Origin of the sequence: Burkholderia sp. Bp9090 (genome assembly GCF_003857985.1) — a bacterium.
GTDB lineage: Bacteria > Pseudomonadota > Gammaproteobacteria > Burkholderiales > Burkholderiaceae > Burkholderia.
In genome coordinates this window covers 1-56,585 of sequence record NZ_QTPV01000035.1, presented here as the reverse complement: position 1 = coordinate 56,585, position 56,585 = coordinate 1, and the positions used below count along the sequence as shown (strand labels likewise).

Sequence of the window (56,585 nt, the reverse complement as noted above, 5' to 3'; positions counted from 1 at the left end):
CGAGCCGCCGCACGCGATCGGCGGTCGCGGGCGCCGACAGCCCGATCTGTCGCGCCAGCTCGCTGGTGGCGATGCGCGCATCCTCGGCGAGCGCCGCGAGGATCGCGCGGTCGGTCGCGTCCAGCGACGCGACGGCGGGCGGGGAAAGGCGTTTCGACATGATCGCTTTGCTTTCGAAGGTGAATCGGTCGTTTCGCTTCAGTTTAGCCGTGGATGCACGGAAAGCAAGTTTCTAGAATCGAAGTCATCTTCTCTCGCCAAACGGAGTCCATGATGGCCTCGAACGAAATCCGCCGCGGTGCCGCCGAGATGGTCGTCGCGATGCTGATGTCCGGCACGATCGGCTGGCTCGTGATGTCGTCGCAGCAACCGCTCACCAATGTCGTGTTCTTCCGCTGCCTGTTCGGCGCCGCGACGCTCGCGATCGTCTGCGCGGCGCTCGGCTTGCTGCGCCGCGCGCTGTTCTCGCCGCGCATGCTCGTGCTTGCGACGCTCGGCAGCGTCGCGATCGTCGCGAACTGGCTGCTGCTGTTCGCCGCGTATTCGCGTGCGTCGATCTCGATGGCGACCGCCGTCTACAACACGCAGCCGTTCATGCTCGTCGCACTCGGCGCGCTCGTGTTCCGCGAACGGATCAGCGCGTCGACGATCGCGTGGCTCGCGCTTGCCTTCATCGGGCTCGTCTGCGTGGTGCGGGTCGAGCCGGCCGTGCTCGCGGTGCCCGGCGAATATCTCGAAGGCGTCGCGCTGTCGCTCGGCGCGGCGTTCCTGTACGCGGTGTCGTCGATCGTCACGAAGCACCTGAAGGGCACGCCGCCGCACCTGCTGGCACTGTTGCAGGCCGGCCTCGGCATCGTGCTGCTCGCGCCGTTCGCGCACTTCGACACGCTGCCGGCGACGGCCGCGCAGTGGCTCGATCTCGTCGTGCTCGGCGTCGTCAACACCGGCCTGATGTACGTGCTGCTGTACGGCGCGATCCAGAAGCTGCCGGTCGCGATGACGGGCGCGCTGTCGTTCGTCTATCCGGTCGTCGCGATCATCGTCGATCGCGTCGCGTTCGGGCAGACGCTCGCGTGGACGCAGGTGCTCGGCGCGCTGCTGATCCTGCTCGCGGCGGCTGGCGTGAACCTCGGCTGGCGCATCGTGCCGGCGCGTCGCGCGGCGGTCGGCAACTGAAACGGTCGTGCGATTCGACTTGCCGCTACGGCTTGCCGCCAGGCCCGTCGGCGTCGCCTCCGGGCACGCGGATTGCGCGCCAGACAGGCCGTAAGGAGTTGTAGGGAAACACCCGATGCGACGCTGCAGCGTCGCTCGTATGATGCGGCTGTGACGTTGATCACGTTCACAGGATTCCGATCTCATGCCGTTCGCCAAGCAGGCCGAACGGCATTTTTTTATGCGCCGCTCCGCGCGAGCAGGCGCCGCCGCGCGTCGAGCCGCGCGAGCAACACGCGTCTCGCGTCGTCGTCCGACGCGCGCCATCCCTTGATCTCGTCACGCGTACGCAGGCAGCCCGCGCACCAGTCGGTGCGCGGATCAATCCTGCAGACGTCGGTGCACGGCGAGGCGACCGTGCCGACCGGTACCGGCGCGTCGCTCATGCGTCGTTACGCAATGCGACGTCGGCGACCGGCGCACCCGTCAGCGCGACGAGTTCCTGCGGCGACAGGTTGAACACCGCGTGCGGATGGCCGGCGGCGGCCCACAGGCTGTCGAGCTCGAGCAGGTCGGCGTCGATCAGCGTGACCGGTTCGACGAGATGGCCGATCGGGCACACGCCGCCGATCGCGTAGCCGGTATGGTCGCGCACGAACTTCGCATCGGCGCGGCCGACCGCGCCGACCTGGGCGGCGACCTTCTTCTCGTCGACGCGATTCACGCCGCTCGCGACGACGAGCACCGGCAGGCCGTCGGATTCGCGGCGAAACAGGATCGACTTCGCGATCTGCGCGACCGAGCAGCCGAGCCCGGCCGCGGCTTCGGCGGAGGTCTTGCCGGTTTCGGCGAGCATCACGATCCCTTTCGCATGCCCGCGTTCGCGCAGCAGCAGCGCGACGCGTCGCGCGGAATCGGGGAGAGAGTCGAATGAAGCGGGTGTCGTCATGGGGAGTCCGGTGAGTGTCGGGGTCACGCGCAGCTCGGCGCGTCGGCCGCGCTCTGCGCCTTGGCGAGCAGCGCGCGACCGGCGCGCGACACGTTCGCGCGGCCGATCGCGTTCGAGATGAAGTCGCCGGCGGCGACCACCTGCGCGAGATCGATGCCGGTGTCGATGCCGAGGCCCTGCATCAGGTACAGCACGTCCTCGGTCGCGACGTTGCCGGTCGCGCCCTTCGCGTACGGGCAGCCGCCGAGGCCGGCGACCGACGCGTGGAAGATCTCGATCCCTTCGAGCAGCGCCGCGTAGATGTTCGCGAGCGCCTGGCCGTAGGTGTCGTGGAAGTGGCCCGACAGCCGTTCGCGCGGGAACACGCGCGTGACGGCCGACAGCACTTCGCGCGTGCGCTTCGGCGTGCCGACGCCGATGGTGTCGGCGATGTCGATCTCGTCGCAGCCGAGCGCGGCGAAGCGTTCGACGACGTCGACGACCGACGCGACCGGCACCTCGCCCTGGTACGGGCAGCCGAGCGTGCACGACACGCTGCCGCGCAGCCGCAGGCCGGCATCCTTCGCGGCCTTCGCGACCGGCTCGAAGCGCGCGATGCTCTCCGCGATGCTGCAGTTGATGTTGCGCTGCGAGAATGCCTCGCTCGCCGCGCCGAAGATCACCACTTCGTCGGCGCGTGCGGCGAGCGCGTTCTCGAAGCCTTTCAGGTTCGGCGTGAGCACCGAATACACGGTGCCCGGGCGACGCTCGATGCCGGCCATCACGTCGGCGCCGTCGGCCATCTGCGGCACCCATTTCGGCGACACGAACGATGCGGCCTCGACATTGCGGAAGCCGGCGCGCGACAGCCGGTCGACGAGCGCGATCTTCACGTCGGTCGGTACGAAGGTCTTTTCGTTCTGCAGCCCGTCGCGCGGGCCGACTTCGACGATCTTGACGGCGGTGGGGAACGTCATGGTTGTCTCCGGTCTCGTATAGGTGGAATTCAGTAGCCGCGCGCGTAGTCGACGATGCCGCCGACGCGCTCGCCGCGCTCGAGCGCGCGGATCTTGCCGGCGATCTGCTCGACGGCTTCGTCGCGCAGCGTCTCGGCCGAGCTGTGCGGCGTGATCGTGATGCGCGGCGCGTGCCAGAACGGGTGGTCGACCGGCAGCGGCTCGTGCTGGAACACGTCGAGCGTCGCGGCGGCGACCTGGCCGCTCGCGAGCGCGTCGAGCAGGTCGGCTTCGACGAGATGCGCGCCGCGTGCGACGTTCACCAGGTATGCGCCCGGCGCCAGCTTCGCGAAGGTCCGCGCCGACAGGATCCCGTCGGTATCATGCGTGCTCGGCAGCAGGTTGACGAGCACCTTCGCGCCGTCGACGCACGCGTCGAACGCGTCGTCGCCCGCGAAGGTCGCGACGCCGTCGAGCCGTTTCGGGCTGCGGCTGTAGCCGCGCACCGGCAGGCCGAGCGCGGCGAGCGCCTGCGCGACCTGCGCGCCGAGCACGCCGAGGCCGAGCACCGCGACGGTGAAGCTCGCGCGCGGATGCGGCTCCAGCACCTGCCAGCGGCGCTCGCGCTGCAACGCGTCGTATTCGTCGAAGCGGCGCAGGTAGCGCAGCACCGCGTGCGTCACGTATTCGATCATCTGCCGCGCCATGCCCGAATCCTCGAGGCGCACCAGCGGCACGTCGCGCGGCAGCGTGCCGGGATGCGCGCGATCGAGCGCGAGCAGCGCATCGACGCCCGCGCCGAGGTTGAAGATCGCGCGCAGGCCGTCGCGCGGCGCGAACAGCTCGCGCGGCGCGCGCCACACGAGCGCGTAGTCGGCGGCGGCCGTGTCGCCCGGCTGCCACGCGCGCAGTTCGGCCTCGGGCAGCGCCTGCGCGATCGCGTCGCGCCAGGCGCCGGCTTCCTGGTGCGGCGAGTAGAACAGGATCTTCATGCGCTTACTTCGAGAACAGCTGGCCGATGTCGGCGAACGCCTTGAACTCGAGCGCGTTGCCGCACGGATCGAGGAAGAACATCGTCGCCTGCTCGCCGACCTCGCCCTTGAAGCGGATGTGCGGCTCGATCACGAAGCGCGTATGCGCGGCCTTCAGTTTGTCGGCGAGCGCATGCCATTCGTCCATCGACAGCACGACGCCGAAATGGCGCACGGGCACGTCGTCGCCGTCGACCGGGTTCACCGCGCTTTTGCCGGTTTCGTCCGGCGCGAGGTGCGCGACGAGCTGATGGCCGAAGAAGTCGAAGTCGACCCAGTGTTCCGAGCTGCGGCCCTCTGGGCAGCCGAGCAGGCCGCCGTAGAACGCGCGCGCGCCGGCGAGGCTCGACACGGGGAAGGCGAGATGGAACGGGCGCAGCGCGCCGGCGGGCGTAGCGGACATCGGGCGTCTCCTGTCGATCGGAACCGGCGCGGGGAGCCCGGTTCCGATCCGATGCAAGGCAAGCGGGAAGCCCACATTCTACGGTTTCGCGGCGCATTGCGCCGCCGCGAGGCCGCCGGCCCGCACCGCGAGGCCCGCGCCGGCGGTCGCCCGGCTACCGTCCCGCGCAAAAGCAAAGCACAAAATATTGGTTCGGCCGCCGCGCACGCCACGCCACAATCGAACCTCGTCTCCAAGCAAAGCAAGCGAGGGCAATCATGCGCGCATGCAGCAAATCGGCGTGGCCGCCGCGGCTCGTGACCGTTCCGGGCCTGCACGGCAGCGAAGGCGCCCACTGGCAGACCTGGCTGGAGCGGCAGTTCCCGCGTGCGCTGCGGGTCGAGCAGGCCGACTGGGACGCCCCCGATCTCGCGCGCTGGGCGCAGTCCGTGCGCGTGCTGCTCGAACGCGAGCGCGGCCCGTTCGTGCTGGCCGCGCACAGCTTCGGCTGCCTCGCGGCCGCGCATGCGCTCGCGCAATGGCCGCAGGAGGCCGACGTCGCGGGCGTGCTGCTCGTCGCGCCCGCCAGTCCGAAGAAATTCACGTTCGCGGGGCCGTTCGACGCGCGCCGGCTCGCGGTGCCGTCGATCGTGATCGGCAGCGAAACCGACCCGTGGATGCCGCTCGCCGATGCGCGTACGCTCGCGCAGCGGCTCGGCAGCGCATTCGTGAACCTCGGCGACGCGGGGCACATCAACACCGCGGCCGGCTTCGGGCCGTGGCCGCGCGCGAAGTACTTCATCGACACGCTGGTGCACTGCGCGGCGCCGCTGCGCTTTCGCGACGCGGACGACGGCTTCGACGTCGCGCCCGTCGAGCGCGCGCTCGCGCACGCGATCTGAGATTCGACGGCACGCGCCGCGCGGCCGACGCCGCGCGCCGTCGTGCCGCCGCGCTTACGGCGCGGAGACCGGGCGCACCGCGGCCGGATCCGAGTAGCTCGACCGGCCGTTCTCGACGTGGCCCGCGAAGCGGCGCGAGAACGTGCCGTTCACGCCGTCGCTCACCGTCACGTCATACCAGTGGTGGCTCGACGCGAGCGCCCATTGCTCGACGCGTTCGTCGCCGCCGTGCAGGGTCACCTGGCGCGCGGGCGTGCCGTACGCGTTGTCGGTCAGCGTCAGCGTCACGTGACCGCTGCCGTGGTTGCGCAGCTTCAGGTACAGGTTGCCGTTCGCGATGTCGTAGCCGGCTTTCACCTCCGGCTGCGCCTGGTTGCGCCGGCGCGCCGTCGCGGCCGACACGTTGCCCGCGAACATTCGCACGAAGCCGTTCGGCCCGTACACCGAGAACGCATACGCGCCGTTCGTCTCCGTCAGGTCGAAGTCCGCGTGCAGCACGCGGCGCGCGCCGACCGTGTAGCGCCACGGGCCGTCGGTGCGGTTGGTCGCGTACACCTGGAAGTGCGCGCCCTGGTTGCCGCGGTTCGCGAACTCGATGCGCAGCGTGTTGTCGCCGTAGAGGCTCGCGTTCACGTGCAGTTCGTACGGCAGCGCGCGCGCCGGGCGCACGCCGGGTTCCTGCGGGTCGATCGGCGACGGCGTCGCGGGCACGCTCGGCGCGGGTTGCGACGTGCATTGCTGGTCGGCGATCGAGCGGTACTGGCTCGTATCGGGCAGCGTCGGGAACGTCGCGTCGGACGAGCGGAAGTCGAACGCGGCGGTCAGATCGCCGCAGACGGTCCGGCGCCACGGCGTGATGTTCGGCTCGTCGACGCCGAAGCGCTCGCCGATGAAGCGGATCACCGACGTGTGGTCGAATACCTGTGAGCACACGAAGCCGCCCTTCGACCACGGCGACACGACCGTCATCGGCACGCGCGGCCCGAGGCCGTACGGCAGCCCGTCGGCCGTGTAGCTGCCGCCGCGGCCGGGATTCACGACCGTATGCAGCTCGCCGTCGGTGGTCACGGTCGATGCGCCCTGCGCGGCCGAGGTCGGCGGCTGCGGCGGCACGACGTGATCGAAGAAGCCGTCGTTTTCGTCGTACATGATGAACAGCACCGTCTTCGCCCACACGTCCGGGTTCGACGTCAGCGCGTCGAGGATCTGCGACGTGTAGTTCGCGCCGTACGCCGGCGTGTATTTCGGATGCTCGGAGAACACGGCGGGCGGCAGCAGCCACGACACCTGCGGCAGCCGGTCGTTGATCACGTCGTCCTTCAGGTTGTCGAGCGTGCGCACCGTCTGCGCGCGCTGGTACAGCGACGAGCCCGGCTTCGCGTTGATGAAGTTCGTGAAGTTCTGCAGGATGTTCGTGCCGTAGTTGCCGTTGTACGGATCGGCCCACGTGAGCCCCTGCTGGTAGATCTGCCACGACACGCCGCGCGCCTCGAGCCGTTCGGGGAAGGTCGTCCACGACAGCAGCTGGTACGCGGGCGGCAGGTCGCCGTCGACGTAGTCGGCGTTGTCGAGCAGCGGGCCGCCGAACTTGCCGGTCGGGTCGACCGTGCCCGTCATCAGGTACGAACGGTTCGGGTGCGTCGGCCCCGGCAGCGAGCAGAAGTAGTTGTCGCACACGGTGAACGCATCGGCGAGCGCGTAATGGAACGGGATGTCCTCGCGCACGTGATAGCCCATCGTCATGTCGGTCTTGTTCGCGGGCCACTGGTCGTAGCGGCCGCCGTCGATCGCCGCGTGGGTCTTCGCCCACGAGTGGTCGAGCGCGCCCAGGCACTGCGCGCTGGTCGTCTTCGTGTCGAGCCGGAACGGCAGCACGGGCTTCGCCGGGTCTTCCTTCGACGGCTGGTACCACACCGGCTTGCCGTTCGGCAGCGGAATCGGGAAGCGGTCGTTGTAGCCGCGCACGCCGCGCAGGTGTCCGAAGTAATGGTCGAACGAGCGGTTCTCCTGCATGAACACGACGATGTGCTGGACATCGCGGATCGTGCCGGTGCCGCGCGCGGCCGGAATCGCGAGCGCGCGGCGGATCGATTCGGGGAACGCGTTGAGCGCGACGGCCGCGCCCGCCGACTGTGCGACGGTATGCAGGAAACGGCGGCGGCTGGATGACGTCATGTTATTTCACCTCGGTTCTGCGATCGGGGACTGGGGACACCAACAGGAACGGCGGGATCAGTGCGGCGACGACGCGGCGATGGCGGACGCGCCCGCGTTCGTCGCGGGCTTCGCGTCGTCGTCATCGTCGGGCGGGTAGTGGACGACGGGCGGCGCGAGCGGCGCGGCATCGGACGCGGCGGCTTTCGCGCCCACGCCGCTGTTGAACGCGCTCGCGGCGCCGGACGATGCGCCGGCCTGTTGCGAGGCGTCGGTCGCGTGCGCGTCGTGCGGCGCGTCGTCGCTGCAGGCGGCGGCGAAGGCGGCGGCACATAGAACGACGACGAGGGCAACACGACGCATCACTTCTCTCCTGGCAGGCGGATCGGGAAACGTTTTCGAGTATGCCCGTGCGATGCGACGATTCGGTGAATCGTTTGCGACCGGCGCGTGATCGCGAACGGCTTTCGTGATGCTGACCATATGCTTTCAAGGCGGCGGAGCCGGGTCGATCCGCCGAATTTTCATGGCGGATGTAGTGGCCGCGCGCATTTACACGCGCGTGCAACGCGACGAACCATGCACGCGATGCGACGTGTCGTGCACGGCGTTGCGGACGCCTTTGGCCAGCGTCGGTCGATGTGTCGCCCGCGCCACTGCCGAATGCGTGTTTTTTACCGCATCGACAGCCGGCGGTCAGCCACGCGCCAGCGTAGCGGCACGCACGTGACAGGAGCGGTAACCGATACCTGCGTGCGGTCCGTTCGCAACGCATGAACGCAATCTGCCCGGCGCAGGCGAAGACCCGTGTCGGCTTGCGGCACCGGAATTGCTCGCAGCGCCGATGCACGCGCTGTCCCGCGCGGCCAACCGGGCACGGGCGGCGTATCCGCATCCATCAACCAGGGAGCGAGCAGAAGCCATGTCCAGCGATCGACCCATCCTCCCGTCCACCGGGCCCGCGAGCGATGCTGCCCCGTCGCCGCTCGCGGCCGGCCATGCGGCGTCGCCGCCGTTACCGCACGATACGCCCTCCAGCGCCGCACGGCGCCGCTTTCTGCAATCGGCGGCGGCGGCCGCGACCGTCGGCGCCGCATCGCACGTTCATCCGCAGCAGCCGCACACGACATTCACGCCTGCGGCGACACATCGCGATACGGTCCCGGCGCAGCCCGTGCGGCTCGACATCAACGGGCGCGAATACACGCTGCAGCTCGAACCGCGCGTCACGCTGCTCGACGCGCTGCGCGAATACGCGGGCCTCACCGGCACGAAGAAGGGCTGCGACCGCGGGCAATGCGGCGCGTGCACGGTGCTCGTCGACGGGCGGCGCATCAACGCGTGCCTGACGCTCGCGGTGATGCACGAAGGCGAGCGGATCACGACCGTCGAGGGGCTCGCGCGCGGCGGCGTGCTGAGCCCGATGCAGCGTGCGTTCGTCGATCACGATGCATTCCAGTGCGGCTACTGCACGCCCGGCCAGCTGTGTTCTGCGACCGCGCTGCTCGACGAGTTTTCGGCGGGCGCGGCGAGCGCCGTCACCGACGACGTGCGACGCCGGCCCGCACAACTGTCGGACGACGAGATCCGCGAGCGCATGAGCGGCAATCTGTGCCGCTGCGGTGCGTACCCGAACATCGTCGCCGCCGTGCGCGCCGCGCACGCGGCGAACGGCTAGCGCGGGAGGACCCGGCCATGGAAGCGATCTCCTACGAACGGGCAACCGACGTCGCGGGCGCCGTGCGGGCGGCGCAGCGGCCGGGCGCGGCCTTCATCGGCGGCGGCACGAACCTGCTGGACCTGATGAAGGGCGGCGTCGCGCGGCCCGTCACGCTCATCGACATCACGCGTATCGCGGGCCTCGATACGGTCGACGCGTTGCCGGATGGCGGACTGCGAATCGGTGCGCTCATGCGCAACAGCGATGCGGCCGCTCATCCGCGTATCCGCGCGGACTATCCGCTGCTGTCGCAGGCGCTGCTCGCCGGCGCGTCCGCGCAATTGCGCAACATGGCGACCGTCGGCGGCAACCTGATGCAGCGCACGCGCTGCCCGTATTTCTACGATCCCGCGTTCGCGCAATGCAACAAGCGCGAGCCGGGCAGCGGCTGCGCGGCGATCGGCGGGCACAACCGGATGCACGCGATTCTCGGCGCCAGCCAGCAGTGCGTCGCGGTGAACCCGTCGGACATGAGCGTCGCGCTCGCGGCGCTCGACGCGGTCGTACAGGTGAGCGGCCCACGCGGCGCGCGGCAGATTCCGTTCGCGTCGTTTCACCGGTTGCCCGGCGATCGGCCCGACCTCGACACGACGCTCGAACCGGGCGAACTGATTACGTCGGTGGATCTGCCGCCGCCGCGCTTTGCGGACCATGCGCACTACCTGAAGGTGCGCGACCGCGCGAGTTACGCGTTCGCGCTGGTCGCGGTGGCCGCCGCGTTGCGGCTGGACGGTGCGCAGGTGACGGAGGCGCGCATCGCGCTCGGCGGCGTGGCGCACAAGCCGCTGCGTGCGACGGCCGCGGAACGGCATCTCGTCGGCCGCGCGCCAACCGATGCGGCGCTGCGCGAGGCGGCTGCGCTCGCGTTGCGCGACGCGCGGCCGCTCGACGGCAATCGATTCAAGGTCGCGCTCGCGCAGCGCGCGATCGTCCGTGCGGTGCATGCGGCCGCTGGCACGACGGGAGATGCGGCATGAACACGGTGACCGGACAGCCGCTCGACCGTGTCGACGGCGTACTCAAAGTGACGGGCGGCGCGCGCTATGCGGCCGAATTCGCCGATACGCGCCTCGCGCACGCGGTGCTCGTGACGAGCACGATCGCATCGGGGCGCATCGAATCGATTGACGCGGCACGCGCACGCGCGATGCCCGGCGTGCTGTTCGTGATGACGCACGAGAACGCGATGCGGTTGCCCAACGGCGGCCGCACGCCGCTGTCGCCGCCGGCCGGGCGCCGGCTCACGCTGTTGCAGGACGACACGGTGCGCTACAGCAACGAACCTGTCGCGGTCGTCGTCGCCGAAACGCTCGAGCAGGCGACCGACGCCGCGAATGCGGTGCAGGTGCGCTATCGCGCGAGCGATGCCACGCTCGATTTCGCGCGCGCGAAGCGCGGCGCGCGCGTGCCGCCGAAGCAGCAGGGGCGCGCGATGGACACGCAGCGCGGCGACGTCGATGCAGGCCTGCGCGAGGGCGCGGTGCGCATCGACGCCACCTACACGACGCCGATGCAGCATCACAATCCGCTCGAGCCGCACGCGACGATGGCGCACTGGGACGGCCCGACGCTTACGCTGCACGACGCGACGCAGGGCGTGTCGGGCGCCAGCACGGCGGTGGCCGCGGTGTTCGGCATCGCGCCGGAGCAGGTGCGCGTGATCTCGCCGTTCCTCGGCGGCGGCTTCGGCTGCAAGGGATCGTCGTGGTCGCACGTGTCGTTGTGCGCGATGGCCGCGCGACAGGTGGGCCGCCCGGTGCGCCTTGCGCTGACGCGGCCGCAGATGTTCGGCCCGGTCGGCGGCCGCCCGTTCACCGAGCAGCGCGTCGTGCTGGCCGCGCGCGCCGACGGCACGCTGACCGCGCTGCGCCACGACTCGATCGTCACCACGTCGACGTTCGAGGACTGGACGGAGATGTGCGGGATGCCGTCGCGGATCATGTATGCGGTGCCGAACCAGGCGACCACGCACCGGATCGTGTCGCTGAACGTCGGCACGCCGACGTTCATGCGCGCGCCCGGCGAGGCGTCCGGTTCGTTCGCGCTGGAATCGGCGATGGACGAGCTCGCGTGGCGGCTCGGCATGGATCCGGTCGCGCTGCGGCTCGCGAATTACGCGGAAGTCGATCCGGAGGACGGCAAGCCGTGGTCGAGCAACAAGCTGCGCGAGTGCTACCAGGCCGGCGCGCAACGCTTCGGCTGGTCGCGGCGCACCGGCGGGCCGCGCACGATGCGCGACGGCGACACGCTGGTCGGTCTCGGGATGGCCGCCGCGACGTATCCGGCGAATCGCAGCGAGGCGTCTGCGCGTGCGCGCATCCTGCCGGACGGCACGGCCGAAGTCGCGTCGGGCACGCAGGACATCGGCACCGGCACCTACACGGTCATGACGCAGGTCGCGGCCGATGCGCTCGGCTTCGCGCTGCAGAACGTGCGCTTCGTGCTCGGCGATTCGAGCCTGCCGCGCGCGCCGGTGTCGGGCGGCTCGCAATCGGCGGCGAGCGTCGCGCCGGCCGTGCGCGACGCCGCGCTGCGGGCGCGCGCGATGCTGATCGCGCTGGCGATCGCCGATTCGGGCTCGCCACTGCACGGCGTCGCGGCGGACGACGTGACGGTCGACGACGGCTGGCTCGTGCATCGCGGCGAGCCGTCGCGGCGCGATCCGGCCGCCGCGGTGATCGCGCGCGCGGGCGGACGGCCGCTCGAAGCGCAGGCGACCGCGAAGCCGGGCGACGAGAAGTCGCGCTATGCATCTCATTCGTTCGGCGCGGTGTTCGCCGAAGTACACGTCGATGCCGAACTCGGCACGATCCGGGTGCCGCGCATCGTCGGCGTGTACAGCGTCGGCAGCCTGCTGAATGCGAAGACCGCACGCAGCCAGCTGATCGGCGGGATGGTGTGGGGGCTCGGCACCGCGCTCGAGGAAGGCTCGTTCCTCGACGTGCGGCATGGACGCTTCACGAATGCGAACCTCGCCGAATATCACGTACCCGTGAATGCGGATATCGGCGATCTCGACGTGAGCTTCGTCGACGAACGCGACACGCATTTCAACCCGCTCGGCATCCGCGGCATCGGCGAAATAGGGATCACGGGCGTGCCGGCGGCGATCGCGAATGCGATCTATCACGCAACGGGCGTGCGCGTGCGCGATCTGCCGATCACGCTCGACAAGGTGGCGATGCCGACGCGCGCGTGAGCGTCAGCCGCAGCGTCAGCGTCAGCGGCGCGGCGTTCTGCGCCGCGCTTCGCTGCGCAGCCAGTCGAGCCACGTGCGGATCGCCGCTTCCTGCGGATGGCCGGGGCGCCATACGACGTAGTGCGCATACACGTCGGTCACGCGCACCGTCGATACGCGCACGAGCGTGCCGTCCGCGAGCTCGGGCTCGATCAGCGAGCGGCGCGCGAGTGCGACGCCGCGCCCTTTCAGCGTCGCGTCGATCAGCGCATTCGCATCGGTGAAACGCGGCGCGCGAGCGGATTCGGTGAGGTCGAGCCGCGCAGCTTGGAGCCACGGTTCCCATGGCTGCGCGGGATGGCGCAGCAACGTCGCGCGCACGAGATCGGCCGGCACGCGCGGCGCAATGCCGTCGCGATTGCGGTACGCGGGGCTCGCGACCGGGAAGATCGTCTCGTTCATCAGCTTTTCGGCGACGACGCCCGGCCAGCTGCCGGGCCCGTAGCGCAGCGCGACGTCGATGCGGTCGCGCTTGCGCAGCGGCGCGAGCGCCACGTCCGGGTGCAGCGCGATCGCGATGTGCGGATGCGCGGCCGTGAAGCGCGGCAGGCGTGGTGCGAGCCAGCGCTCGGCGACACTCGGCAGCACGCTGACGTTCAGCGTCACGTCGCAGGTACGCGGGCGGCTGCGTACGGCGAGCGCCGGCTCGAACGCGCGTTCGAGCACGCTCAGGCCCTGGCGCACCTGTAGCGCGAGCGCATGCGCGGCATGCGTTGGCGTTGCGCCGTTGCGTTCGCGCGTGAAGAGCGGGTAGCCGAGCTGCGCCTCGAGCGCGCGGATGTGCTGGCTGACGGCGCCTTGCGTGAGCGCAAGCGCATCGGCCGCGCGCGTGAAGCTCTGCAGCCGCACGGCGGCTTCGAACGCACGCAGCGTCTGGAGCGGGGGGAGGTGGATGCGTCGCATGCGGGTATTAGTAACACTAATGCTCAAGCACGACAATTCTTCGTTTGCCGCGCATCGGGATGCGTTCCTACACTCGGTTCCGTCTTCCACAGCGCCGTCGGGCCACACACCATGAACGCATATCGTCTCTATCTTTCGCCGGGCGCCTGCTCGCTAGCCGCTCATATCGCGCTGGAGGAAACCGGCGCGCCGTTCGACGTCGAGATCGTCTCGGTGCAGAAGCAGCAGAACCTCGCAGCGCCCTATCTGGCGATCAACGCGAAGGCGCGCGTGCCCGTGCTCGCGATTCCGGGCGAGCCGAGCGTGCTGACCGAAACGCCTGCGATCCTCACGTATCTCGCGCACCGCTATCCGGACGCGCAATTGCTGCCGCTCGGCGAACCGCTGCGCGAGGCGCGGTGTCATGAATGGCTCGCCTGGCTGGTCGGCTGGGTGCACGGCGTCGGCTACGGCGCGTTGTGGCGGCCGGGCCGCTTCATCGGCGATCCGGCGCTGCACGGCGCGGTCAGCGCACACGGGCGCGGCACGATCGAAGCCGCGAACGCCTCGATCGAGGCCGCGCTCGCCGATGGCCGAACGTGGGCTGAACCGGGTGCGCATTCGATCGTCGATCCGTTCCTGTTGGTGCTGTATCGCTGGGGTGTCGCGATCGGACTCGACATGACGCAGCATGCGGCGTGGACAGCCCACGCGCAGCGCGAGGCCGAGCGGCCGGCCGCGCGGCGCGCGCTGGCGCGCGAGGCGGCCTGACGGATGCGCGGGCGCCGTGGGGCGTGCTGCGCCGCCCGCGTGTGACGAACGGCTGCCATTTCACGGTGCCGCGCATCGGTGGCGTGTACAGCGTCGGCGGCCTCCTGAACGCGAAGACCGCACGCAGCCAGCTGTCGCACGCTTCGTGCGAATGATCGAGACGCCACACTGTGTCATGCTGGCCTGCGCCATGCCCGCGTCGTTCGACGATTAATTCGGATCCCGAAGTTCGTACGTGTCCAATTGCCACGTCGATTCCATTTCTATTGAATGAGAATCATTCTCGTTAATGGAGTGGAGTGAACATGAGCCGTTGCATTCTGTCGAGCGCGACGCCGCCGCGTCGCGCGACCGCGTCCGTTGCGTTCGCGATGGTGACCTGTGCCGCCGCGCCTGCGTGCGCGGAAGAGGACGAGCCGCGCCACGCGCCGCACCTGAGCCCGATCTTCGTCCACGGCAATCGCGACGCCGGTACGCGCGTCGACCGGTCGGGTTCCGCCAAATACGCGACGCCGCTGCTCGACGTGCCGCAGACGATCACCGTCGTGCCACGCGCGGTGCTCGACGAACAGCAGGCGCTGAGCCTGCGCGACGCGCTGTCGAACGTCGCGGGCATCACGTTCAACGCGGGAGAAGGCGGCGGCGGGTCGGGCGACATGTTCAATATCCGCGGCTTCGGCGCGAACGCGAACCTGCAGCTCGACGGGTTGCGCGACAGTGCGCAGAACAATCGCAGCGACCTGTTCAACATCGAGGCGGTCGAGGTGATCAAGGGGCCGAACTCGGTATTCGGCGGCGCGGGCACGACGGGCGGCTCGGTGAACCTGATCAGCAAGACGCCGAAAGCCGGCGCGCTCACGGAGGCCGGCACGATGCTCGGTACGTCCGGCTACCGCCGCGTGACGCTCGATGCGAACCGGCCGGTGCCCGGCACCGAAGGCCGGGCCGCGTTCCGCCTGAACGCGATGGCGCATGTGAACGACGTGCCGGGCCGCAACGACATCCGCAAGCGCCGCTGGGGCGTCGCGCCGTCGCTCGCGTTTGGCCTCGGCACGCCGACGCGCGTCACGCTCGGCTATTTTCACCAGTACGACAACAACCTGCCCGACTACGGGCTGCCTGCGCACAACGGCCAGGTGCTGGCGGGCATGTCGCGCGACCGCTATTTCGGCTGGCGCAATCTGGATCGCGAACGGATCGCTGCGGATGCCGTCACCGTGAAGGCCGAGCACGACGTGTCGTCCGGCCTGAAGGTGCAGAACCTGAGCCGCTACGCGCACCTGAATCGCGATACGGTGATTTCGGGAGCGCGCGTGAGCCTGGAAGGGCTGCCGCCCGGGCGTTTCAAGCCGGCCGGGCCGCAAGGCTACGGCCGCGACGCGTCGACCGCGATGTGGGCGAACCAGACGAACGTGACGAGCACGTTCACGACGTTCGGCGTCGGGCATACGCTCGTCACGGGCTTCGAGATCTCGCGCGAAACGTACGGCCGCACGACCTATTCGTACGGGCTCAACCGGTTCTACCCGGCCGACGGCTTTGCGCTCGCGGCGCCGCCCGGCGTGTGGCGCGGCCCGGCGCAGCGCGAGGACAGTGCCCGCCAGGACACCGCGCTGGTCGTGAAGGCGCTGTACGCGTTCGACACGATCTCGGTCGGCCGCTACTGGGACATCGACGTCGGGCTGCGGCACGACTGGATCGACGGCTGGGCGGAAGGGGCCGCGGCCGGCAAGCCCGCCGAGCGCGCGGACAGTTCCGACCGTCACCTGAGCACGCGCGCGGGGCTCGTGTTCAAGCCGACCGACAACGGTCGCGCGTATTTCGCGTACGGCACGTCGTTCAACCCGTCCGCCGAATTTCTCGCGACCTCCGGCTCCGGCGTGAGCGCGGCGACCGGTGCGCTCGCGCCCGAGACGAACGAGAGTTTGGAGCTCGGCGCGAAATGGGAGGGGCTCGCGGGCGTCGCGCTGAACGGCGCGCTGTTCCAGACCGAAAAGAACAACGCGCGCGAACGCATGGCTGACGGCAGCTACGCGCTCGTGGGCCGGCAGCGCGTTCGCGGCATCGAGCTCGGGGCCGCCGGCAAGGTGACGCCGCAGTGGGACGTGTTCGCCAACTACACGTATCTCGCGAGCGTCACGCTCAGTTCACCGGCCACGCCGCGCCGCGACGGACAGGCGCTCGGCAACACGCCGCGGCACGCGTTCAACCTGTGGACGACCTATCGGTTGCCGGCCGGCTGGACGGTCGGCTACGGTTCGCACTTCGTCGGCCGGCGCAACGTGACGTCGCAAGGCGACGGCAAGCTCGGCGCGTACTGGGTGCACAACCTGATGGCGTCGTACGACGTGAGCCGCAGGCTGCGCTTCCAGCTGAACGTCGACAACCTGTTCGATCGCGCCTATGTCGAACGTGTGCGGCAGGTGGCGGGAAACGCATCGCAATCGTCGGCCGTCGAGTTCGGCGACGGCCGCTCGGCGATGCTGTCGGCCGTGTACAAGTTCTGAATGCCGCGCCATGCGGTCGGCAGGACGGGCGTCGCCGCTGGCGCCCGCTTGCTGGCTAGCGGGCAAACAACGGGTACGTTGCCGCCGCGATCAGCGCGGTCGCGAGCCACACCACGCTCCACGAGCTGACGGCGAGCAGCGGCGGAATCGCGAGCGGCGTCGCGAACAGCCCGAGATAGACGACCGTGTTCGCCATCCCGAGGGCGGTGCCTGCGTGGTTCGCGCCCGCGAGCGTCGCGAGTTCGGTGTACGCGACACCGTGCCAGGCCGACACGCAGATGCCGGCGAACACGAGGATCGCGACGATCGCGGCGAGCGGCACGTGCGGGCTGCCGGCGGTCGCGGCCGCGAGCAGCGCGAACGATCCGGACGCGACGCAGACCGACCCGCGCAGGTACGCACGCCGGTTGCCGTGCCGGTCGGTATGGCGGCCGCTCCACACGCGCATCACCATCGCGCCCAACTGCAGCGCGACCATCGCCGCGCTGATGCCGGCGAGGCCGAGCCGGCCGAAATCGTGCAGGAACACGGTCGCGAACGTGAGTACCGCGAACTGCGGTGCACACAGCGCGCCGATGCCGAGCACGATGCGCCAGACGCGGCCGCTCGCGAGCGGACTGCGCGCGGGCGCGGCCGGCGATTGGTGCCCGACGGCGCGGTTCGCGTCGGCGGGCGCGGTGGCCGCCGCGTCGGGCGGTTCGTGCAGCCAGCGCCACGTGAGCGCGGCCGATCCGGCACACAGCAGCATCAGCGCGCCGTACACCGCGGCGAAGCCCGCATGCGACGCGAGCGACGGCAGCAGCGCCGCGCCGACGCCGCCGCCGAGCGGCACGGCCGTCTGGCGGATGCTCATCGCGAGCCCGCGTTCGCGCTCGCCGAACCAGCGCATCACCGCGCGTCCGCTCGAGCCGTTCACGCTGCCGCCGAGCAGGCCGACGCAGCACATCGCAGCGACGACGCGCATGAGCGGCGGCACCGCGTGCGTGGCCGGGACGATCGTGGCCACCATCAGCGCCAGCATCGCGGCGGTCGCGACGAGGCCGGTGAGCAGTACGCGACGATCGCCGAAGCGGTCGGCGGCGATCCCCCACGGCAGTTCGGACAGTGCGACGCCGAAGCCGAGCGCGCCGAGCACGAGGCCCAGCGCGCCGTTGTCGAGGTGATAGGCCGAGCGCATCCACACGGCGGTGGTCGGAATGCCCGCCGCGGCGGCGGAAAAGCTCATGTTCGCGGCGACGCCGGCCGCGAGCACGCGCCAGCGATGGGCCGGGCCGCGCGCGTCGCGCGCTGGCAAGGACGAGGACGGGGATGCTAGGCAGGAGGTATCCATGGCGACAGGGCCCGTGTGGAAATTGACATCGCCAGTGTGGCGGCCTACATTCATCCTGAAAATCGGAAAGTTTTTGATGAATCGTTCGATAAAACGGGATGATTGAGATGTCCGGACAAGACCCTGCCCACGGCGAGGTGTCGCTCGTGGCACCCGACGCCACGCTGGCCCGGCCGAACTTCGACGTCGCGGCGCTGCGCAGCCTGGTCGCGGGTGTGGATCTCGGCAGCTTCGCGAAGGCCGCCGATCGCGTCGCGCGTTCGTCGTCGGCGGTGAGTGCGCAGATCCGCAAGCTCGAGGAGCAGGCCGGCACGCCGCTGTTCGTGAAGGCCGGCCGCGGGCTCGCGCTGACCGACGCCGGCGACGCGATGCTGCGCTATGCGCGGCGGATGATCGAGCTGAACGACGAAGCGGCCGCGGCCGTGCGCGGCGTGAATCTCGACGGCTGGGTGCGGGTCGGCCTTCAGGAGGACTTCGGCGAAGCGATCCTGCCCGACGTGCTCGGGCGTTTCGCGCGTGCGCATCCGAAGGTGAGGATCGAGGCGCGCGTCGCGCGCAATGCCGAGTTGCTCGAGCGGCTCGACGCGAACCAGCTCGATCTCGCGCTCGTGTGGGGCGACCCGGCGTCGGCGGCGCTGGTGTCGCGCGCGGGCATCGACAGCGACGCGATCGCGCAGGTGCCGATGCAGTGGATCGCGGGTGGCGCGAGCGGTTTCGGCGTGCCGGACGCCGACGGACCGGCGGATGCGGTCGACGACGGCGCCGCGCGTCTGCGTGCGATGCGCGCATCGGGCGAGCCGTTGCCGCTCGTCGTGTTCGACCGGCCGTGCCGCTTCTTCGGCGCGGCGACCGACGCGCTCGACCGTGCGGGCGTACCGTGGCGCGTTGCGTTCACGACGCCGAGCCTGGCCGGGCTGTGGGCGGCGGCGGCGGCCGGCCTCGGGCTGACCGTGCGCTCGCACTACGGGCTGCCCGCGTCGGTGCGTGTGCTCGACGCGGCGTCGTCCGGGCTGCCGGCACTGCCGGGCCTGCCGCTGATGCTGCTGCGGCGGACGTCGTCGGCGACGCCGACCGTCGAGCGGCTCGCGCGGATCGTCACGCAGGCGGTGCGGGACGCGACGCGAGGGGACGCGGGGGCGCTGGCGGCGTGATGGCGATCGACACGCCTGCGTCCGGCTGGGCGTTCGGCCTATTGGAGGGACGGGGCGAATGTCGTGACAATGGTGGATCACTCAACGGAGGCCATCATGCAAGTTGCCACTGTCCCGGAAGCCGCGCTCGATCTTCAGCGGCTTCTCGATGCCGCGATCGCCGGCGAACGCGTCGTGATCATGCAGGACGGCAAGCAGTCGGTCCGGCTCGTGCCGCTCAAGCCGATTCATCATTACGGGCTCCTCGAGGGGCAGATATGGATCGCGGACGACTTCGACGCACCGCTTCCCGATGATTTGCTGGATGCGTTCGAAGGAAAGTGATGCGGCTGCTATTCGATACGCACATCTTTCTCTGGATGTGGGCCAATGATCCGAAATTGAGCGCTCGCGCGCGCAATCTGATTGCCGAAGCCGACGAGGTGTTCATCAGCAGCGCGAGCATCTGGGAAGTCGCGATCAAGGCCGGGACGGGAAAGCTGGACGTGGATGTGGACCGGATGGTCGAAGCGATTGCGATGAGCCGATATCGGGAGCTGCCGGTTCGGGCCGCGCACGGCGCGGCCGTGCGCTATCTGCCCCACTACCATCGCGATCCGTTCGACCGCTTGCTGGTCGCGCAGGCCTGGTCCGAACCGATGCTGCTCATCACCGCCGACGGCCATCTTGCGCAGTATGGCGCGTCGCGGATTCTGACGGTCTGAAACAGTTTCGAAGCGAAATCCTACGCTGCCGCGACCGTCTGCGCCGACGCCTCCAGCGCCGCGCACAGCTTGCCGAGCCTCTCCCGCAACCCCGCGCTCGCCGGCACGAACGGCAACCGCAGCCCGTCCTCGCACCACCCCTGCGCAGCCAGCACCGCCTTCACCGGCGCCGGATTCGGCTCGGCGAACAGCGCCGCGACGAGCGGCTGCAGCGCGACCGACAGCCGTCGCGCGTCGGCGAGCCGGCCGTCGCGCAGGAGCGCGTGGATGCGCACGTGCCATTCGGGCAGCACGTGCGCGCTGCTGGCGATCGCGCCATGCGCGCCGGCACACAGCGCGGCGAAGTTCTGGTTGTCGTCGCCGGAGAGAATTGCGAGCGGCGTCTCGTGCACGAGACGGCTCATCCGGTCGAGCGTCCCGCCGCATTCCTTGATGCCCGCGACGCGCGGATCGCGCGCGAGCGCCTGCAGCGTCTCCAGTTCGACGTTCACGCCGGTGCGATACGGGATGTTGTAGACGAGGACCGGCAGGTCGGCCGCCTCGACGATCGCCTCAATGTGGCGGCGGATCCCGTCTTGCGTCGGCCGAACGTAGACGGGCGGCGTGACGAGCAGCCCGTCGGGCCGCAGCGCGGCGAGTTCGCGTGCGCGGGCGGCTGCGAAGTGCGTCGCGCTCGCGGTGAGGCCGACGACGATCGGCAGGTCGGGCACCGCATCGCGCAGCGTCGCGAACACGGCGTCCTGTTCGCGCGCGTCGAGCAGCACGCCTTCACCGGTCGTCGCGCCCGCGACGAACCCGGCGACGCCCGCCGCCGCATAGTGACGCGCGAGCCGCGCGAGCGCGCCGTGGTCGACCTCGCCGTCGTGGAACGGCGTGACGAGCGGCAGCCAGATACCTTCGAAACGTGTGTACATGCAAAGCCTCATGGTGGAAACGGAGTGGGAAGGAACCGTTCCGCCGGCGGGGTGCCGGAGCGAGGCGTGCGAGCAAGGAGAAAGAAACGACCTGCGGGCATCCCGTCCGGCATTCGCCTGACGGGACGCGACGCCCCCGTCAGTCGAGGTGTCGTTTTTTCAGTTTCAGCCCGGCCGCGCGCGCGCCTGCCGCGATGGCGGCAAGGATCGACGGCGAACGCGGGGCAACGGACATGGATGAACCGTGAAAGGGGCTGAACGACGATCTTAACACCGGATCCGGCGCGTACGCGAGCGACGCGCCCCTGCTTAGCAGAATTCGAGATTTGCTTTCCACGACAGATTGGAAAGTGCGTCGCGCCCGGCCGTTAGAATGCCCGCTTACGTTTCGATGACAGCGCGTACGCGTGCCGTCACGCCTATTCACCACCACTGGAAACGGGGCATATCACGATGGCAAGCATCAAGGGGATCGGCCGCTGGCGGCACACGGGCGCCGCGGCGGCGCTGGTCGTGGCGGCCACGGCCGCGCATGCGGACACGTCGATCCTGAACGTGTCGTACGACGTGACGCGCGAGCTGTACAAGGACATCAACACGAGCTTCGCCGCCGCCTACAAGCAGCAGACGGGTGAAACGGTGACGATCAAGCAGTCGCACGGCGCGTCGAGCGCGCAGGCGCTGTCGGTGTTGCAGGGGCTGCAGGCCGACGTCGTGACGATGAACCAGCCGAACGACATCGACCTGCTCGCCGAGCGCGGCCAGCTGCTGCCGAAGGACTGGCGCGCGCGCTTCCCCGACGGCAGCTCGCCGTACTCGACGACGATGGTGTTCCTCGTGCGCAAGGGCAATCCGAAGGCGATCAAGGACTGGAGCGATCTCGCGAAGCCGGGCGTGCAGGTGATCATCGCGAACCCGAAGACGTCGGGCAACGGCCGCTACGCGTACCTCGCCGCGTGGGGCTACCAGAAGCAGAAGGGCGCGACCGACCAGCAGGCGCTCGACTTCGAGAAGGCAATCTTCCGCAACGTGCCGGTGCTGGACTCGGGCGGCCGCGGCGCGACGACGACCTTCACGCAGCGCGGCATCGGCGACGTGCTCGTCACGTTCGAGAACGAAGTCGCGCTGATGGACACCGGCGCGTCGGGAGCGGAATTCGACGCCGTGTATCCGTCGGCGAGCATCCTCGCGGAGCCGCCCGTCGCCGTCGTCGACAAGGTCGTCGACAAGAAGGGCACGCGCAAGGTCGCGCAGGCGTATCTCGACTACCTGTACACGCCGCAGGCGCAGGAGATCATCGCGCAGCACCATCTGCGCCCGCGCGACGCGACCGTGCTGAAGAAGCATGCGGCCGAGTTCAAGCCGCTGAAGACGTTCAGCGTCGAGCAGGTTTTCGGCAGCTGGGCGAACGCGCAGAAGACCCACTTCGCCGACGGCGGCACGTTCGACCGCGTGATCGTCGACCGCAAGTAAGTTCGGCGGCAGGCGGCAAGCCCCAGGCCGCGCCGCGAGCACGCCGAACGACCGCGAAGCCGGCCGCCCATGCGGCCGGCTTTTTTTCGCGCCGCACGCGCAAGGCCCGCTCCGCATCGCTGCGCATTCCCGGCCGCCGCCCGCGCGTGCTACGCTCATCGCCTCCTTGCTCCAGGCCCTTGCGCGATGAACGTCGATTCGTCCTCCCCAGCCACCCGCGGCCGCGGCCGCAAGATCTGGTCGGGCACCCGCCCCGTGATCGCGTACGGGATGCCGCCGCTCGGCTGGCGCGACCTCTATCACCGCGCGCTGACGGTGAGCTGGCCCGTATTCTTCCTGTCGCTCGCGGTGCTGTTCCTGCTGCTCAACGGCGGCTTCGCGACGCTCTACCTGCTCGGCCACGCGCCGATCGCGAACCAGTCGCCGGCCGGGTTCGCCGGCGCGTTCTTCTTCAGCGTCGAGACACTCGCGACGGTCGGTTATGGCGACATGCATCCGCAGACCGTCTACGCGCACGTCGTCTCGACCTTCGAGATCTTCATCGGGATGTCGGGCATCGCGCTCGCGACCGGCCTCGTGTTCGCGCGCTTCTCGCGGCCGCAGGCGAAGATCCTGTTCGCACGTTACGCGATCGTGCGGCCGCTGAACGGGCGGATGACGCTGATGGTGCGCGCCGCGAATGCGCGCCAGAACGTGATCGCCGAAGCGCAGGCGAAACTGCGGCTGATGCGCGTCGAAGGCACGCACGAGGGTTATATGCTGCGCAAGATCCACGACTTGCCGCTCGTGCGCAACGAGCATCCGATCTTCCTGCTCGGCTGGAACCTGATGCATGTGATCGACGAAACGAGCCCGCTGTTCGGCGAGACGGCCGAGTCGCTCGCCGCGCGCGACGCGTCGCTGCTGATCACGATCGAGGGCTCCGACGAGACGACCGCGCAAGTCATGCAGGCGCGCTACTCATGGACGCATGCGGAGATCCGCTGGCGTCATCGCTATGTCGACCTGATGCACGACGAAGGCGGCATCACGCACATCGACTACACGCATTTTCACGAAGTCGTGCCGGTCGACACCGATACGGACGAGCGCGGCTCGCCGGGCGTGGTGGTCGAGGCCGGCACGGCCGCGCAGACGCCCGGGCCGGCTGCATGACGGCCGTGAACGGTGCGAACGGGCGCCGGCCTTCGGGCGCGGTCGCCGCGACGGAAGGCCGTGCCGTTCACGCGTCACGCATGCAGCAGGCGCGCCGCTTCGCGCTGTTCGACCGCGACCGCGCGGCGATGGCCGTCGCGATCCTCGGCGCGCGCGACGTAGTCGCCGAGCACGCCTTCGTGCGGCAGCAGGTGCGCGTCGAACGCGATCTTCAGCGTGCTGGCGAGCAGCAGGTCGGCCGCGGTGAAATGATCGCCGACGAGCCAGCGGCTGTGGGCGAGCGTTTGCGCGAGCGCACGCTGCACGCGCGTGATGTTGCCCCAGCCGAAGGCGACCGGATTGCCCGACGCGCCGGTGAATTTCTCGGCCATCGCCGGCTCGAGGCAGGTGGGCGTGAAGAACATCCACTGCAGGAAGCGGCCGCGCAGCGGATCGTCCGGTGCAATGCCGAGCCCGGCGCCCGGGCAGCGATCGGCGAGATAGAGCAGCACGGCGCCGGATTCGGCGAACGGTTCGCTGCCGTCGTCGAGCGCGGGCAGCTTGGCCATCGGATTGACCTGGACGAACGCGTCGCTGCCCTGTTCGTGCGATCGCAAGTCGATCGGCACGAGCTCGTAGACGGCGCCGATTTCCTCCAGCATCCACAGCGCCCGGAATGCCCGGGTCTTCGGCCAGTAGTAGAGCTTCATCGCGCCTCCGCGTATGGGTGTGCGTGTCGGGTCGGTGGATGCTCAAGCGTACCCGAGCGGGAGAGGTTCGGACAGGGGCGGACGGCGAGAATGGCGGAGCCTGGCGCGGGCGCGTGTCGTACGTGTCCGGGCGGATGCGGGCGGGTAGGGAATTTCCCGCAAAGCCTGGTATGGCGGAAGTTCATGAATTAACTAGTCATGAAACAACTAGTTTGAGATTGACGTATGCGCAGCTCGGCTGCAGCGGTCACGACCGTGCTGTTCCGCTGGCTTTGCAGCAGCGTCGGCGGCTGCCCGCACGAGTCCGGTCGATGGCCGTCGGCGGGGCGCGAAACGAGGAAACCGGGTGACCCTGCGCGGGTCGACCGACTGACTGAATTCAAGGCGATGCGATCGTATTCGACGAGCCAGGCGCTGCGTGATGCGCGGCGTTGCCGGTTCGATCGCGCACGGAGAACGGCAACGAATGGCGAACGACGATCGCACCACGATCATTCCCCGGCGCACGCCGGAATCGGCCGCGATGCGCGCCGAGCTCGGGCGGACGATGGCGATCACCGCGCGGCTCAACCGTCTGACGTTCGACGATGCGCACGACGTCCGGACATTGTTCGGAGAACTGATCGGAAGGGCGATGGACGACGGTTTTCTGCTGATCCCGCCGTTTTATGCGACGGGCGGCGCCGATACGCGGATCGGCCGCAACGTGTTCATCAACCAGAACTGCACGTTCTATGACCTCGGCGGCCTCGACATCGGCGACGACGTGATGATCGGGCCGAACGTCAGTCTCATCACGTCGGGCCATCCGGTCGAGCCGTCCCGCCGGCGCGACGCCGTCGTCGCCCGGCCGATCGTGATCGGGAGCAACGTGTGGATCGGCGCGGGTGCGACGATCATCGGCGGCGTGACGGTCGGCGAGAACTCGGTTGTCGGCGCGGGTGCCGTCGTGACGCGCGACGTTCCGCCGAATACGCTGGTTGGCGGAAACCCGGCGCGGATCATCCGTTCGATTGCCGAATGACCGCGCTTGCGGGCGCCGTCCGCTTCGGCGCGGATGTGGACAACCGGGTTTCCGCCCACTCGAAATGCTGTGGATTCGAACGGTGAGCGTGCGTCCGGAGGCCGAATTTGCGGGGCTTTCCGGCATCCGGCGCCGATCGCGGGCAGGTGCGTGAACCGACGTTGCCGCAGCGCCCGCGATGAATTTTTTCGCCGCGTCGGTTGTGGATATCCCGGCCTCGAAACCACTCGGCAGACTGTGCATTTCACCGGTGAGTGCGACCGGATGCGGCCGGATGCGCGATGCAGGGTGTGGACAACCGGGAATCGCGACGAAGAAAAATGCTGTGCCTTTGACCGGTGAGCGCCGCCGACCGATCGCGCGCGAGACTTGCCTGGTGCGGACTTCCGGGCGTCGCGCGAAATCCGGAGCGCCGCGCATTCTAACGGCGAGTGCGGATCGGCGATAGAGCCGCGCACGCATCGCGGTGTGGATATCCTGCCGTGGAATTCACTCGAAGCGCTGTGTATTTCAATGGTGAGCGTCGGTACCCGGACAGGCCAGGTGTCGCCTTGCGTGCCCGTTCCCGATCTTCGACGCGGCTTCGGGGTCGCGCATTCTAACCGCACGCGCGATCGCGCGTGCCATTCGCGTGCTTGCCGCGATGTGGATATCCGATCGCCGAAAGCAGTCGATGTGCTGTGTCTTTCGGTGGAGAGGGCGCGCGCGTGCTGCTCTGCCGCGTCGGTGCGACTGCGGATGCGTGGGCCTCGGCGTGGTTGCAGGTGCTGCCGGTCACGCCTGAATCGGCGCTTTCGTGCGATACCGTGCCGTCGCTCACCGTCGAATTTCACAGTGTTCCGAGTGGTCGCGGATCGAGCTGTCCACACCCGAATCGGCACCCTCGTTCGACTGCCGTGCCGTCGCTCACCGTTGCAAATCACGGCGTTTGGCGTTGTCGTGTGGCGGGCTGTTCGCATCCGGATCGGCGCTCGCGTTTGATCGGGTGCCGGCGCTCACCGTCGAAATGCACAGCGTTTCGAGTCGTCGCGGGTTGGGCTGTCCACACCCGGATCGGCATCCTTGTTCGATTGCGTGCCGGTGCTCATCATCGAAATTCACTGGATTTTCAGTGCCTGGTGTGGGCGATATCCAAACCCGTGCCGGCACCTCGTCCGGCGACGCGATTGCATGCGCGACGAACGCCAAGGCCGTGCGGGCGCTTGCGGAGGCGGGCCCATCCACACTGAAGCGCGCTGTCCCGCGTCGCCCGGACGCTCCGAAACGTCGCGAGGGCGGACGGCGGTGTGGATATCGCGCTGCCGAATCGACTCGCAAACCTGTGCATCCCACAGGTGAGGACGAACGCCGCGTCGTCGGCGCAGGAATCCGACGGTGTGGATATCTTCCGCCAACATCGACTCGCCGCGCTGTGAATTTCGACGGTGAGCGTCGGCATCCGCTCGAACCGCGGACCGATCGAGGTGTGGACATCCGGCCTCCGGCGCGACTCGAAACCCTGTGCAACCGAATGGTGAGCGCGCGGGCCAGCCCGAAACGCAGCCCCGGCATTGTGGACATCCCGCACCCGCGATCAATCCGAACGCTGTGCATTCGATGGGTGAGGGCTCGCCCGTTCCGCCCCCCGAGCCCTTGCCGCACGGTCTGCGAGCGCCCGCCGCCGCGCCCGCGGCCCGCCTCCCGCGCATTCCGGCCTTTTCGAGGCAACCCGCCTGCCCACCCCGACACGCCCCGAACAGCCGCCCGCCACCCCGCGCGAAAAATCTCTCGATTTCCGACCGAAACCTGCGCAGTTTTTCTCACTCCGGCGTCATCCGAGCAAGATGAGAAAAAACTTTCTCGTCTCCCCGCGAAAAAATAGAGCCATCCAGCCGCAGCCCCGGCCGGCGTCGCCCGACGCCCCGTGCGCGGCCCAGAACACACAATCAGGAGACATCCCCATGACCGCCCGCCTGCCCGTCGACGGCACGCCCGCTCTATCCGACTACCGCCTGACCGACAACCTGACCGCCACGCGCGGCCGGATCTTCCTGACCGGCACGCAGGCGCTGGTCCGCCTGCTGCTGATGCAGCGCGCAGCCGATACCGCGCAGGGCCTGAACACGGCCGGCTTCGTCAGCGGCTACCGCGGCTCGCCGCTCGGGATGGTCGACCAGCAGCTGTGGAAGGCGAAGAAACTGCTCGACGGCAGCGGCGTGCGCTTCCTGCCCGCGATCAACGAGGAACTCGGCGGCACCGCCGTGCTCGGCACGCAGCGCGTCGAGGCGGACCCGGAGCGCACCGTCGATGGCGTGTACGCGATGTGGTACGGCAAGGGCCCCGGCGTCGACCGCGCCGGCGACGCGCTGAAGCACGGCAACGCATACGGTTCGTCGCCGCACGGCGGCGTGCTGGTGGTGGCCGGCGACGACCATGGCTGCGTGTCGTCGTCGATGCCGCACCAGAGCGACTTCGCGATGATCGCGTGGCACATGCCGGTCGTGAACCCGTCGAACATCGCTGACATGCTGGAGTTCGGCCTGTACGGCTGGGCGCTGTCGCGCTACTCGGGCGCATGGGTCGGCTTCAAGGCAATCTCGGAGACCGTCGAGTCGGGCTCGACCGTCGATCTCGACGCGCTGCAGACGCAATGGCCGGCGCCGGCGGGCTTCACACCGCCGGCGGGCGGCCTGCACAACCGCTGGCCCGACCTGCCGAGCCTCACGATCGAAGCGCGCCTCGCCGCGAAGCTCGACGCGGTGCGCCACTTCGCGCGCACCAACAGCATCGACAAATGGATCGCGCCGAGCGCGCACGCGAACGTCGGCATCGTCACGTGCGGCAAGGCGCACCTCGACCTGATGGAGGCGCTGCGCCGGCTCGACCTCACCGTCGCCGACCTGGAAGCGGCCGGCGTGCGGATCTACAAGGTCGGCCTGTCGTATCCGCTCGAAATGACACGGATCGAAACCTTCGTCGACGGCCTGTCGGAAGTGCTCGTCATCGAAGAGAAGGGCCCGGTGATCGAGCAGCAGATCAAGGACTACCTGTACAACCGCGCGGACGGTGCGCGCCCGCGCGTGCTCGGCAAGCACGACGCCGAAGGCGCGTGCCTGCTGTCCGAGCTCGGCGAGCTGCGCCCGTCGCGGATCCTGCCGGTGTTCGCCACCTGGCTCGCGCGGCACAAGCCGGCGCTCGACCGGCGCGAGCGCGTCGTCGATCTCGTCGCGCCGCAGATCCTGTCGAACGAGGCGGACGCGGTGAAGCGCACGCCGTACTTCTGCTCGGGCTGCCCGCACAACACGTCGACGAAGGTGCCGGAAGGCTCGATCGCGCAGGCCGGCATCGGCTGCCACTTCATGGCGTCGTGGATGGAGCGCGACACGACGGGCCTGATCCAGATGGGCGGCGAGGGCGTCGACTGGGCCGCGCACGCGATGTTCACCAACACGAAGCACGTGTTCCAGAACCTCGGCGACGGCACCTACTTCCATTCGGGCATTCTCGCGATCCGCCAGGCGGTCGCCGCGAAAGCGAACATCACGTACAAGATCCTCTACAACGACGCGGTCGCGATGACGGGCGGCCAGCCGGTCGACGGCAGCATCTCGGTGCCGCAGATCGCGCGGCAGGTCGAGGCGGAAGGCGTGTCGCGCTTCGTCGTGGTGTCCGACGAACCGGAGAAGTACGACGGTCATCACGGGCTGTTCCCGAAGGGCACGACGTTCCATCACCGCAGCGAACTCGACGCGGTGCAGCGCGAGCTGCGCGAGACGCCGGGCGTCACCGTGCTGATCTACGACCAGACCTGCGCGGCCGAGAAGCGCCGCCGCCGCAAGAAGGGCGAATTCCCCGACCCGGACAAGCGGCTGTTCATCAACGACGCGGTATGCGAAGGCTGCGGCGACTGCGGCGTGCAGTCGAACTGCCTGTCGGTCGAACCGCTCGAGACGCCGCTCGGCCGCAAGCGCCGCATCGACCAGTCGTCGTGCAACAAGGACTACTCGTGCGTGAACGGCTTCTGCCCGAGCTTCGTGACGGTCGAAGGCGCGGCGCTGAAAAAGGCCGCGGGCGCGGCGTTCGACGAAGCCGCGCTCGCCGTGCGCGTCGACGCGCTGCCGGTGCCCGCGACCCATCTCGACGCGGCGCCGTACGACATGCTGGTCACGGGCGTGGGCGGCACGGGCGTCGTGACGGTCGGCGCGCTGATCAGCATGGCCGCGCACCTCGAAGGCAAGAGCGCGTCGGTGCTCGACTTCATGGGCTTCGCGCAGAAGGGCGGCTCGGTGCTGTCGTTCGTGCGGATCGCGTCGAGCGACCGGTGGCTGAACCAGGTGCGCATCGACACGCAGCAGGCCGACGTGCTGCTCGCGTGCGACATGGTCGTCGGCGCGAGCGCCGAGGCGCTGCAGACGGTGCGCCACGAGCGCACGCGGATCGTGGTCAACACGCACCGGATTCCGAACGCGTCGTTCGTGCAGAACCCCGACGCGAACCTGCACGCGGATGCGCTGCTCGAAAAAATGCATCACGCGGCCGGCGACGGCTACCTGTCGAGCTGCGACGCGCAGGCGCTCGCCGCGAAATTCCTCGGCGACTCGATCGGCGCGAACATCCTGATGCTCGGCTACGCGTGGCAGCTTGGCCTCGTGCCGGTGTCGCTCGCCGCGATGATGCGCGCGATCGAGCTGAACAACGTCGCGGTGCCGATGAACAAGCTCGCGTTCGCGATCGGCCGGATGGCGGCCGGCGACGCGGCGGGCCTCGACGCATTGTGGAACGCGCGTCACGCGGTGGCCGTGCACGCCGCGCCGGAGACGCTCGCCGAGCTGATCGCCGATCGCGAGGCGCGCCTCGACGCCTACGGCGGCGTGCGTTACGTCGAGCGCTACCGCGCACTGGTGAACGCGGCGCGCGCGAAGGGCGACGATGCGCTGACGCGTGCGGTCGCGACGACGTTCTACCGGCTGCTCGCGGTGAAGGACGAATACGAGGTTGCCCGGCTGTATGCGGACGGCGCGTTCCGCACGGCGCTCGAAGCGCAGTTCGAAGGCGTGCCGGGGCAGGACTATCGCGTGAAGTTCAATCTGGCGCCGCCGACGGTCGCGAACGCCGGCCGCGACGGCAGCGTGCCGAAGAAGCGCGTGTTCGGCCAGTGGATGTGGCCGGTGCTCGGCACGCTCGCGCGCGTGCGCAGCCTGCGCGGCACGTGGCTCGATCCGTTCGGCCGCACGGCCGAGCGCAGGATGGAGCGCGCGCTCGCGGACGACTACGAAACCACGCTCACGCGCGCGCTCGCCGCGGTGACCGCCGGCAATGCGGCGCAGGTCACGCAGCTGGCGGATCTTCACGCCCGCGTGCGCGGCTTCGGTCACGTGAAGGTGCGCAACCTCGCGGGCGTGAAGCGTGCGGAGCGCGAGCTCGCGCTGCAGCTCGGCATCGACGCGGCGACGAGTGCGGCAGTGCAGCACGTGCTCGACGAGATGAAGGGCGCGGGAATGCTGAAGGGGATTCCGGTCGTCGTCGCGAAGTAACGCCGCGGCGGGCGGATGTGAAAACGGCGACGCTCGTGCGTCGCCGTTTTTTTTGAGCGGCCGTGCGATCGCACCGCGGCGCAGCCGCTCAGACGAGTCCTTTCTTGCGCGTCGACAGCGCCGTTTCCGACAGGTCGATCTCGCGGATCAGCTTCGTCAGCGTCTCGTCGGAAATCCTGCTTTCGCTGCGCATCCGGTACAGCACCGAACGTTCCGCGCGCACCGCCGCGATCCGCATCTGCAGTTCCATCGTCTCCGCCTGCTTGGCTTGCGCGCGCGGGGTCGGGCCGTCGTCGGCGAGCGCGGCGAGGCGGCGGCGGTACTGGTCCATCACGCGCGCCGAGATGTCCGCGCAGCGCGCGGCGCCCGATTCGTCGAGATCGGCCGAGATCGCGTCGTGCGACGAGTCGATCGCGCGGATCGCGGCCTGCGCGGCGGCCGCGCGCGCGGTGCGCTCCTCGTCGGCGAGCGGGTTGCGCGTCGAGCGCACGCCGCGCAGCAGCAGCGGCAGGCCGATCACCGCGACGATCAGCGAACCGAGAATCACCGCCGATGCGACGAAGATCGCGGTGTCGCGCCCGGGCAGCGGCGCGCCGTCGGACAGCGCGACGGGGATCGACAGCACGCCCGCGAGCGTGACCGCGCCGCGCACGCCGCCGACCGTCATCACCGCGATCGTGCGCACGCCGGCCATCGTGCCCGCGAGGCCGTGGCGCGCGGCGCGGCGGCTCGCGATCCAGCGCAGCAGCCAGACCCACAGGAAGCGGATCGCATACAGCGCGACCATCATCGCGCACACGTTGAAGATCATCCGGCCGACGAGCGCGTCGCTCGTGTGGTGCGCGTCGACGAGCGCGCGGCCGATGATGTGCGGCAACTGCAGCCCGAGCATGATGAACACCATGCCGTTGAACACGAACTCGATCATCGCCCACGTGCTTTCGGCCCGCACGCGCGACGCGACGGTGCTTTTGCGGGAGAAGCTCGTGTAGTTCATCATCATCCCCGCCGACACGGCCGCGAGCACGCCCGACAGGTCGAGATGCTCGGCGAACAGATAGGCGGCGAACGGCACGAGCAGCGTCATCACGATGCCGGGGGCCGGATCGCCTTCCTGCTCGGCATTCAGGAAGCGCGTCGACAGCGCGCTGAACCCCCACGACACGAGCGCGCCCGTCGCGAGCCCGCCGGCGGCGACGATCACGAACGTGATCGACGCATCGCGCAGCGAGAACATGCCGGTGAGCGCGGCCGCGACCGCGAACTTCAGCGCGACGAGGCCCGACGCGTCGTTCATCAGCGCCTCGCCTTCCAGGATGTGCATCAGTTGCGGCGGGATCCGCCCCTTGCCGGCGATGCCCGACAGCGCGACCGCGTCGGTGGGCGACAGCACGGCCGCGAGCGCGAACGCGATCGGCAGCGGCAACTCGGGTATCAGCCAGTGCGCGAAGTAGCCGACTGCGAGTACCGTCATGAACACGAGCCCGAACGCGAGCATCAGGATCGCGCGGCGCTGCAGGTACAACTCGCGTTTCGGAATCCGCCAGCCGTCCGCGAACAGCAGCGGCGGAATGAACAGCAGCATGAAGATTTCGGGATCGAACGTGACGTGCAGGTTCAGCTTCGGCCACGCGAGCATCGCGCCGAACGCGATCTGCATCAGCGGCAGCGGAAGCTGCAACGGCAGGATGCGTGTGACCGCGCCGGACAGCGCGACGGTCAGCAGCAGGATCAGGACTGTGAAGACGATTTCCATCGAGACGGCGATTGCGGAGAATGAAACGACCGTACGGAGTTTAGCGTGACGACGCGGCAGGTGCGTTCGAGTGCGCCGGTGCGCATGCACGTGAACGGTGCATCCGGCCTGCGCCATGCTGGTGCGGCGGCGCCGCACGCAGGCGCGGCGCGCGTGTTCGGCCCTTGCACGGACCTTGCTTGATGCTTGCCTACCGTCCGGCACCGGCCGGACAACCGAGGATTCCACCATGACATTGCGCGCGCCGTCTCAACCAACCGCCGCGTTCGGCTGCATCACCAGGAGGGCGCCATGACGATCGCGCAACAGGAGCGTCCGGCCACCGCATCGCCGTATCGTTTCGAGCGGGAGATGAGCTCCGGCCTCGAGCGCCTGGCGACGCAGCATCACGACCTGTCGCTCACGACCGTGTTCCAGCCGATCTTCAGCCTGTCGCACCAGCGCGCGGTGGGCTACGAGGCGCTGCTGCGCGCGCATGATGCGCTCGACCGCGCGGTGTCGCCGCTCGACGTGTTCGGCGAGGCCGCGCGCCAGGGCGAGTTGCTGCAGCTCGACCGGCTCGCGCAGGCGCTGCATCTCGAGAACTTCGCGCTGCTCGGCGCCGAGCGCGAGTGGCTGTTCCTCAACGTGCATCCGGGCGTGCTGACCGACCCGTTCCAGGCCGCCGCGCTGTTCGCGAACCTGAAGCGGATCGGCATGCCGCCGCGCCGCGTCGTGCTCGAAGTGCTCGAACAGCGCGCGGAAGACGTCGAGCGGCTCGCCGAGGCCGTGCGCGAATTCCGCGCGCAGGGTTTCCTGATCGCGCTCGATGATTTCGGCGCCGGTCACTCGAACCTCGAGCGGATCTGGCAGCTGAACCCGGACATCGTGAAGCTCGACCGGATCATGCTGTCCCACGCCGCGCACCGCACGGGGCTCACCGCGATCCTGCACGGGCTCGTCACGCTGCTGCACGAGGCCGGCAAGCTGGTGCTCGTCGAGGGGATCGAGACCGAGCACGACGCGCAGATCGCGCTGTCGTGCGAGGCCGATTTCGTGCAGGGCTATTTCTTCGGCCGCCCGGCCCCCGGGCTACCTGACAGCGCGGCCGCGACCGGTTGCATCGGCGAGCTGACCGAGCGCTTTCGCCAGCAGACCGAAGCGCGCGAGCGGCGCGACGCGCAGCGGCTCGCGCCATACCTGCGCGCGTTCGAGCGCGCGGCCGAGCGGGTGGCGGCCGGCGAGCCGCTCGACGAGGTGTGCTGGAACTTCCTCGCGCTCGACGATGCCGCGCGCTGCTTCCTGCTCGACGCGCGCGGCCGGCAGGCCGGCCGCAACGTCGTGCTGCGCGCGGACCGCGCGCTCGCCGAGGCGCGCTTCTCGCCGCTGTCGGATGCGCAGGGTGCGAACTGGCTGCGCCGGCCGTATTTCCGCACGGCGATCGCCGAGCCCGGACGCGTGCAGGTGACGCGCCCGTACCTGTCGATCAACGAGGCGCAGCCGTGCGTGACGCTGTCGGTGGCGGTGCGCATCGGCGATGCGCAGCACGTGCTGTGCGGCGATATCGACTGGATCGACGAGGAAGCGGGCGGCGCATAGCGACGGCGTCGCGCTGGCGCGGTTCATGCGGCTCGGCTAGGATGCGCGAATTGTCCTGACGATTCGCGAGCCGCCGATGAACCGCACCGCCGCTTCCTCCGTTCTCCTCGAAGTGATCGCCACCACCGTCGGCGACGCGAAGGCCGCTGCCCGCGCGGGCGCCGACCGGCTCGAACTCGTGACCGCGATCAGTGAAGGCGGGCTCACGCCGAGCGTCGGCCTGATCGAGGCCGTCGTGGCCGCCGTGGCGATCCCGGTGAACGTGATCGTGCGCCCGCACAGCCGCGCGTTCGTCTACGACGCCGACGACCTGCGCGTGATCGAGCGCGACGTGCGCGCGGCCGTCGCGGCTGGTGCGAACGGCGTCGTGTTCGGCGCGCTCGATGCGCGCGGCGACGTCGATCTCGATGCGCTCGAGCGCATCGCGGCGGCCGCGGACGGGCGCGACCTGACGTTCCATCGCGCGTTCGACGTGTCGCGCGACCTCAATGCCGCGTTCGACGCGCTGCTGCGCGTGCCGGCGGTCACGTCGGTGCTGACCTCGGGCGGCCATCCGTCGGTGCTCGACGCGGTCGCGACGATCACGCGGCTGGTGCGCCAGGCGGCAGGCTCGACCTGCACGGTGCTGGCCGGCTCGGGCCTCACGATCGACGCGGTCGGCGATTTCGTTCGCGCGACTGGCGTGCACGCGGTGCACTTCGGCTCGGGCGTGCGGCCGCGCGGCGAGGTGCTGGCGCCGGTCGACGAACAGCGCGTCGCGCGCGTGCGCGCGGCGCTCGACGGCGCGGCCGCACACGTGTGACGCGCAGGCGGAAGTCGCGCCGACGCGTACGCTGACGATCGGGCTCGACGCTTCGATCCGGCGCGCGGGCAAGACCGCGATGCGCGACGCGCAGGCCGGCCCGGCGCAGACGATCGGACGAAAAAAAACCGGGGCATGCCCCGGTTTTTTCGTCTGCAACCTTCGCAGAACGACGCGAGGCCGGCGCTTACGCGTTCTCCGCCAGCGCGTCGGCCTGGCTCGCGCGGATGCCGAGGCGCTCGAACAGCGCGCGGTCGCGCTGCGTCTGCGGATTGCTCGTGGTCAGCAGCTGGTCGCCGTAGAACATCGAGTTCGCGCCCGCGAGGAAGCACATCGCCTGCATCGCGTCGTCGAGCTGCTCGCGGCCGGCCGACAGCCGCACGACGGCCTTCGGCATCGTGATGCGCGCGACCGCGATCGTGCGCACGAACTCGAACGGGTCGAGCGGTGCGGTGCCTTCGAGCGGCGTGCCCTCGATCGCGACGAGGTTGTTGATCGGCACCGACTCCGGATACGGGTTCAGGTTCGCGAGCTGCGAGATCAGGCCCGCGCGTTCGCGGCGCGATTCGCCCATCCCGATGATGCCGCCGCAGCACACGTTGATGCCCGCGTCGCGCACGCGATCGAGCGTGTCGAGACGATCCTGGTAGGTGCGCGTCGAGATCACCTGGCCGTAGAACTCCGGCGACGTGTCGAGATTGTGGTTGTAGTAATCGAGGCCCGCGTCGGCGAGTTCCTTGGCTTGCTCGTCCTCCAGCATGCCGAGCGTCATGCAGGTCTCGAGGCCCAGTTCCTTCACGCCGCGCACCATCTCGGTCAGCGCAGGCATGTGGCGCTCCTTCGGGTTGCGCCATGCGGCGCCCATGCAGAAGCGGCTCGCGCCGTTCGCCTTGGCCGCGCGCGCGGCGTCGAGCACCGCGTCGACGTCCATCAGCTTCTCGGCCTTCAGGCCCGTCTCGTGGTGCGACGACTGCGAGCAGTAGCCGCAATCCTCCTCGCAACCGCCCGTCTTGATCGACAGCAGCGTCGACAGCTGCACCGCGTTCGCGTCGAAGTGCTCGCGATGCACCTGCTGCGCGCGGAACATCAGGTCGTTGAACGGCAGCTCGAACAGCGCGACGACGTCGGCGACGCGCCAGCGCTGCGACGTCGGGGCGGCCACGGGGATCGCGTCGGGTTGCACGGCGGCGGTCTGGGCTTGGGTCATGGTGGTTTTCCTGTCGTGAATGCGGGGATCGGGGCGTCAATGCTGCGCGCGGCGCAGCGTGTCGACGAGCGCGGCGATGTCGAGCATCGCCGCGGCGGATTCGGGGGCGGCCGGCGCCAAGTGCGCGATGCGGCCAAGCAGCGGCGCGCGATGTTCGCGCGCGAGCCAGTCGCGGATCGTCGCGACGTTCTCGTCGGCGTACGGCATGGCCGGGTCGACGTGGTTCGCGACCCAGCCGGCGAGCGTGAGGCCGCGCTGGCGAATCGCGTCGGCCGTCAGCAGCGCGTGGCTGATGCAGCCGAGCCGCATGCCGACCACGAGCACGACCGGCAGGCCGAGCGCGACCGCGAGATCGGCCGTGTCCTGCGTGTCGTTCAGCGGCACGCGGAAGCCGCCGACGCCTTCGACGACGACGACGTCCGCGCGCGTCAGCGCCTCGCGGTGGCTCGCGACGATCGTGTCGAGGTCGATCGTCACGCCTTCCTGCGCGGCGACGATGTGCGGGGCGGCCGGCGCCTTCAGCAGGAACGGCGTGCGCAGCTCGGGCGGCAGCACGACGTTCGCGGCCGCGTCGAGCTGGTCGGCGTCCTCGTTGCGCCAGACGCCGTCGCGTTCATACGCACCGGCGGCCACGGGCTTCAGCGCGGCCGCGCGCAGGCCGTGACGTGCGAAGCCGTGCAGCATCGCGGCCGACACGAAGGTCTTGCCGATCTCGGTGTCGGTGCCGGTGACGAAGAGGGAAAGCGGTGCGTTCATGCGGTTTGCTCGCTGGCTTCGATGAGTGCGGTTTCCAGCCGCGCGAGATCGTCGAACGAATGCGCGGCCGACAGCGAGATGCGCAGGCGCGACGTGCCGGCGGGCACCGTCGGCGGCCGGATCGCGGGCACCCACAGGCCGTGCGCGTCGAGCGAGCGCATCGCCGCGAGCGTCGCGTCGTTGCTGCCGATCACGAGCGGCTGCACGGCCGTGTGCGAGTCGACCGGCTGCCAGCGTGTCATGCGCAGCAGCGCGCGCGTGCGCTCGATCAGCGCGGCGAGGTGCGCGCGTCGCGCATCGCCTTCGTCGCCGGCGATCACCTTCAGGCTTGCCGATACCGCATGCGCGACCGCGGGCGGCGCCGCCGTCGTGAAGATGTAGCTGCGCGCGCGCTGGATCATCCATTCGATCACGGTCTCGTGCGCGATGACGAACGCGCCCGCGACGCCGGCGGCCTTGCCGAGCGTGCCGACGTACACGAGGTTCGGCGAGCGCAGCGCGGCGGCCGCGAGCGCGCCGCGGCCCTGCGGGCCCAGCACGCCGAAGCCGTGCGCGTCGTCGACGACGAGCCACGCGCCGTGGCGTTCGGCCAGCGCGACGAGTTCGGCGAGCGGCGCGAGGTCACCGTCCATGCTGAACACCGTATCGCTGACGATCAGCTTCGTTTCGGCCTCCGACGCATCGAGCAGCGCGGCGAGCGCCGCCATGTCCGCATGCGGATAGACCTGCACGTTCGCGCGCGACAGCCGGATCCCGTCGATCAGCGACGCGTGGTTCAGCGCGTCGGAGAAGATCGTCGCGTGTTTGCCGGTGAGGGCCGTCATCGCGGCGAGGTTCGCCATGTAGCCGGTGCTGAAGTACAGCGCGCGCGGCGCATCGGAGAAGCCGCCCGCGAAGCCGGCGAGTTCGTCCTCGAGCGTCGCGTGCGCGCGCGAATGGCCGCCGAGCAGATGCGAGCCGCCGCTCCCGGAGCCATAGCGCCGCGCGCCGTCCGCGAACGCGGCGACGAGCGCCGGATGCGCGGCGAGGCCGAGATAGTCGTTGCTCGCGAAGCCGACGATGTCGCGGCCGTCGACGCGCATGTGTGCGTCGCACGCGGTGTCGGCGGTGCGGCGCACGCGGCGCAGGCCCTGCGTATCGAGTTCGGCGAGGCCGCGCTGCAGCGTGTCGAGCAGCGGCGCGGTCGTTTTCTGCGACGGCTGTTTCATCGCGCCGCCTCCGCGAGTGTCGCGTCGAGCGTGTCGCGCGTGCGTTGCGCGAGCCACGCGATGTCGTCGTCGCTCATCACGTACGGCGGCATCAGGTACACGGTCGCGCCGATCGGGCGCAGCAGCAGTTCGCGTTCGAGCGCGCGCTCGAAGAAGCGTCGCGAGAAGCCGCGTGCCGCGTCGCCGTCGAGCGCGACGTCGAACGCGAACAATGTGCCGCGCTCGCGCAGGTGACGCACCTGCGGGTGCGCGCCGAGCGGCGCGAGCGCGGCGCGCATCGCGGACGACTTGCGCGCGTTGCCTGCGAGCACGTCGTCGCGCGCGAACAGGTCGAGCGTCGCGACGGCCGCGCGGCACGCGAGCGGGTTGCCGGTGTACGAATGCGAATGCAGGAAGCCGCGCGTGGTGTCGTCGTCGTAGAACGCCGCGAAAACGTCGTCGCGCGTGAGCACGAGCGACAGCGGCAGGTAGCCGCCGCTGATGCCTTTCGACAGGCACAGGAAATCGGGCCACACGCCGGCCTGCTCGCACGCGAAGAAGGTGCCGGTGCGGCCGCAGCCGACCGCGATCTCGTCGGCGATCAGGTGCACGCCGAATTCGTCGCACAGCGCGCGCAGCCCGCGCACGTACGACGGATCGTGCATCGCCATGCCGGCCGCGCATTGCACGAGCGGCTCGACGATCAGCGCGGCGATCCGGTCGGCGCGTTCGGCGAACAGGCGCCGCACGTCGTCGAGCGCGCGGCCCGCGACGTCGGCGGCCGTCTCGCCCGGCAGCGCGCCGCGCGCGTCGGGCGACGCGACCACGTGCGCGTTGCGGATCAGCGGGTCGTACGCGTCCTTGAACAGCGCGACGTCGGTCACGCCGAGCGCGCCGATGGTCTCGCCGTGATAGCTGTTCGCGACGCACACGAACTCGCGCTTGTCCGCGCGGCCGCGGTTGCGCCACGCGTGGAAGCTCATCTTCAGCGCGATCTCGACCGCCGACGCGCCGTCCGACGCGAAGAACGCATGGCCGAGCGTGCGCGCGGTGAGCGCGTGCAGCCGCTCGGCGAGCTCGATCGCCGGCTCGTGCGTGCAGCCGGCGAGCATCGCGTGCTCGAGCGTGTCGAGCTGGTCCTTCAGCGCCGCGTTGATGTCCGGGTTCGCGTGGCCGAACAGGTTCACCCACCACGAGCTGATCGCGTCGAAGTAACGGCGGCCGTCGCGGTCGTACAGCCACAGGCCCGCGCCGCGCGCGACGGGAATGAGCGGCAGGCGCTCGTGGTGCTTCATCTGGGTGCAGGGATGCCAGACCGCGCGCAGGCTGCGCGCGACCCAGTCATCGGTGGCTGGCGTACTCAAGGCGACTCCGGGGAGTAAAACGGCGGCGGGTATCGAACGGGACACCGCGCGGCGACAGACGGAAAACGCGCTGAGATTAGCGTGTTCCGCCGCGCGTTGCACTACCGGTTACAAACACCGCAAAGCCTTGCCGGGCGGGAGTTCGGCGCAGATCCGGGGTGCTCGGGACGGTACGCGCCAGATGCCCCGAAATGACCGCAGATGACGACGTTCGAGTGACACCCCCCGACAGAAAAAAATCGTCGGGCGGGCGGGCGCGGGAGGGGTGAAAAATCGGGGCGGGAAGGGAAAAGGGGCGCGAAGTGTGGCGCAATGCGACCGGCGACTAGCAACCTGCGACCTGCGACCTGCGAATGGCGAATGGCGAATGGCGAATGGCGAATGGCGAATGGCGAATGGCGAATGGCGAATGGCGAATGGCGACCTGCGAATGGCGACTAGCGACTAGCGACCGGCGACTAGCGACCGGCGACCGGCGACCGGCGACCGGCGACCGGCGACCGGCGACCGGCGACCGGCGACCGGCGACCGGCGACCGGCAAATGGCGCGTTGAATCAGGCGCCGCTGGCGTTCGGAACAGGCGGGAAAAGTCCCGCAAAGGCTCTCAGCGGATGTTACGAGCGGGGTGCTCAGCCCGCGGACTCACAAGAGCGCGAGAACGGGCATGCGAACGCCGCTGCGGACCGCACGCTCACGAAACGGAAGAGGGGAAAGAGACGTGGGTAGAACGCGATCCTGACGCGCGTCGCGACACGCGCGCGTCAGCGCGAAGCCAAGGCGCGCGCGTCGGCGTCGCCGTTGTCGGCCGTCTGCGTCGCATTCGCGTTCCACACGACGCGGTCGTTGACCGCATACAGCTTGCATGCGCCCGCGCCCTGCTTCGAGCAGTTGTCGAGCGCGAGCGCCATCGGATCGTCGCCGCCTTCGGCCCACGACCACGCGCCTTCAGCCGACACCGCGAACGCACGGCTCGGATGCTGGCTCAGGAAGCGGCGATAGCCTTCGCGGCCGGCTGCGTCGAGGAACGGCACCGCCTCGACCGCGTCGATCGACGCATAGCCGGTCGCATTCGGCTCGTGCGGGTTCGCGACCGCATAGCGCACCGAGGTCGGCAGGTTCAGTTCCGCGAGGAACGCATGCACGGCCGGCCACCACACGGGCACGCCGTCGCGATCGACGATCAGCCGGTGCGCGTCGTCCTTGTAGCGGCCGAAATCGATGAACTGCGCCTGCGTGCCGTGCGACACGTAGGCGTCGTGCATCTGCGCGACGAGCGCGGGCGTCCACACCGAATCGTTGTCGCCGTACAGCCACAGCGACCGCACGGCCGTATGCGCGCCGTACTGGTCGAACGCGTCGACGAGATTGCGCTGCCAGCCGTCGCAGAGGTCCTGGCGCAGCCCGCCGGAGAAGTTGATGATGCCGCGCACGCCGGGCGCCGCCTCGGTACCGTATGCGACCGACACGAGGCCGCCGTGCGACGTGCCCGCGACGACGATGCGCGACGCATCGATGTACGACTGACGCGACATGTAGCGGACCGTCGCGTCGACGTCGGCGGCCTGCACGAGGCCGTTCTTGCCGACGTTGCAGCCTTCCTGCTGGTACGCGCCGCCCGAACCGGCGAAGCCCTGGCGGTTCGGCGCGATCACCGCATAGCCGCGGCGCACGAATTCACGCGCGAACGCGAGCGGCCGGCTGCGCGGCTGCTGGTGAAGATCGCCGGTGTTCTTGCCGTGGTTGAAGACGACGAGCGGGAACGGGCCGGGGCCGTTCGGCTTGAACAGCGTGGCCTCGAGCATCACGGCGCCCGAAGCATCGGCCGGAATGCTGACGATTTGTTCGTTGAGGTTCGCGGCGACCTGCGGGAGGCCCGAATCGCCGTAATCGAAGCGCTCGGCGTGGGCGAGCGAGCCGCTGGCCGCGGCCGCGCCAGATTGCGCGTTCGGCGCCGTACCGGCCTGAGCGGCCGACAGCGCGCAGGCCGCCATCCATCCCACCAATACCTTGCTGAACGCCATTCGTAAGCCCTGCCATGCAACATGACCAATCTGACGGCCATCCTAGCCCGACAAATTCAGGTTGTGCAATGCGGGAATTACCCGGCGTCTGACATGGCAACTATTTGTCAGCGTTCACTTACTTCGCCGTCGACATAGCGCCAGAAACCGTGCTCGTCGCGTGTGAAACGACTCGTCTCGTGGAGCCGGTACGCCCGGCCGCCGACCTTGTAGCGGGCCACGAATTCGACCTCCGCGTGCTGTTCGTCGAGCCGGGCATGGCGTTTGACGGCGAGGCCGAGCCAGCGAGGCGCGTCGGGCGCATTCGGGTCCGCATCGAGATCGGCGGGGCAGGTGCGCGCGTCCCAGGTCGCGCGCAGATAGTCGGTCGCGCCGAGCACGTACGCGCTGTACCGCGAGCGCATCAATTCGAGGGCGGTCGGCGCGGCTTCGCCGCCGTCGATGAAGCGGCCGCAACAGGCCGCATAGCGTGGCGCCGGGGCTTTGCCGGCAGAGACGGGGGACGCGCCGCCGCACGGGCACGCGTCAGGTCGGTTCAAAATCATGCGATTCGGGAATTAACGACGCCGGGTTGTCATGCCGGCTCACCAGCTGAGCTCGACGCCGTCGTACTGGAAGAAACGGCCGTTGGCCTGCGACACGTCCGCGCCGGCTTCCGCGATCACGCGGCGCATGCCGGTCACGCTGGTCTCCGGATCGATCGCGGCCTGCGCGCCGCCCATGTCGGTGCGCACCCAGCCGGGATGGAGCGAGATGCAGGCGGCGTGGCGCGTCTGCAGCGATGCGATGCGCAGCACGTCGTTCAGCGCGGCCTTGCTCGCGCGGTACAGCCAGCCGGTCGTGCCGGTCGCCTCGGCGATGCTGCCCATCCGGCTCGAGACCACCGCCAGCACGCCGCGCGCGTCCTCGACGAGCGGCAGCAGGATCGGCAGCAGTTGCATCGGCCCGCGCACGTTCGTATGCATCACCGTGTCGAAATCCTCGGCGCCGATCGTTTCGACCCCTTCGGTGCGCGGCCCGTACACGCCCGACACGAGCACCGCCGCGTCGAGCCGTTCGCCGTCGAGCTTCCAGCCGAGCGCCGCGATCTGTTCGGGCTGCGCGATGTCGAGCGCATGCGCGTGCGCGCCGCGTTCGCGCAGTGCGGCAAGCGATGCGTCGTCGCGCGCGGTCGCGATCACGTTCCAGCCGTCGCGCCGGTATTGCCGGACGAATTCGCGTCCGAGGCCGCGCGATGCGCCGACGATCAGTACGGTTTTCATGTTCGCCGCTCCTTTGCATTGCACCGCCGTCGCGGCAGTGCCGGTGTCAGATCAGTTCGACGGCCGTCGCGGCCGCATGACCGCCGTTGCGCCGGCTGGCGTGTGCGCACGGCGCACCCGTCGCGCGACGGGATGCAGGGGGCGCGGCCCCGCCATCATGATGCACCTTCAGCCGGATGGCGCGCGGCGGGGCGCTGGCGTGCCGCGCCCGCGTGGCCGCGCACGTCGGCTACTTCGAGTCGGTTACTTCGCGTCGTCGCACGGCTTCAGCGTGGCGGCGACCGCCTGCGCGACGTCGTCGAGCCGCGCGGCGTCCGCCGCGACCATGTCGTTGTCGGGCGCGTGCTGGCCGCGCGCGGTCAACGCCGCGACGCAGCGCTTGTAGGTTGCATCCAGCGCGTCGAAGCTCGACACGGCCATCCCGAGGTTGCGCATCCGCCCGTCGTGCACGCCGTACACGAGCCCGTGCACGGTGAGCGACTGGCCGCGCGCCCATGCGTCGTTGACGATCGTCGTGCGGCATACGTTGACGACCTGCTCGATCGAGTTCAGCTCGATCAGGCGGCGATAGCGCGCTTCGCCGACCGGCCATTCGTCGAGCAGTGCGGCGTGGCGTTCGCGCACGTCCTGCACGTGATGCAGCCAGTTGTCCGCGAGGCCGACGCGGCGGTTGTGCAGCGCCGCGTTCACGCCCGAGCAGCCGTAGTGGCCGACGACCATGATGTGCTTCACGCGCAGGATGTCGACCGCGAACTGGATCACCGACAGGCAGTTCAGGTCGCTGTGCACGACGACGTTCGCGATGTTACGGTGCACGAACACTTCGCCCGGCGGCAGGCCGATGATCTGGTTCGCGGGCACGCGCGAATCCGAGCAGCCGATCCACAGATATTCCGGCGCCTGCTGGTCGGCGAGACGCGCGAAGAAATCGGGATCGTCGGCGAGCTGGCGCTTGACCCAGGCGTCGTTGTTGTCGAACAGGTGTGAAAGCGGATTGTCTTGGGTATTCATCGGTGTGGATTCCGTTGGCGGAAGTCAGGTCGATAACGGGTTTGGTTCGATCGGACGGTGCGTCAGGCGGCGCGCTGCGCGTCGCTTGCGTCGTCACCGGCGTCCGGCGTCGCGTCGAAGCGCTCGGGGTAGCGCACGCTGAAGCGCAGCGACACGTCGTACGGGTAAAAATCGGGCAACTCGCCCTGCAGCAGCTTGTCCTTGCTGGCCTGCCACAGCGCGGGTTCGAAAAAGTCCGCGTGATGCTTCATGAAGACCGTCCGCACGCGCGGGTCGCCGAGCAGGAACGGTCCGTAGGTTTCCGGAAAGATGTCGTGCGGGCCGACGGTATACCACGGTTCGCCGGACAGCTCGTCTTCCTCGTTGCGCGGCGGCGGCACGCGCCGCACGTTGCAGTCGGTCAGGTACTCGATCTCGTCGTAGTCGTAGAACACGACGCGGCCGTGGCGCGTGACGCCGAAGTTCTTGTAAAGCATGTCGCCGGGGAAGATGTTGGCCTTCATCAACTCCTTCACCGCGTTGCCGTACTCCTTCACGCCGTGCTCGACGTCCGCGTCGGTGCCGTTCTGCAGGTACAGGTTGAGCGGCGTCATGCGGCGCTCGATGTACAGGTGCTTGATCACGAGGTTGTCGTCCTCGTATTCGAGCAGCGACGGCACTTCCTTTTCCAGCTCGCGCACGAGCGCATGGTCGAGCCGCGACAGCGGCAGCGCGACGCTCGAATACTCGAGCGTATCGGCCATCCGCCCGAGACGGTCGTGGCGCTTCACGAGCTGGTACTTCTCCATGATCTGCGCGCGCGTCGTTTCCTTCGGCGGCGGGAACTGATCCTTGATGATCTTGAACACGTACGGGAACGACGGCAGCGTGAACACGAGCATCACGAGGCCCTTGATCCCGGGCGCGATGATGAAGCGGTCGCTCGAATGCGACAGGTGGTGCAGCAGGTCGCGGTAGAACAGGTTCTTGCCCTGCTTCTGCAGGCCGACCGACGTGTAGATCTCGGCCTTCGGCTTGCCCGGCATGATCGTGCAGAGAAAATCCACGTACGCGGAGGGCACGCCCATGTCGACGAGGAAATACGAGTGCGAGAAGCTGAAGATGATCTGCAGCAGGTCGCGGCGCAGCAGCACGGTGTCGAGCGCGAGCAGGCCTGGGCGCACGTGGCGGATCGGCACCGCGAACGGCAGCACGCGATCGGCGTTGATGATGCGGCCGACGATGTACGCGCTCTTGTTGCGGAAGAACAGCGACGACAGCACGTGGATCTGGAAATTCGGCGCGGCGTCGAACTGGCCGAATTCGTCGCTGATCGCCTGCATCACGCAGCCGATGTCGCGCGTGAGATCCTCGAACGGCGGCTCGAGCTGGAAGTTCGTGACGATGCGCTCGAGCGTGGCCGCGAGCCCGTCGGTGCCCGGGTAGTACGCGCGATAGGTCGGCTTTGCGGCCGGCTCGTCGTTCTCGAGGTATTCGGTCGAGATCGCGGGCCGCACGAAGATGAAATCGTTGCTGAAATAGGAGCGGTGCAGGATCTTGCAGCACACCGAATTGAAGAACGTTTCCGCGCACTCGGGCTGGCGGTGCGACGTGAGCAGCCCGATGTAGTGCAGCTTGATCTGCTGCCACACCTCGTCGTCGATGTTCTCCGCGTCGTATTCGTCCTCCAGCAGCTCGACGCACTCCTGCACGCGATCGTCGTACGACGTGATCCGCTCGCGCGCGAGCCGCTGCAGGCCGTGCCAGTCGGCGCGCTCGAATAGCGTCTTCGCCTCGACGGCGGCTTCCCGGAAGATCCGGTAGTGGCGGTCGAAGTATTCGAGCATCGTCTGCGCGACGTCGAAGCCGATTTGCGACGACAGCAGTTTGGGGAAGTGATTCATCGCGTGCAGGCTCGTTGAAGAGGGGCTGTAAGCACTCGCCATTTTAGCGCCCAAGTCGGCGTTTCAAGGACTTTCGGGGTCCGGCGCCCAAGCGCCGTCAATGGGCGGGTTGCTCGCCGTTGCATGCCGTTCGATGCATCTTCGCGTAAAGATACGGGTACGGAACCGATTCTGGCACGAACTTTTTTTGACCGTCCGGCGCGCGCCGGCACGCGTTTCGCGCGACGGCGATAGAATCGACGCGATGCCCGCCGCGGTATGCCGCGCGCTCCTGCGCTTGCATTCGCACCCGCGCCCGCATTCGCATTCGCACCGATAACGACGAGACACCCCACCGATGAACGCACTGGAACACCAACTCGACTATCCCTTCGCCGACACGCTGCCCGCCGCGGGCGACACGTTCGAGGTCGCGCCCGGCGTGCGCTGGCTGCGCATGCCGCTGCCGTTTTCGCTCGATCACATCAATCTCTGGCTGCTGCGCGACGAGATCGACGGACAGGCCGGCTGGACGATCGTCGACTGCGGTATCTCGTCCGATGCGATCCGTACGCACTGGGAACAGATCTTCGACACGCATCTCGACGGGCTGCCGGTGCTGCGCGTGCTCGTCACGCATTGCCATCCCGATCACTTCGGCCTGGCGAACTGGATCTGCGAAGGCGGCGACCGGCGCCGCTGGAACGTGCGGCTGTGGATGACGCTCGGCGAATACATGTTCGGCTGCCTGATGGCGGCCGGCAACGGCTCGAACGCCGGCGGCGCGGCCGCCGCCGATCACTTCGCGCGTCACGGGCTGACCGATCCGGCCGCGCTCGACAAACTGCGCAACCGTCGCAGCTATTACTCGGACCTCGTGCCGGCCGTGCCGCCGCGCTACCGGCGCCTGCGCGAAGGCGACCCGGTGACGATCGGCGCGCGCACGTGGCGCGTCGTCACCGGCTACGGCCATTCGCCTGAACATTGCGCGCTCTACAGCGAAGAGGACGGCGTGCTGATCTCCGGCGACATGGTGCTGCCGCGCATCTCGACCAACGTGTCCGTGTTCGATCTCGAGCCGGAAGCGAACCCGCTCGCGCTGTACCTCGAATCGCTCGGCCGCTACGAGACGATGGCGCCCGACACGCTCGTGCTGCCGTCGCACGGCAAGCCGTTCCGCGGCGTGCGCACCCGCATCGCGCAACTGCGCGCGCACCACGACGCACGGCTCGACGAAGTGCGCGTCGCCTGCGCGGAGAAGCCGGCGAGCGCCGCCGACATCGTGCCGATCATGTTCCGCCGCCGCGAGCTCGACATCCATCAGATGACGTTCGCGCTCGGCGAGGCGCTCGCGCACCTGAACCTGCTGTGGCTTGCGGGCGAGCTCGTGCGCGAGCAGGGCGACGACGGCGTGATTCGCTTCGCGCGGGCCTGAGCGTTGCCGGCCCGACGTTCCCTCGTTTTCAGCGTTCAACCCGGTCCGTGCCGTTCCAACAACGCGAAATCCGTCGTCCCGACCGGCAAAGGCTTGCTCGAATCGGAGCGGCTCGTCAGGCAGCGGTTCGTCGAATCGGACATCACGCGAAACGACGAACGGCCGTGAGCGTCAATCACGCGACGGGTTCGTAACGCCACCCGTCGCGCTGCCATTGCATCGTGTGCGTCGGCGCGAGCGCCGCGAGAAACGCGGCGTCGTGCGACGCGACCACCAGCGCACCGGGGAAGCCGGCCAGCGCGGCTTCGATCGCGCGCACCGATTCGAGATCGAGGTGATTGGTCGGCTCGTCGAGCAGCAGCAGCTGCGCGGGCGTGCCGCGCCACAACGCGCACGCAAGCGCGGCCTTCAACCGCTCGCCGCCGCTCAGGCGCTGCACCGGCTGCGTCGCGCGCGCGGCATCGAGCTGCAGCAGCGCGAGCCGGCTGCGCAGCTCGCCTTCGGCGAGCGGCGTAGCGAGGCTGCCCAGCTGTTCGACGATCGAGCGCTCGGGATCGAGCAGCGCGAGCCGCTGGTCGAGATGCGCGGCGCTCACGTGCGTCGCGCAGGTGCCCGAGCGCGGCGCGAGTTCGCTGGCGAGCATGCGCAGCAACGACGATTTTCCGCAGCCGTTCGGGCCCGTCAGCGCGATGCGCACCGGGCCGCTGGCCGACCACGTGATCGCGTCCGCGCGCCCGGCGGTGCGCCACGGCAGTCGGGCGCGCTCGAGCGTGAACAGCTGGCGGCGCGCGCTGACCTCGGTGCCCGGCAGCGACACGAGCACCGGCGCGTCGGCCTCGACGCGCGCGGCTGCGTCCTGCACGCGTTCGTCGAGCGTCGCCTTGAACGCGCTCTGGTCGCGGCGCACCTGCCCCATGATGTTGCGCGCGGCGCCCTTGCGCCGCTGCTTCGCGCCCGACGACAGGTTGGCCGTCTTCGCATCGCGCAGCGAGCCGGCCGCGTGGCGCTGGATCGCGTCGTGTTCCTGTTCGAGCCGGCGCCTGGCGCGCCCGCGCTCGGTGCGCGCATGCTCGAGCGCGGCCTGCGCGGCATCCTGTTCCGCGTCGCGCTGCGCACGGTAGAGCGCGTAGTTGCCGCCGTATGAGCGCGCGCCTTGCGGTGTCAGCTCGACGATGCGCTGCACGCCGGCGAGCAGCGCGCGGTCATGGCTGACGATCACGACGCCGCCGCGCCAGCCGTCGAGCGCCGTGCGCAGCCACGCGCGGCCCGGCGCGTCGAGGTGGTTGGTCGGTTCGTCGAGCACCAGCAGCCCGGCCTCCGAGAGCAACGCGCCGATCAGCGCGACGCGCGCCCTCTGGCCGCCGCTCAACGCATGTGCCGGTGTATCGGCGCGCACGTCGTGCAGGCCGGCCGCGTCGAGCGCCGCGCGCAGCTGCTCGGCGAGGTCCCAGCGATCGCCGATCAGGTCGAAGTCGTGTGCGCTCGCGCGGCCGTCCGCGAGGCGTGCGAGGGCCGCGAGCGGCGCATCGAGCGCGGCGAATTCCGCGACGGTCCGCATGGTGTCCGGTGCGTCGTCGTGCTGCTGCGCGACGTAGACGACCGACGTTTGCCGGTCGATCGCGCCCGCGCTCGGCGTGCGCCGGCCGGCGATCAGTTGCGCGAGCAGGCTCTTGCCGGCGCCGTTGCGGCCGACGATGCCCGTCGGCGTGCGGTCGATGGAAAGGTCGAGCGAATCGAACAGCGTGACGCCGTCGTCGAAGCGGAAGGAAACGTGATGAAGCGCGACGAGCGCGCCGGTCGGCGTGGCAGCAGCCATAAGCACCTCCGAAAATGCGTGAAACCCTTCGCGCGCGGCGTGCGAGGCACGGCGGCGAAAACATTTTTGGGAAGGCTTAGTTGTTCACTTCGGCTGGCGTCCGGTATGAGGAATGAGCGCGCAGTGTAGCAAGCGCGGCGCGCGGGCCGCAAGCGACGGGCCGGGGCGCCGTCGCTTGCGCGCCACGCGCGGTTACTGCACGGCGACTGCCGCGAAGTTCTGCCGGCCGAACGGGCTGACGTGATAGCCGCTCACGTTCGCACGCGTGACCGCGGCCGCGGTCGGGTAGCCGAGCGGAATCCACAGCGCCTCGTCATGGATGATCTTCTGCGCCGATTCGTACAGCTTCGCGCGCTTGCCCTGGTCGGCGGTCGACTTGCCGTCGGCGATCAGCTTGTCGAGCTGCGCGTCGCAGAAGCGCGCGAAGTTGATGCCCGACTTCACCGCGTTGCAGCTGAACAGCGGCGACAGGTAGTTGTCCGGATCGCCGTTGTCGCCGGCCCAGCCCATGAACAGCATGTCATGCTGGCCGAGCTTCGCCTGCTTGATCAGCTCGCCCCACTCGATCACCTTCACCTCGGCCTTCACACCGATCTTCGCGAGGTCGGCCTGCAGCAGTTCCGCGCCGGCCTTCGGGTTCGGGTTCAGCACGCTGCCGGTCGGGCGCGTCCAGATCGTCGTCGAGAAGCCGTTCGGGAAACCGGCCGACGCGAGCAGCTGCTTCGCCTTCGCGGGATCGTACGCATACGGCGCGACGTCCTTCGCGTAGCTCCACGTGTTCGGCGGATACGGGTTGTTCGCGGCCGTCGCCGTGTTGTCGAACACCACCTTCAGGTAGGTCGCGCGATCGAACGCGAGGTTCAGCGCCTCGCGCACCTTGTCGTTGTCGAGCGGCTTCTTCTGCGTGTTCAGCGCGACGAACGCGGTCATGAACGCGGGCGTCTGCACGACCTTCAGCGCGCCTTCGCCCTTCGCGGCGAGCACGTCCTGCGGTTTCGGCGACAGCGCGATCTGGCATTCGCCGGCCTTCACCTTTTGCATGCGCACCGACGGGTCGGGCGTGATCGCGTAGATCAGCCGGTCGACCTTCGGCTTCGCGCCCCAGTAGGCCGGGTTCACGTCGTAGCGGATCAGCGCGTCCTTCGTGTAGCTCTTCAGCACGAACGGGCCGGTGCCGACCGGCTTCGCGTTCAGGTCGGCCTGCTTGCCGGCCTTCAGCAGCTGGTCCGCGTATTCGGCCGAGTAGATCGACGCGAAGCCCATCGTCAGGATCGGCACGAACGTCGCGTTCGGCTCGTTCAGCACGAACTTCACCGTGTTGTCGTCGACCTTCGTGACCGACTTCACGAGTTTCACGAGGCCCATCGACTGCGCGTGCGGGAAGCCGCTCGCGCCGGCCACCTTGTGCCACGGGTTCGCATCGTCGAGCATCCGCGAGAACGTGAACACGACGTCGTCCGCGTTCAGCGGGCGGCCCGGCTTGAAGTAGTCGGTGGTCTGGAACGCGACGTTCGGGCGCAGATGGAACGTGTACGTGAGGCCGTCGGCGCTCGCTTCCCATTTGTCGGCGAGCGCGGGCACGACCTTCTTCGCCGCTTCGTCGTACGACACGAGCGTATTGAAGATCACGTCGGCCGATGCGTTGGTCGTGACGAGCGAGTTGTACTGCACGACGTCGAAGCCGTCCGGGCTCGATTCCGTGCAGACGGTGAGCGGCTTGGCGGCGGCGAGGCCGGGGGCGGCGAGGGCGGCGGCGACGGCGGCCGCGGCGAACAGCTTGACGTGCATAGGTTCTCCCACGTTGCTTGTGATTTTTGCTGGGTGTCGGAATGCGGGCGTGGCCCGGTAACAGGCGGGGCCGGCGCGGCTGGCGGATAGCATACCGTCAAAGCGCGCGGTGCGTGAAAAAAGGCGCCGGAACGCAGCGAATTGAGCGAGAAACGGCTGCGTTCGCGACGGAATGCGTGCTGGGGCGGCGCAGCGGCGGGGAGATGAGACAGGCGCGACGGCGAACGACCGGCGGCCGAGATGGGGGGCGGGGAGAGCGCAGGCCAAAGCGGATCGGCGAGGATCGGTGCTGATCGACGCGAATCGGCTGGATCACCGAATCGCCGAATCGCCGAATCGCCGAATCGCCGAATCGCCGAATCGCCGAATCGCCGAATCGCCGAATCGCCGAATCGCCGAATCACCGAATCACCGAATCACCGAATCACCAGAATCACCAGAATCACCAGAATCACCAGAATCGGCAGAATCGGCAGAATCGGCAGAATCGCCGCGCCGGCTGCGGCGAGTCGTGTGGAAGGAGGAGCGGTGCGTGCGACGTTGGCGCCGCACTCAATGCGCGCCGGCCTTCGGCTTGCGCGGTGCCTTCTCGAACAGGCGGTCGTAGAGCCAGCGCGGCAGCACGTGCAGCACCTTCGCGACGACGCCCATCTGCCACGGAATCACGCGGAACGCGTGCTGCCGCGCGATCGCGCGCGCGGCGCGGGCCGCGAAGCGGTCGGCGTCCATCAGGAACGGCATCCGGTACGGGTTGTGCGCGGTCATCGGCGTGCGGATGTAGCCGGGCGCGATCGTCACGACGCCGACACCGGCCGGGCGCAGTTCGACGCGCAGCGCCTCGAGATACTTGATCGCGGCCGATTTGGACGCGCTGTACGCGCCGGACCCGGGCAGGCCGCGCACGCCGGCGACGCTCGCGACGCCGACCAGCGTGCCGTGGCGCGCGGCCGTCATCGGGCCGACGAACGGCTCGAACGTCGCGACCATCCCGTAGTAGTTGATGTCCATCACGTTGCGGAACGTGGCGAGATCGCCCTGGCCGGTGACGGCGCCCTGGCTGATGCCCGCGTTCGCGATCACGACGTCGGGGCAGCCGTGCGCGGCGATGAACGACGCGGCGGCCGTCGCGAGCGCGTCGGCGTCGCGCACGTCGGCGGAATAGACGGAGACGGACAGCTTGGGAAAGCGTCGCGCGAACGCATCGAGGGCATCGGTGCGGCGCGCGACGAGGGCGAGCGTGGCGCCCTGGCGGGCGTATTCCTCGGCCATCGCGAGGCCGAGCCCGCTCGACGCGCCGGTGATGAAGACCTTCAGCGGAGTAGTCATGCCGGCGCGCGGGCGGGGATCAGAGCTTCTTGTCCTGAACCTGCTTCACGAGGTAGTCGAGCACCTGCGCGGTACCCGGGATGCTGTTCGTGTAAGCCGGGCCCGTCTTGTACTTGCCCTGGACCACGATTGTCGGCACGCCGTCGATCGCGTAGTTCTTCAGCAGCTCGGCCGACTGCTTCACCTGGCCCTGCACGCTGAACGAGTTGTACGCGTCCATGAACTGCTTCTTGTCGACGCCCTGCGTCGCCAGGAAGTCGGCCTGCGCCTGCGGCGTCAGCAGGTAGTTCTTCTGCTTGTGGATCGCGTTGAAGATCGCCGGCGTGACCTTCTCCGAAATGCCGAGCGCCGACACCGCGTAGAACAGCTTCGAGTGCGGGAGGAAATCGTCGCGGAAGGCGACCGGCACGCGCTTGAAGTCGATGTTGTTGCCCTGCTTCTTCACCCAGGCCTCGACCGTCGGCTCGAATTCGTAGCAGTGCGGGCAGCCGTACCAGAAGAACTCGATGACTTCGACCTTGCCGGCCGGCGCGGACACCGGCTGCGGCGACTTCATCACCTCGAAGTCCTTGCCGGACACCGGCGCCGCGGGCGAAGCCTGGGCGAAGCCGGCTGCGGCCAGGCCGAGGGACAGAAGGAGCGTGCTAAGCAGTTTTTTCATGTTGTGGACGTCGAATCAGTTGCTCGGGTTACGAAACGTAACGGGTTCTGCGTGGGCGCGGCCGGTTGCTTACTGCTTCGTGAAACGGATCACCGCCGTGTCGACACCTGCATCGGACAGGCGCTGGCGGGCCGAGTTCATATCCTCGAATTTCGAGAACGGGCCGACGCGCACGCGGAAATAGGTCACGCCGCTGACATCGCGCTTCGACACCTTCGACTCGAAGCCCTGGAAGCCCAGCCGCGCGCGCTGCTGCTCGGCGTCGCCTTCCGTCTTGTACGCACCGACCTGCAGGAAGTAGCCGGTGTTCGCGTCGCTTGCGGTCGGCGGCTTCGCTGCCGCGGCGGACGTCGCGGACGGCGCCGGCTTCGGCGTGTTCGCGGCCAGTTGCTGTTGCTGCTGTTTCTGCGCGGCAGCCTGCTGCGCCTGCTTCTGCGCGGCGAAGCGCGCGAGGTCGTCCTCGCCGCCTTGCTGCTGCTGTTGCTGCTGCTGCGCCTGTTGCGTCTTCTTCGGCGGCGGCGGGTTGTCGGCCGGCTTCGGCGCGACGGCGACGCCATTGCCCGACGACGCGTTGTTCGATGCGGTGGTGTTGCCCGAGCCGCTGGCGTTGCCGGAGCCGTTCGTGTTGCCCGACGGCGGCACTTCGACGATCTGCGGTTCGGGCAGCAGGCCGCCCTGGGTCTGGTTCGCGGCCTGGCCCGGCGCGGTGTTGGGCGGCGCGGATTGCGCGGCCTGCGGCACCGGCTGGCCGGGCGTCTTGCCCTGCAGCGCGCGGTTCGGGTCGAACTGCTGCGGCTGGCTCGCGGCGTTGTCGGCCGGCGGCGGCGCGACCTTCGACACGAACGGCGACGGCGACCGCGTGATGTAGAGCGCCACCACCACCGCGATCGCGAGGCCGACGATCAGGCCCAGCACGATTCCAAGAAATGTCCCTCCGGCTTGTTTCGATTGCTTCGAAGTTCGGCGTGGTTGTGCCATTGCTTGAGTCACCTGCAAAAAGAATCGTGAAAAGGCTGCGACGGGCATCCGGCGGCGGGTGCTCCCGTCGCAGGCGCGCCTGCCGCAGCCATTCGCTGCCCGGTCCGGGCCGCTTACATCTTGGCGGGCGCGGACACGCCGAGCACCGCCAGGCCGTTCTCGAGCACTTGCCGGGTCGCGGCGAGGAGCGCGGCGCGCGCGTTGCGCGGCGCTTCGTCGTCGACCAGCACGCGCTCCGCATTGTAGAACGAGTGGAATTCACCAGCGAGATCGCGCAGGTAGAACGCGACCGCGTGCGGCGCCAGTTCGTTCGCCGCGTGCGTGAGCATGTCCGGATACTCGGCGAGCTTCTGCATCAGCGACACGGCCTGCGGGCTCGTGAGCTGCGACAGGTCGGCACCCGGCAGCTGCGCCGCTTCGACGTTGTAGCGGGACTTCAGTTCGTTGAGCACCGAGCAGATCCGCGCATGCGCGTACTGGACGTAATAGACCGGGTTCTCGTCGTTCTGTTTCAGCGCGAGGTCGATGTCGAACACGAATTCGGTGTCGGCCTTGCGGGAGATCAGGAAGAAACGGACCGCGTCGCGGCCGCGCGTGATGGTCGCCTCGTCGATCAGGTCGGGGGCTGCTTCCTGGCCCGGCGTCGCGCCGCCCGACCATTCGATCAGGTCGCGCACCGTCACGTAGCTGCCCGCGCGCTTCGACAGCTTCACTTCCTGGCCGTCGCGCATCACGGTGACCATCTTGTGCAGCACGTAGTCGGGATAGCCCTTCGGGATGCCGATGTGCAGGCCCTGCAGGCCCGCGCGCACGCGCGCGATCGTGCCGTGGTGGTCCGAACCCTGGATGTTGATCACCTTCGAGAAGCCGCGCTCCCACTTCGTCACGTGATACGCGACGTCCGGCACGAAGTACGTATACGTGCCGTCCGTCTTGCGCATCACGCGATCCTTGTCGTCGCCCTCGTCGGTCGTGCGCAGCCACAGCGCGCCGTCCTGCTCGTAGGTCATGCCGGCCTTGATCAGCGCGTCGACCGTCTTCTCGACCCGGCCTTCGCTGTACAGCGACGACTCGAGGTAGTACTGGTCGAATTTCACGCCGAACGCCTGCAGGTCCATGTCCTGCTCGTGACGCAGGTACGCGACCGCGAACTTGCGGATCGCGTCGAGATCGTCGATGTCGCCCGCGCCGGTGACCGGCTCGCCGTCCTTCGCGGCAACCGTCTCGCGGTTCAGGTAGTCGCGTGCGATGTCGGCGATGTATTCGCCGTTGTACGCGGCTTCCGGCCAGCCCGCGTCGCCCGGCTTCAGGCCGCGCGCGCGCGCCTGCGTCGAGATCGCGAGGTTGCCGATCTGCACGCCGGCGTCGTTGTAGTAGAACTCGCGGTGCACCGCGTAGCCCTGGCTCGCGATCACGTTCGCGAGCACGTCGCCGAGCGCCGCCTGGCGGCCGTGGCCGACGTGCAGCGGGCCTGTCGGGTTGGCCGACACGAATTCGAGCAGCACCTGCTTGCCCTTTTCGCGATCCGACGTGCCGAACGCGCGGCCCTGGTCGAACACGGCGGCGATCACCGCCTGCTTCGCGGCGGCCGTCAGGCGCAGGTTGATGAAGCCGGGGCCGGCGATTTCGGCCGCGTCGACGAGCCCTTGCGCGGCCGGCTGGGCCGTGAGCGCGGCGACGATCTGCTCGGCGAGCTGGCGCGGGTTCGTGCCGAGCGGCTTGGCGAGCTGCATCGCGACGTTGCACGCGACGTCGCCGTGCGCGGCGACCTTCGGGCGCTCGAGCGTGATGGCCGGGGCGACGAACGCTGCGTCGGCGCCTTTCAGCGCGTGTGCGACCTGCGTGACGCTATCCGCGAGCAGGGCTTCGAGGGTCTGTTTGTGAGCTGGCAGCATGCTGGTAGAAGGCTTCGTTGGTGGCGGCCGGAAACGCCGGCCGGCCGGCGCGCTTTTTAAGCGCGCGTTTCAGGGATCGCAGAATTTTAACAGGTGCTAATATGCCGCTCAGGCGCCCCGCGTCCGCGAGGCCGGACGCCGGCCTGCCGGCGTCCCCCAACCGCGCCGCGCAGGCACAACAAGATGAAAAGGGAATAGTCATGATTACGTTCAAGAGCAAGGCGGCACAGGATCTCGACGTGCTGAAGGATTTCGCCGTATACGTGCTGGGCCTCGTCGGCAAGCAATTGGGCGAACGCGGTGTCATTACGCACGACGAACTGGACCACGCGATCGCGAAGCTGGAAGGCGCGGTCGCGCAGGCGAAGCAGGAGCGTGCCGAGCACGCCGGCCATTTCCACGAGGACGAAGACGACCACGCGCACCACGAAGTGCCGCCGAGCCTGGCGCAGCGCGTCGCACCGTTCCTGACGATGCTGCGCGAAGCGAAGGCCGGTCAGGCCGACGTGCACTGGGGCTTCTGAGCCGCGTTGCCCGCCTGACCCGATCGCGAGATCGCAAAGGCGCATGAAAAAGCCCGCTCGATGCGGGCTTTTTGATTTCGTCTGATCAAAAGGGCGGCGAACCGCCCCGGTCGTGCCCGGATCAGAGTTGCGGCGCGAGCGCGCGGCGCGCGTCGTCGAGCGATAGCTGCATTCGTTGCGCGTAGTCGTCGAGCTGATCCTGCCCGATTTTGCCGACCGAGAAGTAGCGGCTGTCCGGATGCGCGAGATAGAAACCCGACACGCTCGCCGCCGGCAACATCGCCAGCGAATCGGTCACGCTCATCCCGATTTCGTCCGCGTGCAGCGCGGCGAACATGTCGCGTTTCACGAGATGGTCGGGGCAGGCCGGGTAGCCGGGCGCCGGGCGGATGCCCGCGTACTTTTCGGCGATCAGCGCGTCGTTGTCGAGCGTCTCGCCGCTCGCATAGCCCCACAGCTCGCGGCGCACGCGCGCGTGCATCGCTTCGGCGAACGCTTCCGCGAAGCGGTCGGCGAGCGCCTTCAGCATGATCGCGCTGTAGTCGTCGTGGTCGGCTTCGAACTGCTTTTCCTTCACGTCGACGCCGAGGCCGGCCGTCACCGCGAACATGCCGATGTAGTCGGCGACGCCCGATTCCTTCGGCGCGATGAAGTCGGCAAGCGAGCGGTTCGGGCGCATCACGCCGTCGACCACCGGACGCACGCTCTGCTGGCGCAGGTTGCGCCACGTCATCAGCACTTCCGAGCGCGACTCGTCCGTGTAGATCTCGATGTCG

At 69.1% G+C, this 56,585-nt stretch carries 49 protein-coding genes (1 of these 49 running past the window's edge); 19 read left to right on the top strand and 30 right to left on the bottom strand.

All coding sequences use genetic code 11. The annotated features are described in order from the left end of the window. On the bottom strand, nucleotides 1-160 hold the beginning of the coding sequence (locus DIE16_RS26355) for an Lrp/AsnC family transcriptional regulator (RefSeq protein WP_034177375.1). It extends 332 nt beyond the left edge of the window; the window shows 160 of its 492 coding nt (coding positions 1-160); it begins with the start codon at nucleotides 158-160; its stop codon lies beyond the left edge, outside the window. 113 nt (nucleotides 161-273) lie between these two features. On the opposite strand from DIE16_RS26355, the gene DIE16_RS26350 reads away from it, so the two are divergent. Beyond that, nucleotides 274-1,176, top strand: coding sequence for a DMT family transporter (locus DIE16_RS26350; protein WP_124893708.1), 903 nt, complete (start codon nucleotides 274-276; stop codon nucleotides 1,174-1,176). A 218-nt stretch (nucleotides 1,177-1,394) separates the two neighbouring features. On the opposite strand, the gene DIE16_RS26345 is transcribed toward DIE16_RS26350, so the two are convergent. Genes DIE16_RS26345 through DIE16_RS26325 form a run of 5 tightly spaced genes read right to left on the bottom strand, consistent with a single transcriptional unit; the run spans nucleotide 1,395 to nucleotide 4,473 of the window. Then, nucleotides 1,395-1,601 carry a DUF1289 domain-containing protein gene (locus tag DIE16_RS26345; RefSeq protein WP_124486612.1) on the bottom strand — a complete coding sequence of 69 codons (207 nt, stop codon included), beginning with the start codon at nucleotides 1,599-1,601 and terminating at the stop codon, nucleotides 1,395-1,397. Continuing rightward, nucleotides 1,598-2,104 carry a YbaK/EbsC family protein gene (locus DIE16_RS26340; protein WP_044846152.1) on the bottom strand — a complete coding sequence of 169 codons (507 nt, stop codon included), beginning with the start codon at nucleotides 2,102-2,104 and terminating at the stop codon, nucleotides 1,598-1,600. Before DIE16_RS26340 ends, DIE16_RS26345 begins: the two co-directional genes overlap by 4 nt. 23 nt (nucleotides 2,105-2,127) lie before the next feature. Then, nucleotides 2,128-3,060, bottom strand: a complete 933-nt coding sequence (locus tag DIE16_RS26335; RefSeq protein ID WP_124893707.1) for a hydroxymethylglutaryl-CoA lyase — start codon at nucleotides 3,058-3,060, stop codon at nucleotides 2,128-2,130. A gap of 29 nt (nucleotides 3,061-3,089) precedes the next feature. Beyond that, entirely contained in the window at nucleotides 3,090-4,031 is a 942-nt protein-coding gene (locus DIE16_RS26330) for a glyoxylate/hydroxypyruvate reductase A (RefSeq protein ID WP_124666486.1), read from the bottom strand. 4 nt (nucleotides 4,032-4,035) lie between these two features. Further along, a complete protein-coding gene (locus DIE16_RS26325) occupies nucleotides 4,036-4,473 on the bottom strand; it encodes a VOC family protein (RefSeq protein ID WP_185733747.1) in 438 nt (145 codons plus the stop codon). Nucleotides 4,474-4,730: 257 nt separating this feature from the next. Here DIE16_RS26325 and DIE16_RS26320 point away from each other — a divergent pair, with 257 nt between their 5' ends. Then, nucleotides 4,731-5,354, top strand: a complete 624-nt coding sequence (locus DIE16_RS26320) for an alpha/beta hydrolase (protein WP_124486609.1) — start codon at nucleotides 4,731-4,733, stop codon at nucleotides 5,352-5,354. 54 nt (nucleotides 5,355-5,408) lie between these two features. On the opposite strand, the gene DIE16_RS26315 is transcribed toward DIE16_RS26320, so the two are convergent. Together DIE16_RS26315 and DIE16_RS26310 are read right to left on the bottom strand one after the other, a co-directional pair. Next, nucleotides 5,409-7,529, bottom strand: coding sequence for a phosphocholine-specific phospholipase C (locus tag DIE16_RS26315; protein WP_124893706.1), 2,121 nt, complete (start codon nucleotides 7,527-7,529; stop codon nucleotides 5,409-5,411). A 57-nt stretch (nucleotides 7,530-7,586) separates the two neighbouring features. Further along, entirely contained in the window at nucleotides 7,587-7,871 is a 285-nt protein-coding gene (locus tag DIE16_RS26310; protein ID WP_124893705.1) for a hypothetical protein, read from the bottom strand. A 559-nt stretch (nucleotides 7,872-8,430) separates the two neighbouring features. Here DIE16_RS26310 and DIE16_RS26305 point away from each other — a divergent pair. From DIE16_RS26305 to DIE16_RS26295, 3 genes are read left to right on the top strand one after another with little or no spacing between them, the layout of a single operon-like run. Further along, nucleotides 8,431-9,186 (top strand): (2Fe-2S)-binding protein, encoded by a 756-nt coding sequence (locus tag DIE16_RS26305; RefSeq protein ID WP_124893704.1) that lies wholly within the window; start codon nucleotides 8,431-8,433, stop codon nucleotides 9,184-9,186. Nucleotides 9,187-9,203: 17 nt separating this feature from the next. Continuing rightward, nucleotides 9,204-10,205 carry a xanthine dehydrogenase family protein subunit M gene (locus DIE16_RS26300; RefSeq protein ID WP_124520631.1) on the top strand — a complete coding sequence of 334 codons (1,002 nt, stop codon included), beginning with the start codon at nucleotides 9,204-9,206 and terminating at the stop codon, nucleotides 10,203-10,205. Then, the gene (locus DIE16_RS26295) at nucleotides 10,202-12,427 is read left to right on the top strand and encodes a xanthine dehydrogenase family protein molybdopterin-binding subunit (RefSeq protein WP_124893703.1); all 2,226 of its coding nucleotides are present in this window, start codon (nucleotides 10,202-10,204) and stop codon (nucleotides 12,425-12,427) included. Before DIE16_RS26300 ends, DIE16_RS26295 begins: the two co-directional genes overlap by 4 nt. Nucleotides 12,428-12,448: 21 nt before the next feature. Here DIE16_RS26295 and DIE16_RS26290 read toward each other — a convergent pair whose 3' ends face one another. Continuing rightward, nucleotides 12,449-13,369 (bottom strand): LysR substrate-binding domain-containing protein, encoded by a 921-nt coding sequence (locus DIE16_RS26290; protein WP_124486603.1) that lies wholly within the window; start codon nucleotides 13,367-13,369, stop codon nucleotides 12,449-12,451. 111 nt (nucleotides 13,370-13,480) lie between these two features. Between DIE16_RS26290 and DIE16_RS26285 the strand changes: the two genes are divergently transcribed. Both DIE16_RS26285 and DIE16_RS26280 read left to right on the top strand, forming a co-directional pair. Next, on the top strand, nucleotides 13,481-14,119 hold the full coding sequence (locus tag DIE16_RS26285) for a glutathione S-transferase family protein (RefSeq protein WP_124571777.1): 639 nt from the start codon (nucleotides 13,481-13,483) through the stop codon (nucleotides 14,117-14,119). A 305-nt stretch (nucleotides 14,120-14,424) separates the two neighbouring features. Then, nucleotides 14,425-16,626 (top strand): TonB-dependent siderophore receptor, encoded by a 2,202-nt coding sequence (locus DIE16_RS26280; RefSeq protein WP_124893702.1) that lies wholly within the window; start codon nucleotides 14,425-14,427, stop codon nucleotides 16,624-16,626. Nucleotides 16,627-16,681: 55 nt separating this feature from the next. Here DIE16_RS26280 and DIE16_RS26275 read toward each other — a convergent pair whose 3' ends face one another. Then, nucleotides 16,682-17,956 (bottom strand): MFS transporter, encoded by a 1,275-nt coding sequence (locus DIE16_RS26275; protein WP_124893701.1) that lies wholly within the window; start codon nucleotides 17,954-17,956, stop codon nucleotides 16,682-16,684. Between the two features lie 107 nt (nucleotides 17,957-18,063). On the opposite strand from DIE16_RS26275, the gene DIE16_RS26270 reads away from it, so the two are divergent. From DIE16_RS26270 to DIE16_RS26260, 3 genes are all read left to right on the top strand, one after another. Further along, entirely contained in the window at nucleotides 18,064-19,107 is a 1,044-nt protein-coding gene (locus DIE16_RS26270; protein ID WP_124486599.1) for a LysR substrate-binding domain-containing protein, read from the top strand. A gap of 96 nt (nucleotides 19,108-19,203) precedes the next feature. Further along, nucleotides 19,204-19,431: a type II toxin-antitoxin system Phd/YefM family antitoxin gene (locus tag DIE16_RS26265; RefSeq protein WP_124486598.1), complete on the top strand. Its 228-nt coding sequence runs from the start codon at nucleotides 19,204-19,206 to the stop codon at nucleotides 19,429-19,431. Beyond that, on the top strand, nucleotides 19,431-19,811 hold the full coding sequence (locus DIE16_RS26260) for a type II toxin-antitoxin system VapC family toxin (protein ID WP_014895868.1): 381 nt from the start codon (nucleotides 19,431-19,433) through the stop codon (nucleotides 19,809-19,811). The genes DIE16_RS26265 and DIE16_RS26260 overlap by 1 nt, the downstream gene beginning before the upstream one ends. A 20-nt stretch (nucleotides 19,812-19,831) precedes the next feature. Here the strand turns inward: DIE16_RS26260 and dapA are convergent, their stop codons facing one another. Next, nucleotides 19,832-20,725 carry a 4-hydroxy-tetrahydrodipicolinate synthase gene (gene dapA / locus DIE16_RS26255; RefSeq protein ID WP_124893700.1) on the bottom strand — a complete coding sequence of 298 codons (894 nt, stop codon included), beginning with the start codon at nucleotides 20,723-20,725 and terminating at the stop codon, nucleotides 19,832-19,834. Between the two features lie 139 nt (nucleotides 20,726-20,864). Further along, nucleotides 20,865-21,062: a hypothetical protein gene (locus DIE16_RS26250; RefSeq protein ID WP_221625281.1), complete on the bottom strand. Its 198-nt coding sequence runs from the start codon at nucleotides 21,060-21,062 to the stop codon at nucleotides 20,865-20,867. A gap of 116 nt (nucleotides 21,063-21,178) precedes the next feature. Between DIE16_RS26250 and DIE16_RS26245 the strand changes: the two genes are divergently transcribed. Continuing rightward, complete coding sequence (locus tag DIE16_RS26245; protein WP_124893698.1) at nucleotides 21,179-22,198, top strand: sulfate ABC transporter substrate-binding protein; 1,020 nt, start codon at nucleotides 21,179-21,181, stop codon at nucleotides 22,196-22,198. A gap of 186 nt (nucleotides 22,199-22,384) precedes the next feature. Further along, nucleotides 22,385-23,353, top strand: a complete 969-nt coding sequence (locus tag DIE16_RS26240) for an ion channel (RefSeq protein ID WP_124893697.1) — start codon at nucleotides 22,385-22,387, stop codon at nucleotides 23,351-23,353. Between the two features lie 74 nt (nucleotides 23,354-23,427). Here DIE16_RS26240 and DIE16_RS26235 read toward each other — a convergent pair whose 3' ends face one another. Then, nucleotides 23,428-24,042: a glutathione S-transferase family protein gene (locus tag DIE16_RS26235; protein WP_044846169.1), complete on the bottom strand. Its 615-nt coding sequence runs from the start codon at nucleotides 24,040-24,042 to the stop codon at nucleotides 23,428-23,430. A 466-nt stretch (nucleotides 24,043-24,508) separates the two neighbouring features. On the opposite strand from DIE16_RS26235, the gene DIE16_RS26230 reads away from it, so the two are divergent. From DIE16_RS26230 to DIE16_RS26225, 3 genes are all read left to right on the top strand, one after another. Next, nucleotides 24,509-25,066: a sugar O-acetyltransferase gene (locus tag DIE16_RS26230; RefSeq protein ID WP_124486594.1), complete on the top strand. Its 558-nt coding sequence runs from the start codon at nucleotides 24,509-24,511 to the stop codon at nucleotides 25,064-25,066. A 1,286-nt stretch (nucleotides 25,067-26,352) separates the two neighbouring features. Then, entirely contained in the window at nucleotides 26,353-26,481 is a 129-nt protein-coding gene (locus DIE16_RS37275) for a hypothetical protein (RefSeq protein ID WP_260427276.1), read from the top strand. Nucleotides 26,482-27,006: 525 nt separating this feature from the next. Then, nucleotides 27,007-30,579 carry an indolepyruvate ferredoxin oxidoreductase family protein gene (locus DIE16_RS26225; RefSeq protein ID WP_124893696.1) on the top strand — a complete coding sequence of 1,191 codons (3,573 nt, stop codon included), beginning with the start codon at nucleotides 27,007-27,009 and terminating at the stop codon, nucleotides 30,577-30,579. Between the two features lie 88 nt (nucleotides 30,580-30,667). On the opposite strand, the gene DIE16_RS26220 is transcribed toward DIE16_RS26225, so the two are convergent. Next, the gene (locus DIE16_RS26220) at nucleotides 30,668-32,335 is read right to left on the bottom strand and encodes a Na+/H+ antiporter (protein WP_124893695.1); all 1,668 of its coding nucleotides are present in this window, start codon (nucleotides 32,333-32,335) and stop codon (nucleotides 30,668-30,670) included. Between the two features lie 291 nt (nucleotides 32,336-32,626). Here DIE16_RS26220 and DIE16_RS26215 point away from each other — a divergent pair, with 291 nt between their 5' ends. Together DIE16_RS26215 and DIE16_RS26210 are read left to right on the top strand one after the other, a co-directional pair. Further along, nucleotides 32,627-33,913, top strand: coding sequence for an EAL domain-containing protein (locus tag DIE16_RS26215; RefSeq protein ID WP_044846173.1), 1,287 nt, complete (start codon nucleotides 32,627-32,629; stop codon nucleotides 33,911-33,913). 76 nt (nucleotides 33,914-33,989) lie between these two features. Beyond that, complete coding sequence (locus DIE16_RS26210; RefSeq protein ID WP_124893694.1) at nucleotides 33,990-34,715, top strand: copper homeostasis protein CutC; 726 nt, start codon at nucleotides 33,990-33,992, stop codon at nucleotides 34,713-34,715. A 187-nt stretch (nucleotides 34,716-34,902) separates the two neighbouring features. Here the strand turns inward: DIE16_RS26210 and bioB are convergent, their stop codons facing one another. From bioB to aceK, 9 genes are all read right to left on the bottom strand, one after another. After that, nucleotides 34,903-35,922 (bottom strand): biotin synthase BioB, encoded by a 1,020-nt coding sequence (gene bioB / locus DIE16_RS26205; RefSeq protein ID WP_124520646.1) that lies wholly within the window; start codon nucleotides 35,920-35,922, stop codon nucleotides 34,903-34,905. Between the two features lie 36 nt (nucleotides 35,923-35,958). Next, complete coding sequence (gene bioD / locus DIE16_RS26200; protein ID WP_124893693.1) at nucleotides 35,959-36,678, bottom strand: dethiobiotin synthase; 720 nt, start codon at nucleotides 36,676-36,678, stop codon at nucleotides 35,959-35,961. Then, nucleotides 36,675-37,886 carry an 8-amino-7-oxononanoate synthase gene (gene bioF, locus DIE16_RS26195; protein ID WP_124893692.1) on the bottom strand — a complete coding sequence of 404 codons (1,212 nt, stop codon included), beginning with the start codon at nucleotides 37,884-37,886 and terminating at the stop codon, nucleotides 36,675-36,677. Before bioF ends, bioD begins: the two co-directional genes overlap by 4 nt. Next, complete coding sequence (gene bioA, locus DIE16_RS26190; RefSeq protein WP_124893691.1) at nucleotides 37,883-39,229, bottom strand: adenosylmethionine--8-amino-7-oxononanoate transaminase; 1,347 nt, start codon at nucleotides 39,227-39,229, stop codon at nucleotides 37,883-37,885. Before bioA ends, bioF begins: the two co-directional genes overlap by 4 nt. A 762-nt stretch (nucleotides 39,230-39,991) precedes the next feature. After that, nucleotides 39,992-41,251, bottom strand: coding sequence for a dienelactone hydrolase family protein (locus tag DIE16_RS26175; RefSeq protein WP_124893689.1), 1,260 nt, complete (start codon nucleotides 41,249-41,251; stop codon nucleotides 39,992-39,994). A gap of 107 nt (nucleotides 41,252-41,358) precedes the next feature. Next, nucleotides 41,359-41,796: a YchJ family protein gene (locus DIE16_RS26170; protein WP_124893688.1), complete on the bottom strand. Its 438-nt coding sequence runs from the start codon at nucleotides 41,794-41,796 to the stop codon at nucleotides 41,359-41,361. 39 nt (nucleotides 41,797-41,835) lie between these two features. Then, a complete protein-coding gene (locus DIE16_RS26165) occupies nucleotides 41,836-42,513 on the bottom strand; it encodes an SDR family oxidoreductase (RefSeq protein ID WP_044846181.1) in 678 nt (225 codons plus the stop codon). Between the two features lie 243 nt (nucleotides 42,514-42,756). Further along, nucleotides 42,757-43,524, bottom strand: coding sequence for a carbonate dehydratase (gene can, locus DIE16_RS26160; protein ID WP_124486578.1), 768 nt, complete (start codon nucleotides 43,522-43,524; stop codon nucleotides 42,757-42,759). Between the two features lie 62 nt (nucleotides 43,525-43,586). Further along, nucleotides 43,587-45,407 (bottom strand): bifunctional isocitrate dehydrogenase kinase/phosphatase, encoded by a 1,821-nt coding sequence (gene aceK, locus DIE16_RS26155; RefSeq protein ID WP_044846183.1) that lies wholly within the window; start codon nucleotides 45,405-45,407, stop codon nucleotides 43,587-43,589. A gap of 337 nt (nucleotides 45,408-45,744) precedes the next feature. Here aceK and DIE16_RS26145 point away from each other — a divergent pair, with 337 nt between their 5' ends. Beyond that, nucleotides 45,745-46,821 carry an MBL fold metallo-hydrolase gene (locus DIE16_RS26145; RefSeq protein WP_124893687.1) on the top strand — a complete coding sequence of 359 codons (1,077 nt, stop codon included), beginning with the start codon at nucleotides 45,745-45,747 and terminating at the stop codon, nucleotides 46,819-46,821. 175 nt (nucleotides 46,822-46,996) lie between these two features. Here DIE16_RS26145 and DIE16_RS26140 read toward each other — a convergent pair whose 3' ends face one another. The 6 genes from DIE16_RS26140 to argS form a co-directional block, all read right to left on the bottom strand. Beyond that, nucleotides 46,997-48,637 carry an ABC-F family ATP-binding cassette domain-containing protein gene (locus tag DIE16_RS26140; protein ID WP_124893686.1) on the bottom strand — a complete coding sequence of 547 codons (1,641 nt, stop codon included), beginning with the start codon at nucleotides 48,635-48,637 and terminating at the stop codon, nucleotides 46,997-46,999. 192 nt (nucleotides 48,638-48,829) lie between these two features. After that, a complete protein-coding gene (locus DIE16_RS26135) occupies nucleotides 48,830-50,425 on the bottom strand; it encodes an ABC transporter substrate-binding protein (RefSeq protein ID WP_124893685.1) in 1,596 nt (531 codons plus the stop codon). A 552-nt stretch (nucleotides 50,426-50,977) separates the two neighbouring features. Then, entirely contained in the window at nucleotides 50,978-51,751 is a 774-nt protein-coding gene (locus DIE16_RS26125; protein ID WP_044846187.1) for an SDR family oxidoreductase, read from the bottom strand. Nucleotides 51,752-51,770: 19 nt separating this feature from the next. Further along, nucleotides 51,771-52,412 (bottom strand): thiol:disulfide interchange protein DsbA/DsbL, encoded by a 642-nt coding sequence (locus DIE16_RS26120; protein ID WP_044846188.1) that lies wholly within the window; start codon nucleotides 52,410-52,412, stop codon nucleotides 51,771-51,773. Between the two features lie 69 nt (nucleotides 52,413-52,481). Then, nucleotides 52,482-53,390, bottom strand: a complete 909-nt coding sequence (locus tag DIE16_RS26115; protein ID WP_124486574.1) for an SPOR domain-containing protein — start codon at nucleotides 53,388-53,390, stop codon at nucleotides 52,482-52,484. Nucleotides 53,391-53,503: 113 nt separating this feature from the next. Continuing rightward, nucleotides 53,504-55,285 carry an arginine--tRNA ligase gene (argS, locus tag DIE16_RS26110; protein WP_124520661.1) on the bottom strand — a complete coding sequence of 594 codons (1,782 nt, stop codon included), beginning with the start codon at nucleotides 55,283-55,285 and terminating at the stop codon, nucleotides 53,504-53,506. A 200-nt stretch (nucleotides 55,286-55,485) separates the two neighbouring features. Here argS and DIE16_RS26105 point away from each other — a divergent pair, with 200 nt between their 5' ends. After that, nucleotides 55,486-55,809 carry a DUF1840 domain-containing protein gene (locus DIE16_RS26105; RefSeq protein WP_044846191.1) on the top strand — a complete coding sequence of 108 codons (324 nt, stop codon included), beginning with the start codon at nucleotides 55,486-55,488 and terminating at the stop codon, nucleotides 55,807-55,809. Between the two features lie 121 nt (nucleotides 55,810-55,930). Here DIE16_RS26105 and DIE16_RS26100 read toward each other — a convergent pair. Further along, nucleotides 55,931-56,585: vitamin B12 dependent-methionine synthase activation domain-containing protein (locus tag DIE16_RS26100; protein WP_311769727.1), on the bottom strand; the 655-nt coding region annotated here is incomplete at its 5' end.

Bases quoted from the DNA above. Each gene is read 5' to 3' on its own strand.
- DIE16_RS26350 (WP_124893708.1), top strand. From the start codon at position 274: ATGGCCTCGAACGAAATCCGCCGCGGTGCCGCCGAGATGGTCGTCGCG.
- DIE16_RS26345 (WP_124486612.1), bottom strand. From the start codon at position 1,601: ATGAGCGACGCGCCGGTACCGGTCGGCACGGTCGCCTCGCCGTGCACC.
- DIE16_RS26340 (WP_044846152.1), bottom strand. From the start codon at position 2,104: ATGACGACACCCGCTTCATTCGACTCTCTCCCCGATTCCGCGCGACGC.
- DIE16_RS26335 (WP_124893707.1), bottom strand. From the start codon at position 3,060: ATGACGTTCCCCACCGCCGTCAAGATCGTCGAAGTCGGCCCGCGCGAC.
- DIE16_RS26330 (WP_124666486.1), bottom strand. From the start codon at position 4,031: ATGAAGATCCTGTTCTACTCGCCGCACCAGGAAGCCGGCGCCTGGCGC.
- DIE16_RS26325 (WP_185733747.1), bottom strand. From the start codon at position 4,473: ATGTCCGCTACGCCCGCCGGCGCGCTGCGCCCGTTCCATCTCGCCTTC.
- DIE16_RS26320 (WP_124486609.1), top strand. From the start codon at position 4,731: ATGCGCGCATGCAGCAAATCGGCGTGGCCGCCGCGGCTCGTGACCGTT.
- DIE16_RS26315 (WP_124893706.1), bottom strand. From the start codon at position 7,529: ATGACGTCATCCAGCCGCCGCCGTTTCCTGCATACCGTCGCACAGTCG.
- DIE16_RS26310 (WP_124893705.1), bottom strand. From the start codon at position 7,871: ATGCGTCGTGTTGCCCTCGTCGTCGTTCTATGTGCCGCCGCCTTCGCC.
- DIE16_RS26305 (WP_124893704.1), top strand. From the start codon at position 8,431: ATGTCCAGCGATCGACCCATCCTCCCGTCCACCGGGCCCGCGAGCGAT.
- DIE16_RS26300 (WP_124520631.1), top strand. From the start codon at position 9,204: ATGGAAGCGATCTCCTACGAACGGGCAACCGACGTCGCGGGCGCCGTG.
- DIE16_RS26295 (WP_124893703.1), top strand. From the start codon at position 10,202: ATGAACACGGTGACCGGACAGCCGCTCGACCGTGTCGACGGCGTACTC.
- DIE16_RS26290 (WP_124486603.1), bottom strand. From the start codon at position 13,369: ATGCGACGCATCCACCTCCCCCCGCTCCAGACGCTGCGTGCGTTCGAA.
- DIE16_RS26285 (WP_124571777.1), top strand. From the start codon at position 13,481: ATGAACGCATATCGTCTCTATCTTTCGCCGGGCGCCTGCTCGCTAGCC.
- DIE16_RS26280 (WP_124893702.1), top strand. From the start codon at position 14,425: ATGAGCCGTTGCATTCTGTCGAGCGCGACGCCGCCGCGTCGCGCGACC.
- DIE16_RS26275 (WP_124893701.1), bottom strand. From the start codon at position 17,956: ATGGATACCTCCTGCCTAGCATCCCCGTCCTCGTCCTTGCCAGCGCGC.
- DIE16_RS26270 (WP_124486599.1), top strand. From the start codon at position 18,064: ATGTCCGGACAAGACCCTGCCCACGGCGAGGTGTCGCTCGTGGCACCC.
- DIE16_RS26265 (WP_124486598.1), top strand. From the start codon at position 19,204: ATGCAAGTTGCCACTGTCCCGGAAGCCGCGCTCGATCTTCAGCGGCTT.
- DIE16_RS26260 (WP_014895868.1), top strand. From the start codon at position 19,431: ATGCGGCTGCTATTCGATACGCACATCTTTCTCTGGATGTGGGCCAAT.
- dapA (WP_124893700.1), bottom strand. From the start codon at position 20,725: ATGTACACACGTTTCGAAGGTATCTGGCTGCCGCTCGTCACGCCGTTC.
- DIE16_RS26245 (WP_124893698.1), top strand. From the start codon at position 21,179: ATGGCAAGCATCAAGGGGATCGGCCGCTGGCGGCACACGGGCGCCGCG.
- DIE16_RS26240 (WP_124893697.1), top strand. From the start codon at position 22,385: ATGAACGTCGATTCGTCCTCCCCAGCCACCCGCGGCCGCGGCCGCAAG.
- DIE16_RS26235 (WP_044846169.1), bottom strand. From the start codon at position 24,042: ATGAAGCTCTACTACTGGCCGAAGACCCGGGCATTCCGGGCGCTGTGG.
- DIE16_RS26230 (WP_124486594.1), top strand. From the start codon at position 24,509: ATGGCGAACGACGATCGCACCACGATCATTCCCCGGCGCACGCCGGAA.
- DIE16_RS26225 (WP_124893696.1), top strand. From the start codon at position 27,007: ATGACCGCCCGCCTGCCCGTCGACGGCACGCCCGCTCTATCCGACTAC.
- DIE16_RS26220 (WP_124893695.1), bottom strand. From the start codon at position 32,335: ATGGAAATCGTCTTCACAGTCCTGATCCTGCTGCTGACCGTCGCGCTG.
- DIE16_RS26215 (WP_044846173.1), top strand. From the start codon at position 32,627: ATGACGATCGCGCAACAGGAGCGTCCGGCCACCGCATCGCCGTATCGT.
- DIE16_RS26210 (WP_124893694.1), top strand. From the start codon at position 33,990: ATGAACCGCACCGCCGCTTCCTCCGTTCTCCTCGAAGTGATCGCCACC.
- bioB (WP_124520646.1), bottom strand. From the start codon at position 35,922: ATGACCCAAGCCCAGACCGCCGCCGTGCAACCCGACGCGATCCCCGTG.
- bioD (WP_124893693.1), bottom strand. From the start codon at position 36,678: ATGAACGCACCGCTTTCCCTCTTCGTCACCGGCACCGACACCGAGATC.
- bioF (WP_124893692.1), bottom strand. From the start codon at position 37,886: ATGAAACAGCCGTCGCAGAAAACGACCGCGCCGCTGCTCGACACGCTG.
- DIE16_RS26175 (WP_124893689.1), bottom strand. From the start codon at position 41,251: ATGGCGTTCAGCAAGGTATTGGTGGGATGGATGGCGGCCTGCGCGCTG.
- DIE16_RS26170 (WP_124893688.1), bottom strand. From the start codon at position 41,796: ATGATTTTGAACCGACCTGACGCGTGCCCGTGCGGCGGCGCGTCCCCC.
- DIE16_RS26165 (WP_044846181.1), bottom strand. From the start codon at position 42,513: ATGAAAACCGTACTGATCGTCGGCGCATCGCGCGGCCTCGGACGCGAA.
- can (WP_124486578.1), bottom strand. From the start codon at position 43,524: ATGAATACCCAAGACAATCCGCTTTCACACCTGTTCGACAACAACGAC.
- aceK (WP_044846183.1), bottom strand. From the start codon at position 45,407: ATGAATCACTTCCCCAAACTGCTGTCGTCGCAAATCGGCTTCGACGTC.
- DIE16_RS26145 (WP_124893687.1), top strand. From the start codon at position 45,745: ATGAACGCACTGGAACACCAACTCGACTATCCCTTCGCCGACACGCTG.
- DIE16_RS26140 (WP_124893686.1), bottom strand. From the start codon at position 48,637: ATGGCTGCTGCCACGCCGACCGGCGCGCTCGTCGCGCTTCATCACGTT.
- DIE16_RS26135 (WP_124893685.1), bottom strand. From the start codon at position 50,425: ATGCACGTCAAGCTGTTCGCCGCGGCCGCCGTCGCCGCCGCCCTCGCC.
- DIE16_RS26125 (WP_044846187.1), bottom strand. From the start codon at position 51,751: ATGACTACTCCGCTGAAGGTCTTCATCACCGGCGCGTCGAGCGGGCTC.
- DIE16_RS26120 (WP_044846188.1), bottom strand. From the start codon at position 52,412: ATGAAAAAACTGCTTAGCACGCTCCTTCTGTCCCTCGGCCTGGCCGCA.
- DIE16_RS26115 (WP_124486574.1), bottom strand. From the start codon at position 53,390: ATGGCACAACCACGCCGAACTTCGAAGCAATCGAAACAAGCCGGAGGG.
- argS (WP_124520661.1), bottom strand. From the start codon at position 55,285: ATGCTGCCAGCTCACAAACAGACCCTCGAAGCCCTGCTCGCGGATAGC.
- DIE16_RS26105 (WP_044846191.1), top strand. From the start codon at position 55,486: ATGATTACGTTCAAGAGCAAGGCGGCACAGGATCTCGACGTGCTGAAG.